Genomic DNA, 57,109 nt, shown 5'->3' with positions numbered 1-57,109 from the left:
CTGCGTGCTTGTAGAAGTCGATGTAGTCCTGTGAAAGATCGTTCAACAGCTTTACGGCGCTGTCGCCCTTGGCCGCGACGTCGGCAAGATAGCCGCGGCTCATCGTCGTGATCGCGGTCACGTCGAGGCCAATGACGGCAACCTTCCAGGGCGCGGTCAGGACGATGTCGGCCGCTTCCGGATCCCCATGGATGTTGGCTTCCGCGACCGGCGACACGTTGCCCGGAACGTAGAAGTTGCCGCCCATGATGACGACGTCCTTCACGAGGCCCGCAACCTCCGGATCTTCCTTGAGCGCCATCGCCAGGTTGGTCATGCGACCGACGGCAACCAGTCTGACCTCGCCCGGGTGGGCGCGGACGGTATCGATGATGAAGCGGTGAGCGGGACGCGGATCGAGCGGCAGATCGATCGTTTCGGGCACTTCGATGTTGCCGAGGCCGTTCTCGCCGTGCACGAAGGTCGGCCATGCCCCCTCTGTGCGCGCTGGATCGATCGTCACGCTGGCGCCCTTGGCGACCGGAGCGGGAATGTTCCACTCACGCTTCAGGAACAGCGCGTTGCGCGTCGTCGTCTCCACCGACGCGTTGCCGAACACGGTCGTGATTCCAAGCAGATCGATCTCGGGATGGCGGTGCAGAAAAAGCAGAGCCATTGCATCATCGACGCCCGGATCCGTGTCATAAATGACCTTGTGCATGAGTGTGCCTCTTTTCGTTATTGTCGCAGGGCAGCCGGACGGCGCCGCGAAGTCGGCGGCCACCATAGCGTCCGCTATTCTTTCTGCAACAGGGCGCACGCGATCGCAGCGGTGGCGCGTCGTGACTTGGTCTTCGGAACGACGAGTTCCGCATGCGGCCCAATCGCCGCCAACGCAGCCGATTCGGCAACCCCGTGACACCCCACTCGGGCGAAGACGACTGCCGAAGGATTTTTCAGCCGCGGCGTTTCTTCCTCGAGCCGCGCCGGAGCGAAGAGCAAGAACGGCACGCCAAGGCGGCGCGCTGCTGCAAGGATCGCGGGCTCATTGCATCGCGTATCGATCGACGCAACGGCCGCCAGCTCACCGGGGTCGATACCCGCCGCCGTCAACGCCGCGCTGGCAAGCTCGCTCACCTCGTTTTCAGGCGTTCCGCGCTCGCAGCCGAGACCGAGCACGTACCGGCGCGTCCCATCGAATACAATTTCGGTCACATGCGACAATGAAACCCGCCCCTGTGTTCCTCAAGCCATTGCAGCACGGGGCTGGAAATGCAACATGCGCCGCGTACCACATTCCAGAGTTCTCCCTCCTTGTCTGACCTTGCCCCTCATCTGCTATTCATGCTGGCTGCAGCTGGCTTTTTCGCCGGCTTCGTCGATTCCATCGCGGGCGGCGGTGGCCTGATCACGGTCCCGGCGATGCTGATTGCCGGTATTCCTCCGCTGCAAACGCTGGGCTCCAACAAGGTGCAATCCGTATTCGGGGCAGCTTCCGCCACGATCGCCTATGCCCGAAAGGGACACGTGCATCTGCGCACGCAATTGCCGATGGCCTTGATGGCAGTCGTCGGCGGGTCTCTCGGCGCCGCCTTGGCAACGGTCGTTCCGGGCGAAGTGCTGCGCGCGGTCATGCCGATCCTGCTTGTGGCAATCGCTCTCTATTTTGCCTTGAAGCCGAACCTGAATGACGTCGACAAGCATCGCCGCATGACGCCCTTCGTCTTCGGCCTGACGCTGGTTCCGGCAATCGGATTCTACGATGGCGTCTTTGGTCCTGGTGCCGGCTCCTTCTTCATGCTGTCCTTCGTATCCCTTGCCGGCTTCGGCATGTTGAAGGCAACGGCGCACACCAAGCTTCTGAACCTCGGCTCGAATATCGGCGCGCTCATCGTCTTCATTTCCTTCGGTGCGATCCTTTGGAAGATCGGCTTGATGATGGGCGTCTGCCAATTTCTGGGGGCGCAGCTCGGCTCCCGGCTTGCGATGCGCACCGGCGCCCGCCTGATCAAGCCGCTGCTCGTCATCGTCTGCGTCGCCTTCACGATCAAGCTTCTGGCCGATCCGGCCAATCCCATCCGTATCTGGCTCGAAATCTGACGCCGCGTCCGATTACCTTCGGCGTAATTGATGAGGCGCCGGCGCTTCTCCATGATCGCGATGTCTGGACGAACCAGGCGCCAACAGGAGATGATCTGATGACCGATGCGAACACCGAAGCCCAGCGCTACATCGCGATCTGGAACGAGACGGATGCGACCCGCCGCACCGCCTTGATCGCGGAAAGCTGGCATGAAGCGGCAACCTATATCGATCCCTTGATGCGCGGCGAAGGCCATGAGCAGATCAACGCACTTGTTGAAGCCGTGCATGCGCGCTTCCCGGGTTTCCGGTTCGAACTCGTCGGCACCGCCGATGGCTACGGCGACAACCTGCGCTTCTCGTGGGGTCTCGGACCGACGGGCGGGGAACACCTCATCAAGGGCACCGATTTCGCGGTGCTCGAAGGTGGACGACTGAAATCCGTGCACGGCTTCATCGACCAACTCCCCGAAGCCGCATGATGATGACGCCCGCCCGCTCCCTTGGGGACTATCTGCGCGACTGGCGGCAGAAGCGCCGAATGAGCCAGCTCGCCCTTGCCTTGGAGGCCGAAATCTCACAGAGACATCTGAGTTTCATCGAGAGCGGGCGGTCGATCCCAAGCCGCGACATGCTGCTGCATCTGGTCGAACGGCTCGGCGTGCCGCTCAGGGATCGCAATCCGCTGCTGCTGGCCGCAGGTTTTGCGCCGCTGTTTTCCGAGCGTTCGCTCGACGATCCGACCCTTCGACCGGCGCGGCAGGCAGTCGACATGATCCTCAAGGGACACGAGCCCTACCCCGCCCTTGCGATCGACCGGCACTGGACATTGATTGCCGCCAATGACGCGATCGCCCCGCTTCTTGAGGGCGTCAGGGATCGCGCTTTGCGGGAAGGGCCAATCAACGTTCTCCGCCTCAGCCTGCATCCCGATGGGTTGGCGCCGAAGATTGTCAATCTGCCGGAATGGCGCGCACATCTCCTCGAGCGGCTGCACCAACAGATTTCGGCCACGGGAGATCCGATTCTCGGCGAACTGCTGAAGGAATTGTCCGCCTACCCGCTAAGCGGTGGCCGGCCGGAGACGAGCAGGAAAGCCGACTATGCCGGCATCGCCGTGCCGCTCGAACTGGAAACGGAAGCAGGCCTGCTCTCTTTCCTTTCGACAACCACTGTTTTCGGCACGCCCGTGGACGTCACCCTTTCCGAACTTGCGATCGAATCCTTTTTCCCCGCGAACGAGGAAACGGCAAGACTTCTCGCAACAACGGCACAGGCGAGCGGCTAGAACAAGGCGAGCAAGAGCGCCCCGCCGGCAATCAGGCTTACGCCGAGCCAGTTCATGAGATTGAGCTTTTCACCGAGAAAGACTACGCCGAAAACCGCGACAAGAACGATGGAAAGCTTGTCGATCGGCGCGACGCGTGCGGCATCGCCGATCTTCAGTGCGCGGAAATACGCAAGCCACGAGGCGCCCGTCGCGGCGCCTGAAAGGCAAAGGAAAAGCCAGGTCTTGCCTGAAATGCTGGAGAAGGGCTGCCATTGCCCGGTTGCCACAACAATGGCGCTGATGATGAAGATGATAACGACAGTGCGGATCAGCGTGGCGAGATCGGAATTGATGCCGACGACGCCGATCTTTGCAAAGATCGCCGTCAACGCAGCAAACGCCGCCGAAAGCACCGCCCAGAAAATCCAACTCTGTGTCATCAGAACTCCACGCCGGGCTGTCCCTTGATGCCGGAACGGAACGGATGCTTGATCAGCTCCATCTCGGTGACGAGATCGGCGATCTCGATCAGCTCATCCTTGGCGTTGCGCCCGGTCAGGACGACGTGGGTCATATACGGCTTCTCGTTCTTCAGGAACTCGACCACTTCGTTGATATCGAGGTAGTCGTAGCGCAACGCTATATTGATCTCGTCGAGGAGCACCATCGAATTCCGTTCGTCGCGGATCAGTTCTTTCGCCTTCTCCCAGGCTGTACCAGCCGCAGCCACATCGCGAGCGCGATCCTGCGTCTCCCAGGTGAAGCCCTCGCCCATGGTGTGGAACTGGCAGATGTCGGAGAAGTGCTTTTCGATCAGGTCGCGCTCGCCGGTCCACATCGCGCCCTTGATGAACTGAACGACGGCAGACGGCTTTCTGTGCGCGATATGCCGGAAAATCATCCCGAACGCGGAGGACGACTTGCCCTTGCCCTTGCCGGTATGGACGATGATGAGGCCCTTTTCGTCCGTCTTCGTCGCCATGATCTTGTCGCGGGCGGCCTTCTTCTTCGCCATCTTCTCGGCGTGGCGCGCGTCGTCGTGGCCAGCGGTTTCGGTATTTTCGGCGGTCATCTCAATTCTCCCCGGATGCAAGCTTGAATGTGTCTGAAAGGTCGAAGCGCGCGGAATTGCTGCGCGGCGTCCAGAGATGGCGATCGATGGCCTCGAGCAGCCGCTCCTTGATATCCTCGAAGGCGGCTGGGTTCTTCTCGATCATGAAATCGCGCACCTTCGGATCAACCACGAAGGCCTGGTAGACGGCTTCGAAATGATGATTGCCCACAGCGCCCGTCGTTGCCGCAAAGGCAAAGAGGTAGTCGACGGTCGCGGCGATCTCGAAAGCGCCCTTGTAGCCATGGCGCATGACGCCGTCGATCCACTTCGGATTGACGACACGGCCGCGCACGACACGCCCGATCTCCTCTTCCAAAGACCGGATCACCGGCTTCTCGGGCCTGGAGTGATCGTTATGGTAGATCGCTGGCCGATCACCCGCGAGCATTTCGGCCGCAGCCGCCATACCGCCCTCGAACTGGTAATAATCGTCGCTATCAAGAAGGTCGTGCTCGCGATTGTCCTGGTTCTGCACGACCGCCTGGATCGAGCGGAGGCGCTCTTCGAAGACACCACGCTCTGCCCGGCCCTCTTCGCCGGCGCCATAAGCGTAGCTTCCCCACACGAGATAGGCTTCAGCGAGATCGGCCCGGCGTTCCCATCCCTTCTCGTCGATCAATGCCTGCAAGCCGGCACCGTAGGCGCCTGGCTTCGAGCCGAAAACGCGATAGCCGGCCCGACGGCTTGCTTGGGCCGGGTCCAGTCCGGCCGCTTCAAGCCGTGCAGCCTCGCCGCGCATGCGCTGCGCAATCGGGTTGTCGGTAGCATCTTCTTCCAGCGCCCCGACGGCACGGATTGCCTTGTCGAACAGTGCAATCTGTTCCGGAAAGGCATCCCGGAAGAAGCCTGAGATACGCAGCGTCACATCGACACGCGGATGCCGTAGCAATGCGGGCGGGATGATTTCATAGCCGGTGACGCGCCGCGAGGTCATGTCCCACACCGGCTTCACGCCGATTAAGGCCAGAGCCTGGGCGATGTCATCGCCGCCCGTGCGCATGTTCGAGGTGCCCCAGGCGGTCAGGCCGAAGGAGACCGGCCATTCGCCGTGATCCTGCACGTAACGGCGGATCACGAGTTCAGCGGACTTCTTCCCGAGCTCGTAGGCCGCCGGCGTCGGCACGGCACGGCTGTCGACCGAGTAGAAATTCCGCCCTGTCGGCAGCACATCGGGACGTCCTCGCGTGGGCGCACCTGACGGACCGGGCGGCACGAAACGCCCATCGAGCCCGCGGAGCAGACCTTCGATCTCCGCCGTCCCACAGGCGAGAATGGCTGGCCTGAGCCGCATCTCGATCTCCGCAAGAACGGCGCGCGTCGCTGCCCAGTTCTCCGGGCAGGTGAACTCAGCTGCCACCAACTTTGCGGCAAGAAGTTCGATCCGCTCGACTGTATCGCCGCTCGTTCGCCAGACAGCGTCCGTGATGCCCACGAGAAAATCCGGATGCGGTCCAGCCCAGGCCTCGGCCATATCGCAATCGAGCGGGTCGAACGCCAAGTCGAGATCCGCGGCAATCGCACGCTGAAGGCTACGGTCACCTCCCTGTCCGAGCCCGCGCGGAACCCGGGCCAGCGCGACCGTCAGATCCGTCAGCAACCGTCCCTGCGGCGAGACGCCGAAAACATGCAGGCCGTCGCGGATCTGCATCTCCTTGAGATCGCAGAGATAGGCGTCGAGCTTCTTCAAAGCCTCCGTCTCGCTCTCACCCTTGTCAATGCCGGCATCGCGATCGAGGCCGATGTCGGCCACGAGATCGAGGATCTGCTTGCTGAGAAGCCGGATGCGGCGCGGATCACCGCCCGACGCCTCGTAGTATTCGTCGACCAGCGCTTCCAGATCCTTGAGCGGCCCGTAGCTCTCGGCACGCGTCAGCGGCGGCGTCAGATGATCGATGATCACGGCGCCGGCGCGACGCTTGGCTTGCGTGCCCTCGCCGGGATCGTTGACGATGAAGGGATAAAGATGCGGCATGGGGCCGAGGACAGCTTCGGGGTAGCATTCCACTGACAAAGCCAGCGCCTTGCCCGGCAGCCATTCCAGATTGCCGTGCTTGCCCATGTGAATAACGGCGTGGGCACCGAATTCGTGGCGAAGGAAAGCGTAAAAGGCAAGATAGCCATGCGGTGGCACGAGATCCGGGGAATGGTAGCTTTCCTTTGGATCGACGTTGTAGCCGCGCGCCGGCTGGATGCCGACCAGCAGCTCACCAAGACGCATGAACGGCAGCGCAAAAGCGCCCTCCACGACATAGGGATCGGCCTCGGGTGCGCCCCAACGCCCACAGATTTCATCCTGAATCTTTTTGGGAAGACTTCCGAAGAAAGCCTTGTATCGACTCACTGAAAGCGATTCGCGAACAAGCTTCCCATCCTGTCCTGAACTTGTCGGCCCTTCCATCAGGCGTCGTATCAGAGCATCGCCATCATCGGGAATATCCGCGACTGGATAGCCGGCGCCACCCATTGCCTTCAGCACCTCAACGGTGCCGGCGGGCGTGTCCAACCCGACGCCGTTACCGAGTCTGCCATCGCGGTTCGGATAGTTCGCCATGACAAGAGCGATGTGTCTCTTGCCGACGGGTGTCGTCCGCAGATTGGCCCAGTTGGCTGCAAGCCGCGCTGTATAGCGCATCCGCTCGATATCCGGCTCGCTGCCGACAATATTGGCCTCGACGCGCGCGTCGTAGCGCGATGCCGACTTGAATGAAACCGCTCGGGCAAGCACCCGTCCGTCAACCTCCGGCAGCGCAACATTCATTCCAAGGTCGCGTGCGGAGAGCCCCTGCGAGGAAGCGGCCCACGCTTGGCGCGACGACGCCGAAAAGATCGCCTGAAGCACCACCGCGTCGTTCGCCTCGAGCACGGTCTGCTCGCGATCCGCACCAGGCGCAGACACGGCAAAGCCTGTCGTATTGATCACCACCTCGGGCTTGATGGCGTTAAAAACACTTTCGAGAATGCCCTTCGAGACAGGATCCTTGAGGCTGTAAGCAAACACCGGCAGCGGCCGGATGCCTTCAGCCAGCAGCGTATCGATCAAGGCTTCGACAGGCTTGGTCTCTCCGCTTTGCACGAGCGCGCGATAGAAGCTGACCGCGACCACAGGCGTTTGTGACACTCCCTGTACGAAGCGCACCCGTTCGTCGCACGCCGACCTCCACTCTTCGACGCCGACGACGCCCTTGCCCGGCCACCAGATCCCAGCCTTCATCAGCGGCGATGCCGCTTCCGGCTTTTCAGTTCCCGAGAGCATCGCACCGGCATAGTCCAGAAACGCCCGCGAATTGGCATCGCCGCCTTCGATGAGATAGGCCCAAAGGGCGTTCAGGTCTTCAAGCGGTACATTCGAAAATGGTGTCAACCCCGCATCGGACTTCGAATCTCCGGGCAGCACGGCGATGAACGCGCCAGATCGAGCTGCCGCCGTATGGAGCGCCTCCAGCGCATAGTGGAAGTAGCTGGCGCCACCCAGCGCCCTCACGACGATTAGCTTGGAGTGGCGGGCCGTCCGCTCGATATAGGCATCGACCGACATTGGATGCTTCAGGCTCATCAGGCTTGCCAGCCGCAGCGAGAAGCCGGCCGACGGTTCGTCATAAGCGGCGGCTATCGCGGCAAGCTCGGTATCGGCAGCCGACAGGAACAGGACATCGCCGGGCGATTGACCGAGATCGATCGCCTCCTCGGCGTCACTGATTGTTCCCTGCTGTGCCAGAAGCAGATGCATCGGTCTTCCCTTATGCCAGCGCTTCGATCGCCTTGCGCACCGCCGCTTCGTCCATCTCGTGCAAGCCGATGACGACAAGACGGGTGCCGCGTGCTTCGCCCGGCGCCCAGGCGCGATCGAAATAGTGGTCGATCCGGCTGCCGACCGCCTGCAACTGCAGGCGCATCGGCTTGCCGGGAACATCGATGAAGCCCTTGAGCCGCAGCACGTCATGTTCCCCGATGATGCCCCTCAGCGCATCCACGAAGGCTGCCGGATCGGCAACAGGACCAAGCTCGACCACGAAGCTGTCGAACTCGTCATGATCGTGCGGCACGCCGTCCTCGTGTTCGAGTTCATGGTGGGACTTGCGATTGACCACATCGTCTTCCGTACCGACGCCGAGCCCGAGCAGCACGCTTGCCGGAACCTCGCCATTGCGCGCCTCGATCATGACAGGCTTGCGAGCGATACGGGAAGCAACCTCATCGCGCACGCGACCAAGGCCGGCGGTGTCGAGAAGGTCGGTCTTGTTGAGTACGATCAGATCGGCGCAGGTCAGCTGGTCCTCGAAAAGCTCCTCGATCGGGCTCTCATGGTCGAGCGACTCGTCTTCGACCCGACGAGCCTCGACGGCATCGTGATCGTCCGCGAAGCGGCCCGCGGCAACGGCGGCGCTGTCGACAACGGTAACGACGCCATCGACGGTGACCTGCGTGCGGATATCAGGCCAGTTGAACGCCGCAACGAGCGGCTGCGGCAGCGCGAGACCGGATGTTTCAATAACGATATGGTCGGGGCGCTGTTCGCGCTCCAGAAGCTTGGTCATCGTCGGAATGAAGTCGTCGGCAACCGTGCAGCAGATGCAGCCATTGGTGAGCTCGATGATGTCATCCTCGGTGCAGTTCTCCGCGCCGCAGCCCTTGAGCACGTCGCCGTCGACGCCGAGATCGCCGAATTCGTTGATGATAAGCGCGATCTTCTTACCGTTGGCATTGGAGAGCAGATTGCGGATCATCGTCGTCTTGCCGGCGCCGAGGAAACCCGTGATCACGGTCGCCGGAATTTTCTGCTGGTTCATGAAATTCAACCCTTCATCTTCAACGGCAGTCCAGCCGCGATAAAATACACATCCACGGCCTCGGCCGCGATCATTTGATGCAGACGGCCGGCATGGTCCCGAAACTCCCGCGCCATGCGGTTTTCCGGCACGATACCGAGACCGACCTCATTGGAAACGATGACGAGACGGGCTCGTGCCGTCGGCAGATACGCCACAAGCGAGGCAAATTCCGCCCCTATGTCGCGGTCTTCCATCATCAGATTGGTGATCCAAAGCGTCAGGCAATCCACCAAAACTGCCCGCTTCTCGCCATCGATCGCCCGCAGGCAGCCGACAAGATCCAGCGGCTCTTCATGGGTATGCCAGAGATCGCCGCGATCGGCTTTGTGCTTGTCGATCCGGGCGCGCATCTCGTCGTCCCAAGCCCGACCGGTCGCCACGTAATGGTGCTCCAGGCCGCTCGAGACGACCAGTTGCTCGGCAAAACGCGATTTGCCCGAGCGCGCGCCGCCCAGGATGAAAGTCGCGCCTGATGATATCGGGCTCATGGAAAACGCTGACCGATCTTCGGAAGCCTTCCGCGAGAGACCGGAACGACTGCGGAGCGCAGCCGGCAAATCTGTCTTTCAGCCATGACAACCTCCGTGCTGGCAGCGGGCATCACCCAGGAATGGGCTTTTCGCCCGGCACAGTTGGCAGGTCTCCTGGCTCGCGGGTCTTGGCCGCGATCGGGGCAAACCGGAAACCGGTCGCCCCAGATCGTGCCAGCGGATCTTCCTCGCCTTCCCGGCTGCATTTCATGAAAAGGCGGACGATTCGTAGACGTAAGAGGCGTCCTGCCCCGGTTGATCATGATACACTGCCAGTGACTTTTCCGTCGCCACTTTCGCACAGCCCGCCTGCACCCTTGCAGGCTGTCAGCCACGCGAAACCAACGCCGGACGGAAAACCCTGACCGCTCTACAGTCGCGGGGTCGGCTCTGATGACGGTGCCCGAATTGGGTCCACCGCTTCATATTCCCTTTTCATCCGCACCGATTCAACCGGTCCGGAACCATCCGTTATGGCGTCATCGTTAGGCAAGGCCACTCCTGAAGTCAATCAAAAGCCGTCGCTCCTAAGATTGCCGTCATCGCCGCGAAACGCTGTCAAGTCGACCTACTCTACAAGATTTATCGTCTTTTATCAGTGGCTTACGTCATAAATAATTACTGTCCGCGCCGGTCTTTTGCCGCAATTGCATCGCAAGCGGGTCGCGCCACTGATTTGCCCCTCCCTTCCTCGCACTTGAACGCGCCTGCGCCCGCCTAGTTTTCCTGCCATGCTCCTCAAAATCGATATTCGCCGCTTCGGTCCGTTTCATACCCTTCTCGATATAGGGCGGATGCGCGCCCTGCTGCGCCGCAGCGAGATGGGGATGGTCATCGCCGGCGCGATCGTCGGTGTCATATCGGGTTTGGCAGTGACCGGTATGGGTCTCATTTCCCGCGAAATGCACAGCCTGATCTTCGGAATCAGCGACGTCGAGAGACTGAGTTCGTCGCAGATCGACAACAAGCTGCTGTTGCTGACGGCGCCGGTCTGCGGCGGCATTCTCCTGGGTCTGTTGCTGTTCGTGCTTGCCAAGACCCGCAAGAAGCCGATGGTGGATCCGATCGAGGCGAACGCACTGCATGGCGGTCGGCTATCTCTCACCGATAGCATTCTGGTCGCAGTCCAAAATCTTATTTCTAATGGTTTCGGGGCCTCCGTCGGCCTGGAAGCCGGCTACACGCAGCTGGCGGCCGGACTGGCCTCGAAGCTCGGGCTGAAGCTGCAGCTTCGCCGCTCGGACCTGCGCGTTCTCGTTGGGTGCGGCGCAGCGGGTGCGATTGCCGCTGCCTTCAATGCCCCGCTGACCGGCGCATTCTACGCCTTCGAGCTCATCATCGGCTCGTACACCATCGTCTCTCTAACGCCGGTTGTGGTTTCTGCGCTGGTTTCGACGCTGGTGGCTCGGCTGCTCGGTGGCAGCGATTTCCTGATCGACGTTGGCGAATTCGGTACGGTCATGCCGGCTGATTACGTCCCGGCTCTCCTGCTCGGCGCATTCTGTGCGGGTGTCGGTATCATGATCATGCAGGGCGTTGCCTGGATCGAGGAATTGGCTCGCCGGAGTTCGATCGCGACGCCGCTGCGCCCTGCCCTTGGCGGCATCGTCGTTGGCCTCCTCGCGCTGATCACACCGCAGGTGCTGTCGGCAGGACATGGCGCGCTCCACCTCAACCTCGGGCGCGACGTCGCGATTCCGGTGCTCGTGGGCCTGTTCCTCCTGAAAGCCTTCGCCTCCGCGATCTCGATCGGTTCGGGCTTCAGAGGCGGTCTGTTCTTCGCGTCGCTGTTCATGGGCGCGCTGGTAGGCAAGTTCTTCGCCTATTCCGCCCCCTACTTCGCTCACGCTACGCTGACACCGGTCATCTACGCGGTCGTCGGCATGAGTTCGCTTGCGGTCGCCGTCATCGGCGGGCCGCTGACGATGACGTTCCTTGCTCTCGAAATTACCGGCGACTTTCCGATCACGGCGCTTGTGCTGGCGGCGGTCATCACCTCCTCGCTCGTCGTCCGCAGCACCTTCGGCTACTCCTTCGCAACATGGCGCTTCCACCTGCGCGGCGAGAGCATTCGCAGCGCGCACGATGTCGGCTGGATCCGCAACCTAACGGTTGACCGGCTGATGCGCGCCGATGTGAAGACCGCCAATGCCGCTCTCTCGATCGATGAGTTCAAGGAACGCTTCCCCATCGGCTCGGCGCAGCGGGTCGTCCTGGTCGATGGTACCGGCAAGTACAGCGGCCTCGTGCTCGTTCCGGAGATTTACGCGAACCTGACCGATACCGACGAAACCGGCAAGGATCTCAGCGAATTCATCCGCTACAAGAACGATTTCCTGCAGCCGCGGATGAACGCCAAGCAGGCAGCCGCCATCTTCGACAAGACCGAAAGCGAAGCGCTCGCCGTCGTCAACAATCTGATTGAGCGCAAGGTCGTCGGCCAGTTGAGCGAGGCGCATACGCTGCGCCGTTACAGCGAAGAACTCGATCGCCGCCGCCGCGAAATATCCGGCGAGATCTAGCCGAGAAGTTCGTCCAGCCAGCGCCGGTCAAGACAGGCTTCCAGCTCGGCCGCAACGTCGTCCAGGGCTTTCTCGACGCCGGCACGATAGTCATTCGTGTCGCCCGAAAGGCCAAAGCTGCGCAGCAAGCGAGAACGGTAGATGTCGCTGGCGAACAGCCCATGCAGATAGGTTCCCGCAATCCGGCCGTCTGCCGATACCGCGCCATCCGGCCTACCATCGACGATCGCGAACGGCCGGCCGCAGTCTTCGCCGGAGGTGATACCGAGATGGATCTGGTAGCCGGAAAGCGGGGACCCGTCCTCCACTGCTGTCGCAACACTGTTGCGGACGGTCTTTTCAGGCGCCATCTCCGTCTCGACGTCAAGCAGCCCGAGGCCCGCCATATCCACCGCATGTCCCTCGATGCCCAGGGGATCATGGACCTTGCGCCCGAGCATCTGATAGCCGCCGCAAATCCCGATCACCCGACCACCCCGCTTCGCATGGGCCAGTATGTCGGCATCCCAACCCTGCGCACGCATATCAGCCAGGTCTGATATCGTTGATTTCGAACCGGGCAAGATCACCAGCCGCGCGTCCGCAGGCAGCCGCTCGCCCGCGCGGACGAAAACCAAATCGACATCCGGCTCCGCCTTCAAGGGGTCGAGATCGTCGAAATTTGCGATGCGGGTAAAGACCGGCACGGCGACCTTGAGTGCCCCCGTGCCGCCGCGTGCGAGGCGTTCCAACGCCACCGAGTCCTCGGCCGGCAGACGCGAAGCGTGCCTGAGCCACGGCACGACACCGAAGCATGGCCATCCGGTGAAGCGGCGCACCGCATCGATACCCGTATCAAAGAGCGAGACGTCGCCACGGAACTTGTTGATGAGGTAGCCGGATATCATTGCCCGGTCGTCCTCGGAGAGGATCGTATGCGTCCCAACCAGCGAGGCGATCACGCCCCCGCGGTCAATATCGCCGACAAGCACGACAGGCACACCGGCACGGGTGGCAAATCCCATATTGGCGATATCGCCGGCCCTGAGATTGATTTCGGCGGGCGAACCTGCGCCTTCCACGATCACAAGATCCGCTCCGGCCGAAACGGCCGAAAAGCTCTGCATCACGTAGTCGAGGAGCGCTGGCTTGAGTTTCTGATAGTCCCGTCCCTTGGCCTGCCCCCAGACCTTGCCCTGAACGATGATCTGGCTGCCGTATTCGGATTGCGGTTTGAGCAATACAGGATTCATGTGCACCGAGGACGGCACACGCGCGGCAAGCGACTGCAGCCATTGCGCCCGGCCGATCTCGCCGCCGTCGTCGGCGACCGCGGCATTGTTCGACATGTTCTGCGGTTTGAAGGGACGGACCGAAAGGCCACGATTGGCAGCAAGACGGCAAAGCCCCGCGACAAGAACGGTCTTGCCGACATCGGAGCCGGTCCCTTGCAGCATGATGGCCTTGGTCATTGTCACGGAACTCCGGAGAACCCGACCCCCGCCTACAACGGCCTCTCTGCCGTGGTCAATCGCAAGCGCCGAAAATGCGAAGGCCACGTCACCCGCTTAGGGTAGCGCGGCCTGCCGAAATACGCTGGCGCATTCGCCCATACACGGCGAAGCTCACGTTCTCCGGGACGCATTACCTGATCCGGAGAAGCGGCGGTGTCCCCCGCCACGGAAGAACAGATACCGCCACATTGTTACCGGACGGTTAGCAACTCCCTAAGCAAAGATGAATTTCGGCATTTTCCGGCTTTGGGACGCTCGTGGTAACCTTTTGGTGGGGCTGGCAATACGTTTTCAAATCAGACGCTTAGACTTCACGCCTCATGCACAGAAGAACGATTGATTTCCACAGCCGAACGCGTAGGCTGCCATTCCAAGGCATCAAGACGAGCGCCACAGCAATAGCCGGACAAACAGGATAAAGATCTCCGCAAGACGCGGAACGCCTAGTTGTGGCGGGGCAGCAAGAATGGGAAGGCAAATGAGATCTCTCTGCACGTCGATCCTGCTCGCCGCAGGAATCTGTGCGGCCGCTACGACTGCGCAGGCTGCCGAATGCGGCAACGTCACCATCGCTGAAATGAAGTGGGCTTCGGCGGGTATTGCGGCCAACTTCGACAGGTTCATTCTTGAGAAGGGTTATGGCTGCTCTGTCAAAATCGTCCCGGGCGACACGATGCCGACCTTCCTGTCGATGAACGAGAACGGTGAGCCGGATATCGCTTCGGAGTTCTGGATCAATTCCGTCCGCACAGAACTCGACGGTGCGGTCAAGGAAGGCAGGCTGATCCTGGCGGCGGAAATCCTTTCGGAGGGAGCTGTCGAAGGCTGGTGGATACCCAAATTCGTCGCCGACGCTAACCCCAATATCCGCAGCGTACAGGATGCGCTCAAGCATCCGGAACTCTTCCCCGCGCCGGGAAATGCATCGCAGGGCGCCGTCTTTAGTTGCCCCGTCGGCTGGAGCTGTCAGATTTCGACATCCAACCTGTTCCGCGCGCTGGACGCCGAGAAGAGCGGGTTTCAGTTGATCGAAACCGGCAGCCCACAGGACCTTGATGATTCTATCGCAAACGCCTTCCAGAAAAAGGAGGGCTGGCTTGGCTATTACTGGGCACCCACGGCCGTCCTCGGCAAATACGACATGACGCGCCTGAGCTTCGGCGTGGGTCATGACAAGGCAGAATGGGATAAGTGCACATCTGTCCCCGGCTGCGCGCGGCCGCAGGTGAATTCCTATCCCGTCTCACGGGCCTTTACGATTGTCACCAAAGCCTTCGCCGACCGTGCCGGACCGGCCATGGATTACCTGAAGCTCCGCTCGTGGGACAATACGACAATCAACGAAGTGCTCGCCTGGCAGGATGACAACCACAAGAGCAACGAGGAAGCCACCGTCTACTTCCTCCAGAACTACGCCGCGCTATGGACCAAATGGGTTCCTGCCGATGTCGCGCAGAAGGTCAAGGCCGGGCTCTAGGAAGAGCAAAGCAATCGCTCACCAGACGGTGCAATATTCTTCGATCGGTCAGCGCAGGATTCGCGCAAGAGTGAGCGGGGAAAAGGAGCAGCCGTCTTCTGACGGTATCGGTTTCCTGTAAGCGGCGGCACCCAATCGTGCCAAGCTGCTTGCCCAGACGAAGAGAAAAAAGATGACATCCACCCCGTTTCCCGACCGCGACACAATCGCCTCGAAGCTTGCCAGCCTGGAGGAGCAGGAAAAATCCTACGTCTCCCTGCTGATGGAAAATGCGGCACAGGACGAGAACGTCATCGATGGTCTTCACCGTCACCTGAACAATGCCGCGAGCGCGCCATTCCTGAATACGCTGAAACTCGAGAGCCTTGGGAGATGGATTGGCGGCGCAGCGCCGGCCCGCCTGCAGATACGCCTCATGGAGGCAGCGAAATCAAGCCAGCACCCGGCCTATGCGGCGTTCCGGAGTGGGCTTTCGCGTTCCGGCGGGCTGGAAAGGGCCTACCCGCCGGCGGTGATCTGACGCCGTCTTACCTGGTGGCCGCGCGACCGACCGAACGACCTGCATCCTGAGTCGCGTTTACGGCATTTGCCGTGTCGCGACCGATGCCGCGGATTGTGTTTCCACACGAAGAAAGCACGAGCAGAATTGCGAGGGCGGAGCCGATCTTGGCCATTGTCGTCATTGCGAAATCCTTCTTTTCAATCGTCCACGCGCGGGCGACTCCGCGCGCATTAAACCCCGGAGGAAGAAAAGAGGTCCGTACTAAGTTGTCAAGCCGCTACGGCCTTGGCTTTTTCCGCAAAGGCAAAGCGGATGCTATCGGCTACCGCCCGCATCGGGTTGTTCATCTGTGACGCAGTGAGCAGCCTGATGTCGAAGGAACCGAGTTCGGGCAGCCCCTCCTGCACGCCGAGAATTGTCATCTCATCAGTGACATAGGAGCGCGGCAGGGGCGCGATCGCGAGGTCGGAAACGACGGCCGCTCGCTGGGCCATGGTGTGACCGCTAAGAAAAGCGACACGATAGCCGCGCTTCATTCGCTCAAGCTGAGACAGTGCCTCAGAGCGCCAAATGCAGCCATCCTCCCAGATCGAGATCGGCAGCGGATCGCGGCGGTGCGCCGTACCACATTTGGCACCGGCCCATACAAGCCTCTCGCGGAAGACGATCTCCCCATCCGTCGGCAGCGGACGCGTCGCGCAATTGATCAGTGCCAGGTCCAGGCGCTGCTCTTCCATGCGCTTCTTGAGGCCGATGCTCATGTCAATGGTGACATCGACCATGATGCTCGGGAAACTCTCGGCGAAGCTTTTCAGGATATTCGGCAGCAGCCGTTCGCCGATATCTTCAGGCGCACCGAGCCGCACCACGCCGCTCAGCTCGGGCATGATGAACCGCGAGACGGCCTCGTTCGACAGAGCGAGGATGTTGCGCGCGTAGGAGAGCAGCACTTCGCCATGCTGGGTCAGACTGACCGATCGCGCATCACGCAGAAACAGCGTGGCGCCGAGTTGCTCTTCCAGCTTCTTGATCTGCATGGATACCGCCGACGGCGTCCGATAGACGGCTTCCGCGGCCGTGGAAAAATTGCCGGTCTCTGCAATGGCAACGAAGGTGCGCAGCACGTCGTTGTCAAGCAGAGGAATGGGACGGCGAAAGGGAATGCTCATCGTCACATCTTTCAATTTTTCTGAATTTGACTTCCATATCATTTTGTTTGATTGAAAGTCAACCCGACAATACCCTTGGTTCATAGCGGCTAGTACTGATGAAAGGAGGCCGCGATGAACACGCTCATTGTAATCTTCGACATCTTCTACGCATTCAGATCTCGTCAGATCTCACGTCAGACACGCAATCGCACACGAGATCAGTTGGCTCGACTGCCGAGGCATCTCGCTGATGACCTCGACCTACAGGCACTAGGTATGACCGTCCCTCGCTGAAGATGCGAGCGCCGCCAGCGGCTTCAAAGACGCATCGAAAGGTTCTAATATACGCTCCGGGCGCGGCGACGGAGCGTAAGGACCATCGCGATGAACGATGCGTGTTTCCAAGGCGATATCCCTGCAGCATACGATCGGTATCTGGTGCCGATCCTGTTTGACCCTTATGCCGCCGATCTGGCGCAGCGCCTGGCATCGGTTCATCCGCACCGCGTTCTCGAAGTCGCAGCAGGGTCCGGGGCCCTCACGCGCGCGATATCGTCGGCGCTTCCGCACGCCCAAATCATCGCCACCGATTTGAACCAGGCGATGCTGGATGTCGCCGCATTGAGACATTCTGGCGGGCATATCGCATGGCGACAGGCTGACGCGTTGAGCCTGCCCTTTCCCGATCACATCTTTGACACCGTCACATGCCAGTTCGGCGTCATGTTCTTTCCCGATAAGCAACGCGCCTACCGCGAAATCCTCCGCGTACTCAAGCCGAAAGGGACCTTCCTCTTCAGCACCTGGGACTCCCTCGAGAGCAACGCCTTCGCAAAGGTCATGATGACTGAGACGGATGCATTGTTTCCAGAAGATCCGCTGGACTTCTTCCGGCGAACGCCGCACAGCTATTTTGATGCCGAGGCGATCCTCTCGGAACTCGAACGGGCCGGATTCGAGTCGGCCGCTTTCACCAAGGTCGAAAAGACTGCCCATGCGTCCTCGGCAAGGGACGCCGCAACCGCCTTCTGCAAGGGCAGCCCGCTCCGCATGGAAATCGAAGCCCGCAACCCGAAATTCGACGTCGTGGCACGAGTCACGGCGGCTCTCGAGCAGGCTTTCGGCAAAGGTCCGATCGAAGGGCCGATGTCAGCGCTGGTGTTCACCGCCGAGGCGCCACGGTAGATATCACGCGCACGGCAGCCGCTCATTGTGCCGACGCGCAAAGGCGCGCACCAAAACACGGCTCGTCCGACAATGCCTCGAATTGTCGGAACATCCGATGCTAGGAGCCGTTCCTTGTGGGCAACGCACGCTTTGCTTTGTCGTTGCGCTGACTGCGTTTCCCTCAACTGCAGTCGCAGAGGCCCGGCGCTGTCCAAACCAGCACCGGGCTTTGTCCGCTCATCTCGGCGATCTCCCCTCCATCCATTTCAGTAATGACTAAAATAAAACTTGAAATCGCCGCGTCGGAAACGATGATGCTTGCTGTCAGCTAGGAGGGGCGTTGATGTCACAGTATCAGGAGACGCGGCGGTTCAAATGCACGGGCGGCGCAGGAAATCCCTGCATTGTCATCGAACAGATCAGGGTTGCCGATGAAGCCATCCCTAGGCCCAGAACCGATTACATGACAATGGATGGCGAGGTCGCCAATCGCCTCGACAAGAAGCACTTCCTGATCTTGATGAAGGGTGAGGTTGTGAAGATCCAGAGGGCGCTGAGGAAGAAACACTGAGCCGGGGCCCGTCGGCATCGGCGTCGCGGCGGGCAAGCCGGTCCTCGTCGGCAGACAGATCCTGTGGATCTTCGCATGACTAAGGCGTCACCGTTGGGTAGATGTCATCATCGCGTCATCTGACGGTGATGTTTTGACTCACCGAGCGCTGAGACTCGTTTTCATTCCGGCGCTGTTCACCGCTGGAATGACTGATGCTGTATATCATTGCCGTCGCCGGTGCCCTGTTGGCAGCCAATACCCTCAGCCTTATGATCGCGGGATGGCGAATTCGGTCCCGCCAAGACAAGACGCCAAGTGTCGCTGTGCGTCCGCCTGTCTCGATAGTGATACCCCTTTGCGGCATAGAACAGTTCTCGCGGGAAACACTCGAAAGCGCGCTGATCCTGGATTGGCCCGACTACGAAGTCATTTTTTGCATTGCAGACAAGGCCGATCCGATCATTGGTCTGGCGGAGAACACCCTCCGAGCAAGGCCGCTGGCAAATGCAAGGATTTTGATCGGGGATGACCGCATCAGCGCAAATCCGAAACTCAACAACTGCGTCAAGGGCTGGAGCGCGGCGGCGCATGAATGGGTCGTCCTTGCCGATTCCAATGTCCTGATGCCGGCGAACTATCTCGCACGCCTTATGGCCGCATGGCGACCCGACAGCGGCCTCGTTTGCTCGACGCCACTTGGCTCCCGTCCGAGCGGATTTTGGGCGGAGGTCGAATGTGCTTTTCTCAACACCCACCAAGCCCGTTGGCAATATGCCGGGGAAGCGCTTGGATTCGGCTTCGCGCAAGGCAAGAGCATGCTCTGGCAAAAGACGATCCTCGACGCCCACGGTGGCATCCAAACCCTTGCGGCCGAGATCGCAGAAGACGCCGCCGCCACAAAGCTGGTCAACAGCATGGGCCTCAAGGTGCATCTCGTCGCCGGACCATTCGAGCAGCCCCTAGGCAGAAGGACCTTCCGCGAGCTCTGGGCCAGGCAGTCTCGTTGGGCGCGGCTGAGACGCGTCACTTTCCCGCACTTCTTCGCGCCTGAGATCCTGCTTGGCGTAGTTCCTCCCCTATTGCTGGGCCTGAGCGCTGCCGTCGTTTCCGGCACCAGTCTCGTTACTACAACCCTGGCAGTCTTATGCACCGCCTACGCGCCGGAACTTATTCTTGCAGCCCGCAAGCATTGGCACCTATCCCTGCTGTCACTCCTCGCAATGGTTACCCGCGATGTCTTGCAGCCAGCGATCTGGACACGGAGTTGGTTGAGAGGCAGTTTCGATTGGCGCGGAAACATTATGGTGATCAGATCGCAGGAATCGCGCCTGGAGGGTGGAGTAGCCGAACCGATTACAGGCCCCTAAACTAGGGCAATCGACATACCGCGGCGGCCGCCAGCCGCCCAAGTTGCCCTCGGGACATATGAATCCGCCCCGCCAGATCGGCCACTGTTCCGCCGGCAGCGCGGTGCCCGCATCTCACTTTAGATCAACACCATGCGTGGCGGCTCCTCCCCGCGCCGCCGGTAGGCACGACGCCCCTCGAATTGAATTGGCCGTGTCGGCAGATATCCAATCCGCCGCGCGTCGCCATCGTTCAAAATCACTGATGATATCCATAAATGCTATTCGTTTGATTGATGGGACGAAAACACCCATATTTTACTCATCAAACAAGGCGTCATCCGACGAAGAAAGGAACGGCTATGACGACGATTACCTTCAGGCACACCAAGGCGTCCTCAAGCGAAGCTCATGCGCATATTGTCGACTATGCCCGCAAGCTTGTTCATGCTTGGCACCAGTGGCAGGCCGCCCGCGAAATCGAATCCATGCCCTTCGACATGCGTAAGGACATTGGCTGGCCGTCGGCGGATGGCGCGGATGAACGCAAGGTTATGTAATGAATCCGACATTCCTCCCCGCGTGAGAGCGGCGCCCGCCTTCGTGCAGCGCCGCTTTCTCCGTCTTTAGGGGCTCCTAATTAAATCTTGAATTTCAGACACATATATTTTCTTCGAGCGCCTTTTTCGAACTTTTGAAGAACGCAAACGTCATTTGACCATCGTCAATTTCAGCAATGTCGCAAATTTGCTCTTTGCGGCCGCATTTATCCATGAGAATGTCGCTTTCAGGATATCGAAACGACGTATTCCAAGCAACGAATAGTGCATTCGCACCTCCAGCACGGATTTGTCTCATGAACAAGATGTCGCACAAGCAACGCTCTCTCGTCTTCTTCATGGTTCCGCAGTTTACGATGCTGCCCTTTTCAGCGGCGATCGATACCCTGCGCATAGCCAACCGCATGCTCGGCTACCAGGCCTACACGTGGCGGCTGACCTCGGTTGACGGGCAGAAGGTCTATTCTTCCTGCGGCATCGGCGTCGAGGCAAATACGTCGCTGGCCGATGAGCGCCGCAATCTCGGCGGCGAATATCGCCCGAGCATGGTGCTGGTCTGTTCCGGCATCGATGTCGAAGACTTCAACAACAAGTCCGTCAGTGCTTGGTTGCGCGAATCCTACAACCGCGGCGTCGCCGTCGGCAGCCTTTGTACCGGCGCGCACATCCTCGCACAGGCGGGGCTTCTGAACGGCAAGCGCTGTGCTATCCACTGGGAAAACCTGCCGGGCTTTTCGGAAGCCTTTCCGCAGGCCGAGGTCTATGCCGATCTCTATGAAGTGGACAGTAATCTCTACACCTGCGCCGGCGGCACGGCGTCGCTGGACATGATGCTGAATCTGATCGGCCAGGATTTCGGCGAAACGCTGGTGAACCGGGTCTGCGAGCAGCATCTGACGGATCGCGTCCGCAGCCCGAACGATCGCCAGCGCCTGCCGCTGCGCGCGCGCCTCGGCGTCCAGAATGCCAAGGTTCTCTCCATCATCGAACTGATGGAAGGCAACCTCTCCGAACCGCTCTCGCTGCTTGAGATCGCGGACGGCGTAGACCTGTCACGCCGCCAGATCGAGCGGTTGTTCCGTCAGGAAATGGGGCGCTCGCCGGCGCGGTATTATCTGGAAATACGGCTTGATCGCGCCCGCCACCTGCTGGTGCAGTCCTCCATGCCGGTCGTCGAAGTCGCCGTCGCCTGTGGCTTCGTTTCGGCCTCACACTTCTCCAAGTGTTATCGCGAACTCTATCATCGCTCGCCGCAACAGGAGCGCGCAGAACGCAAGATGACGATGGCAACCGCACGCCAGGCCATCGCCGCGTGATCTCAGCCCGGGCGGCTATTGAGCCGCCTCCGCCGTCATCCGCGCGTCGGAATAGACCTGATTGCGCCCTTTGTGCTTGGCCATATAGAGAAACTGGTCGGCGGCATTGAGATAGTTGTCGAAGGTTTCATAGTCGGAAATCTCGGCAACGCCGATCGACACGGTGACGGAAAGCTCCTCGTCATCGGCCATCACCTTCATGCGTGAGATATCCGACCGTATCTCATCACACAGCTTGCTCGCGGCCATTGAATCCATCATCGGGAACAAGATCGCAAACTCCTCACCACCGAGGCGCGAAAGAAGGTTGTCGCTTCCCTCGAAGATCGTTGCAAGCCGGTCTGCGACCGCCTTCAGCACCTCGTCTCCGATCTCGTGCCCGTATGTATCGTTCAACCGCTTGAAATGATCGATGTCGAGGATCGCGACAGCGGCCGCGGTCTTCTGGCGCAGGCAGTCATTCACCAGCTTGGGCCCGAGATCGTAGAAGTAGCGGCGATTGTAGAGGCCAGTGAGGTAGTCGCAGGCCGCAGCCGCCCGAAGCTGCTTCAGCTGCGCCAAAGTCTCGACGTTGTTGGCGACCCGGCACTGCAGTTCCTCAGCCACGAACGGCCTATAGAGAAAATCCGAAGCGCCGGCCTTCAGAAAGCTCACAGAGAGCAGGCGATCGCTCGAAGATGAAACCCCGATGATCCGCAGCCGATCAGAGCCGAAGTGCCGCCGTATCCGCCGCGTCAGCTCGCAACCGCGCATGTCGGGCATATGATGATCAGTGATGACGACCTCGATATCGTCGTAGGTCTCAAGCGCGGCGAAGGCCTCGAGGCCGGAAGCGGCTTCCACAACCATATACTGTTGCGCTTCGAGCAACCCGACCAGGAGTTCGCGCGCGGAAGGGACATCGTCGACCACGAGCACCCGTATCTTCCTGTTCGATAATGCCCGCCTGACGCTGGCAACAACGCTATCGAGCGCGAACTCGTTGTCTTTCAGCACATAGTCGATGACATTGCGCTCCATGATGCGATTGCGCGTATCGAGGTCGAAAGTGGCGGTGAAGACAATGGTCGGGATACTGGCCTGTATGGTGCAGTCGAGCGCCTCGCCATAGGGTGCGTCCGGCAAATTGAGGTCGACAATCGCCATTGTGTAATCGTTTGGCGACTGGGCGATCGTCTCTTCGAGGATTTTCAGGGAGGCGCACGGTTTGACGTTCAGGCCGAGTTCTGCATGAAGCCGGTGGCACAGAACCGCTGAAAACATCCGGGAATCTTCAACCAGGAGCACCCGCTGGCCACCAAAACGTGGTCCGAATCCATCCCGATGGAGATCCTCCTGGAACGCCATTCACTCCTATCCCCCAGAAAGCCGCCGCAGTCCGAATCGACCGTCTTCTCGACTTTTATGAAGATAACTCACAGAAACACGCCTGAGAAGATATCGAGACTTGGCAACACCGGAAATTGCATAAATCTCCGTTTCCGGGGGCTTGAATGCGTCCCATCTACAATCCTCGAGCGCAGGAAATGCGTCAGGCAACGGCCCGCTCCCTGCGCATCAACTGGATCTGCAGCAGCGTGTCGAGGTTCTGGTTGACGCGGCAGTAGAACTCTTCGTCGATGAATGGGCGCAGCATGAAGTCGTTACCGCCGGCTTTGAGGAACCGCGCCGACAGCAGCCGGTTGGACGATGACGACACGCCGATGATGCGCAACTCGTGCGAGCCGATGTTGGCGCGTATGCGTCGCGTCAGCTCGAAGCCATCGATATCGGGCATGTTGTAGTCGGTGATCATCAAGCCGATGTCGCGATTCGCCTTGAGGATTTCGAGCGCCTTGGCGCCGCTTTCCGCGGTGTTGACCCGGAAATTGTAGCGCTTGAGGCGGCTCGAGAGCAGCGCGCGGGCCGTAGCGCTGTCATCGACAATCAGAACATGATGACGATGATTGGTAAGGAAGCGGCAGATCGATTCGGCAAGAAGATCAACCGCGAAGACATTGTCCTTGAGGATGTAATCGACGATGTCCTTGGCGATCAGCTTGTCGCGCATACCTTCTTGGAACGTGCCGGTGAAGACGATGGTCGGGATGCTGAGATCGACCAGATATTCCAATGCTTCGCCATTTTCGGCACCGGGCAGATTGATGTTGGAAATGGCAAGCGTGATCGGGTCGGTGGACTTGTCATATGACAGCTGCAGCTCTTCGAAACTCCGGCAGATCTCCACGTCGATATCGAAAAGCTCCTTCAGCCGCCTGCCGATCATCGATGTGAAGACATTGGAATCCTCGGCGAGAATAATGCGCGCACCGGCAAACATGCCTCCGGAATATTGCATTCCTGAAATACCCAAAAACGCCATTTCGAAACCTTTTGATAAAATGGTATCCCCGCTTCAAAGCGGTACAGTAGCCGGTTTGAATAAGTATTAATCGGCTGCGGTCACTGACCAACAAAAAGGCGGCCACGAGGGCCGCCCTGACTTTCTTCGAAACATGCTTAAAGGACTATGCCCTCAGCGCGGCGTTGTCCGGATCGAAGGGGCTCTCGCCGACGACGGTGGCGTTGTACGTCGTGCCGAGGATCTTGATCTTCAGCTTCGTGCCTTCCTTGGCGTAGTCGGGACGCAGCATCGCCAGCGCCAGCGACCGATTGATGCGGAAGCCGAAGGTGCCGTTTGTCGCACGTCCGACGAGCTCGCCAGCCTCGTTGTAGATGGCTTCGGAACCGCGGGCATCGACATCGTTGCCGGTCTCGACGACGAGGGTCGCGAAGTTCCACTTCAGCCCCTTGTCCTTGTAGGCCAACAGCCCCTCACGACCGAGGAACTCCTTCTCCGGCTTGATGAAGCGATCAAGCGCCGATTCATAGGCGTTGTACTCGATCGACATCTCGCGGGGGATGAGACGGTAGGACTTCTCGATCGACATCGACAGCATCGCGCGAATACCGAACGGCTTGATGCCGAATTCGGCCCCGGCTTCCATCAGCTTGTCGAAGATGTAGTTCTGCATCTCGATCGGATGATGCAATTCCCAGCCAAGCTCGCCGACGAAATTGACGCGCAGCGCATGTGCGCTCGCAACGCCGATCGAGATCTCCTTGCCCGACAACCACGGGAAGTCCTTGTTCTCAAGGCTCGTCCGCGTGAGCTTCTTGAGCAGGTCACGCGACTTGGGACCGGCAAGCACCAGCACACCGAGTCGCTGCGTGATCTGCTGCAGCCGAACGGAACCATCGGTCGGCGCGAGCCCGCGCAAATAGTCATGGTCGTGCGCCTCGTAGGCGCCGGCTGACACAAGGTAGAAGCGGTTCGGAGCCCATTCATAGACCGTGAACTCGGCGCGAACGCCACCGTGAACCGTCAGCATATGGCAGAGCGCGATGCGACCGCGCTTCTTCGGGATGGCGTTGGCAAAGATCGATTCCAACCAGGCGCGTGCGCCGGGGCCGGAGACTTCCATCTTGGCGAAGGCGGACATGTCGAGCACACCGACATTCTTGTGCACATTCATGACTTCGTTGCCGACATGCTCGAAGTAGTTCGAGCGCCGGAACGACCAGCGTTCAAGGATGCGACCATCCTCTTCAGGATCGGAGTGATTATGGTTGGTGAGGACATCCTCGCCAACGCCAATCTGATCCTTCGGCAGGTCGTAGCCTTCAGGTGCAAACCAGTTGGCGCGCTCCCAGCCATAGACGGAACCGAAAACAGCACCCAGCTTCTTCAGGCGATCGTAGACCGGCGTCGTCTTCAGCGGACGAGCGGCACCGCGCTCTTCATCGGGATAGTGCATGGTGAAGACGTTGGCGTAGGCCTCTTCGTTCTTGGCGATGAGGTAGCCTTCGGTCGCATAGGGACCGAAACGACGCGGATCGACGCCCATCATGTCGACGGTCGGCTCGCCATCCACGATCCATTCCGCCAACTGCCAACCGGCGCCACCGGCTGCGGTGATCCCGAAGGAGTGCCCCTCGTTGAGCCAGAAATTGCGGAGGCCCGGTGCGGGACCAACAATCGGGTTGCCATCGGGCGTATAGGCGATCGCGCCGTTATAGACCTTCTTGATGCCGACTTCACCAAAAGCAGGGACGCGGGCGATCGCGGTCTCGATATGCGGCATCAGGCGATCGAGCTCTTCCTGGAAGAGTTCGTACTCGCTCTCATCCGACGGACCGTTGACGTAACAGACTGGCGCGCCGTGCTCGTACGGCCCGAGAATGAGGCCGCCATTCTCTTCGCGCATGTACCAGGCGCTGTCGGATTCGCGGAGCACGCCCATCTCCGGCAGGCCCTTGGCCTTGCGCTCGAGGATCGCCGGATGCGGCTCGGTGACGATATACTGGTGCTCGACCGGGATAACCGGAATGTTGATCCCGACCATCTCTCCGGTCTTGCGGGCAAAGTTGCCGGTACAGGAGATGATGTGCTCTGCCGTGATCTCGCCCTTTTCCGTCGTCACCTTCCAGAGGCCATCATGCTGCTGCTCGATCGCGGTGACTGTGGTGTTGCGATAGATCGTGGCACCGCGGTCGCGCGCACCCTTGGCGAGCGCCTGGGTCAGATCTGCAGGCTGGATGTAGCCGTCATCGGGATGCTGGATCGCGCCGAGGAGACCATCCGTCTCGCAGAGCGGCCAAATCTCCTTGACCTGCTCCGGCGTCAGTACGTTGACCTTGACGCCAATCGTCTCCGCGATGCCGGCATAGTACATGTACTCGTCCCAGCGATCCTTGGTGCGCGCCAGACGAATGTTGGAAACCTGGCTGAAACCGACGTTCATGCCGGTTTCCTTTTGAAGCTCCTGATAGAACCGAACCGAGTACTTGTGGATCTGGCCGACCGAGTAGCTCATGTTGAACAAAGGCAGCAGACCCGCGGCATGCCATGTCGAACCGGAGGTCAGTTCCTTGCGTTCGATCAGGACGACATCGTCCCAGCCCTTCTTGGCGAGGTGATAAAGCGTCGAAACGCCAACGACGCCGCCGCCGATGACCACTGCGCGCGCATGTGTCTTCATGGAGAATTACCCTCTGTTCTACTAACCTGTCCGACGAATGCCGCCGACGGAAATCGCCTTAGCGAACTATGCAGCGAGGCCGGGCTTGCCAAATGCCTGTTTACGACATGCGAAAAGCTTGCCGCGACTGCATGCAAATAGGCAAGCCGCAAAAGGCCTTTGGTCGAAAATCCGTGGACAAAAATTGTGATCAGAGCGCGCCGTCGTTCACTTTACGACGGCCGATCCCTTGATGATGTCGATCGTTTCGCCGCCATCGAGCCCGATGCGATCACCGTCAGGCGTTGTGATGAAGCAGCCCGACTGGCAGAACGTCTCGGATGCACCAGGATCGAGCACGAGCTGCATCTTGTGACCGCCCTCGGAAAGGACGATCACAACAGCGGCGCTATCGGTATTGGTGATGGAAGCTGCGTGAGTTTGGCCTACGGCCATGAGCGAAAAAAGCAGTACGACGGCAAATCTTGCCATGCAGTGCGGCGCGGATGTTGCGCCCTCCCTCGGAGCGTCTCGGCGCTGCTGCCCCCAGCAGCGAAAACCCGATTGCAGGCGTTATACGGCGACCGCTCTGAACGATCGCTGAACAACGCCTTTACCCCTTGAGATTGCCATCAGCCGACTTACCGCGCAACCGGCGCACAGTGCCGGCCTCGTCGTCCATTTCGCTCGTCTCGGAGACATCTTCGATCTTCGCCGGCGCCTTGCTTGCGGGAGTTGCCCCTCCGACTTGGTCCGGCTGGCGATGGAATACGACATCGCTTTGCGGAAGCGGGATTTGGACGCCCTCCTCCCTGAATCTCTTGAGGATCGCGATCCGGAGATCGTTCCGGACCTTCAGGCCGTCCCCCATGTCAGCAAGCATGAAGCGAAGCTCGAAATCCAGCGAATACGGCCCGAAGCGAAGGAACTCGACATGCGGCTCAGGATTGCGCAGGACGACAGGCACGGCATTCACCAGCTCCAGCAGGATGTCCATCACCTTCTGCGGATCGGAATCGTAGCTCACCGAAACCGGAATTTCGGAGCGCCCCATCTTGTTGCGATGGGTCCAGTTACCGACCGATGCGTTGATCAGCTCGGAATTCGGCACGATGATCGACTGCTTGCGGAATGTCTCGATCTCGGTTGCGCGCACGGAGATGCGCTTCACGATGCCCTCAGCGGTACCGGAAACCACGTGGTCGCCGACCTTGAACGGCCGTTCTACGAGCAAAATCAGACCGGAAACGAAGTTCGACACGATGTTCTGGAGGCCGAAACCGATGCCGACCGAAAGCGCCGAGGCAACGAGCGCGAGGTTTGAGAGGTCGATGCCCGCAGCGGAAACGCCGACAATCGCCGCAAGACCAACGCCAAGGTAGCCGATTCCTGTCTTGACCGAATTTCGAACGCCGAGGTCGACGTGGCTCCGCGCCATGACGTTGCTGTCGAGCCAGCGCTGGATCCAGCGCGTCAGCAGGTAGCCGCCTGCAAAGAGAAGGACACCAGTCATTATCCCGACCAGCGAAATGCTGATCCCACCCAGCCTGACCTCCGTGAGAAGGCGATAGGCGATAAGTTCAAGATCCTGGATGTGGAAGCCCCACAGGAGCAGCACCAGCGGAATCCCAACTATCAGCGCGACGGCCGAGATGCACATGCCAACCAACAGGCCCGCTTGGTCGATGGCAACAGGGCCGAGTTTGAAACGCTTTTGGAGGAAACGACCAAGCGATGTCTCGCCAAAAGTCTCGCTGCGTGAAATCGCTTTGCCCGACAGGAGACCGATATAGGTCGTGACGATGATCGCGCCGGTGATGATCAACTGGGTCGCAACAAAGCGCGCAAGCCCGACATAACCAGTCAGCGCGGTTATGATCAGCCCCGCACCCAGGACGCGCAGAATGATCGCCATGCCCCGCGGCCAATGGCGTCCCGGCGCGTCAGGATCGCCATTTCGCGCCAGCATCGGCCTGCCAAACGAGGCAGCAATCAGGATGAAGCCGATGATCAATGCCGCAATCAAACTTTTGACCACGGTCAGGACGAGTGGGGACCCCATCGCCTCGCTGATGCTGCCGAAGAGGTAGTCAAGCGCATTGACGATGGCCATCGCGAGCAAGCAGGCTCCGATGGAACTCGCACCGCGGTTGGAAAGCTTGACGAGACGCCATTGCGGCTCCTTCGGTGCGAACACCGCATTGGTGAAACGCCTGACGAAATAGATCAACCCGATCGCACCGAAGAGCGCCCCGATGATCGGCGCGATATCCGGTCTCAGAACGTTGAAACTGTTGAGGAAGAAATAGGAGGTCACCAGGAGCGTAGTAAGCGCGAACGTCCGGATCAGCGTCGACCAGAAAGCAATCGAGAGACGATTGATATAGGAGGGCTGCTCGTCCGTTTCCTTACGCTGCAGGTAGCGACCGAAGATGCGGTAACCGCCGGACAACAGCACCAACGCCGTCACAAGCGACATGAAGATGGCCGCGAAGAACGCGAAAGCCTTGAACTTCAGTACAAATCCCAGCCAGCTTCCAAGGGCTTGGACAAACTCCGACCCCTCTTGGACGAAGGCGCGCGCCGCATCGTCAATAACAGAAACCGAGACATCGGTGCGTCGCAGCAAGGTCGCGGCGAAAAGCTGTCGGCGTGTTTCAGCGATAACGTTACCAAGCTTGCTGATGGAAGCAGAGAGGGTCTCGGCATCACCGGTAACGGCGTTAATCTGGGCGCGCTCGGCCGTCAGGGCGTTGCGTTCGGTCGTAACGATCTCCGCTTCGGCCGGCTGCCCTTCCTTTGGTGGATCGCCTAGCTCGCCAAGGCGGTTCTTGATCTGGTCGAGCCGCGGCCGGAGGCCGACGGATATGTTGAGAACCGAGCGCCCAAGTTCGTCGGTCTTTCCGGCGAGAGCCACCAGCGCGTCGTCATCGTCGCCTTTCTGCCTTACGCCGTCCTCGAGCGCGACGAGGTCCTGCTTTGCCTTCTCCAGCGCCTTAGCGGCCTGCTCGATCGGACCGTCAGCAACTGAAGCCTGCTCGGTCGCCTGGGGCTGTTGCTCGGCCTGCGGTTGAGGCGCCTGCGCGCTTACAAGGCTCGCGCCAACGGTCGCCAGCGCAGCGACTAGGAAAATGCGAAGCAAGAGTTGGGTCGGCCGCAAAATATCCCCGCTCGGAAGGTTCTGGATCAAAATTGGAGTCCAGTTTTTCATAAGAAAGAAAGGCAACAGAAAGGCGACGCGCTCAGAAGCCTGCACCCGGCTGTGCCAGATATTCTAGTTCTGCCACGGTCGATTGTCGTCCGACGATGGCGTTTCGATGCGGAAATCGACCGTGGGCGGCGATCACCTTATGGTGGCGAAGCGCATAGTCGATATATTCCTCATCGCCAAGCGCCCTGAATAGTGCCACGGCACGATCCTGCTCGGCCAGATCTTCGCAGTGCTCGAAGGGCATGTAAAAGAACGTCCGGCATTCCGGGCTGACCTGCTGGTCGGCGCCAGCTTCCACGGCAAGCTTTGCTTCCCGCAGCGCAAGCCCATCGGTGGCAAAGGCGAGCGGTGTCGTGCGGTAGATGTTGCGAGGAAACTGGTCCAGCACGATTACTGCGGCAAGCCTGCTGTGGGGCGTCGCACGCCACTCCTCCGACACGTCGCGCGAGAGCGCAAGATGCGTGTCGCGGAAGCGCTTGCGAATATCCCGATCAAGCTCCGTCGTCGCTTTGAACCATTGATCGCGGCCGCACTCCTCGAACCAGAAGTCGAAGACCTCCTGTGGCGTGCAGACATATCCGAGTTTCATATTTCCTCCCGCGAGAGCCGCCCGACTGCACGGCGGCCAACTATTTCGTGCCGATCTTGTGACCCGACACCTCGGCGCCTGCATCCGGCACCAGCCGCAGGAAGCTCACTGACGATATGATGCCGATTGCGCCGACGACAAGAAACGCCCATCGGAAATCGACGAGCCCCGGCCCCTCGACACCGCGCAAGGCGACGGAGATGTTGAGCACCGCCGCCGCGATCGCCACGCCGAGCAACATCGAAATCTGCTGCAGCATGCTCGACAGAGTGGAAGCCGAACTGCGTTGTGCAGAACTGATATCGGCAAAGGCCAGTGTATTCAGTGCCGTGAATTCCATTGAGCGCGAGAGACCCGCGGTCATCAACAGCACGTAGATAACAATACGCGGCGTCTCGGGTACGAGAAAGCCGCAGGCGGCAATCGCCGATGCAGCAATCAACCCGTTGAAGAAGAGCACCGCGCGAAATCCAAACCTGGCGAGCAGCGGTGTCGTGACGACCTTCATGCCGAGGTTTCCGAGAAAGTAGACCAGCAGATAGGCACCCGCTTCGATCGAGCTCAATCCGAATCCGAGTTGGAAGAGGAGCGGCAAGAGGAAGGGCGTCGCGTTGATCGCGAGACGGCTCGCCGTCCCGCCTGAAAGGGTCGCGATCGCAAAGGTTTGCACTTTGAAGGCAGAGAGATCGAGCAATGGATTGCTGACTCGCCGGAAATGCCGGGTCGCCATGACCGAGAGCACGAGCCCTGCCACCAGCATCAGCAAAATTGGTACCAGCCCGCCATGCCACTTCACCGAGAACTCAAGTGCTGCCAGCAGGAAGGTCAATCCGCCGCCGCTGAGAACGAAGCCAAGTAAATCCAGCCGCCCGGCATCTTCCTCGCGCTGTTCCGGCACGAAACGAAGAACCAGCGCCATGCCGAGCACCCCGATCGGCACATTGATGAGGAAGTTCCAATGCCAACTTGCGTAGGTGGTGATGAAGCTGCCGAGCAGCGGACCGACAACGGGAGCCGTCAGCGCCGGCCAGGTTATCAGCGCGATCGCCTGGACGAGCTCCGATTTGCGGGCATTCTTGAGGACAATGATCCGGCCGACCGGCGTCATCAGCGCACTGCCCGCGCCCTGCACCGCGCGGGCGATGACAAACTCCGCAAGCCCATCGGAGAGCCCACAGAAGAGCGATGCGATCGTAAAGACGGCGATCGAGGCCATGAAGACGCGCCGTGCGCCGTATCGATCCCCAAGCCATCCCGAAAGCGGAATGAAGGCCGCCATCGTCAGCATATAGACCGTGATGCCGATGCTCATGGATATCGGTTGAACGCCAAAACTCGCCGCCATCTGCGGCAATGAAGTGGTGACGATGGTGCCGTCGAGAATCTGCATGAAAAACGAAACGGCAACGACCAGCGCGACGATCTTTGCCCTGCGGATGCTCTCCACATCGTCTTTCTCAGTCGTCTGCATAGCTGTCATTGATCTGCCGATGTGGAATGGATGCATCCGGATAGAATGGACACAGAAGCGGGATCCGAGGCGTGCCGAACAGCACTACCGCTTGATAGGCCGATCGGCGCAACCCGAAAAGAGAAAAATCCTGAGATCTCAGAGGATTTTGTGAGTAGGGGCACCGATCAGCGGCGGTTGCGGCTTGCCCCCTACCCGGCTTTTGCACTTCTGGATAAGGCGTCAATCACCGCCTCGGACTCCGCTGTCCAACCGAAGAGCAGCTCGATTGCGAGCAGCGACGCTTCATGGTTGCTGCGCATTGTGTCAGCCGCGATTAGTTCTGCCGTACAGTCCCTAAGCACGATGCAACGATAGTCGCGAAAAGTCGCGTCACGGACTGTGGACTCAACGCAGATGCTGGTCGTGGCACCGGTGAAGATGAGCGTGTTGATCCTCCTGGCGCGAAGGAGGGTATCGAGCGACGTTTCGAAAAATGCACTGTAGCGATGCTTGGAGATCACGGCGTCGCCTGGCTGGGGCTCGAGTTCCGGGATAATTGCAGTGTTCCAGGTATCGCGCACCAGGATTTGGCTTTGGATGCCGTTTGGGGCTACCACGGCTGCCCCGATATTCAGGCGCTTGTGCTTGATGCGATGCGGAGCATCTTCGTTACCGGCATCGGAAAGGTCCGCATTATGCTCTTGCCTGGTGTAGACGATGAGCAATGCGTTACGCCGCGCCGCTTCGAGCAACCGCGAAATCGGCTGAACGAGATGCGCGATGGGCGCGACGTCAAGGCCGGCGCGATCGAACATTCCACCACGGCAGCCGAAGTCGTTCTGCATATCGATGACCATGACGGCAGTCCGGCTAGGATCGAAGCTGACCGCTTCAGGGCGAGCAGCAATGGATAGCTGCATTTCCATTCCCATCCCTCCCAAATCGAGTAGCGTGGTGCTCGAGCTGCCCACAACCATAACACGCTGGAGCCTGCCCGCATCGACCACGGCAAGTCCAAACCCTCGGGAATAGAGCCGGCGACCATTACCGCATAAAGGCAGGATTTGATCCACCGCAACGCCACGTGAGAAAGAACTCGTTATACGCGAATCCTGAAACAGAAACAATTTGACACTTGCATCTTCTGCGGCCACCCTGCCGCAGCAGAGGGGTACTCAGTGCCGGCGCAGGGCAATTGCGACGCCCTGACACACCGTCTCGCTTTTGTACTCTCTTGATCGGCCTCGGAGCACAATTCGATGATCGACACGCTGCTTGTTCTCAACACCGGTTCATCGAGCCTGAAGTTTCAGATCTTCGCGGAACGGGACCTAAACGTGCTGATGAGCGGCAAGGTCACCGGTATTGGTGACACGCCTGAGATGCGTGCGAAGCTTCCCAATGGTGAGGAGACGCGAAGTACCCTGCCCGCGAGCACTGATCACAATCTAGCACTCCGCGCGGTGACCGAGCTCATAGGCGGGCACGATCACGGCTGGCGCACAACAGCCGTTGCCCATCGCGTCGTCCATGGTGGGCAGACCTTCCGAGAGCCCGTCATTGTCACGCCGGATGTGATGCGCCGCCTCGAGGCGCTGATCCCGTTAGCGCCGCTTCACCAACCCCACAATCTCGCCGGTATCACCGCTTCGGCGAGAATCGCGAGCGGAGCGCCCGATATTGCCTGCTTCGACACAGCCTTTCACGCAGGCCACGACGAGCTGACCAGCAGCTTCGCACTACCGCAGGAGATGCGCGACAAAGGCATGCGCCGCTATGGCTTCCATGGGCTTTCCTATGATTGGATTTCTCAGGTGCTGTCCAAGGACTATCCGGACCTCCATGCCGGCCGTGTCGTTGTTGGCCACCTCGGCAATGGCGCCAGCCTCTGTGCGTTGAAGAACGGCGTCAGCGTCGATACGACGATGAGCATGACCGCGCTCGACGGCATTCCTATGGGAACCCGCAGCGGCTCAATCGATCCGGGCGCCGTTCTCTACATGATCCACGACCTGGAGCTCGGCGTCGAAGCGGTCCAGGATATCCTCTATGAGTGTTCGGGCCTGAAAGGCTTGTCCGGCATCAGCAACGACGTCGAGGCATTGCTTCAAAGCGACGATCCCAAAGCCGCCTTTGCGCTCGAGTATTTTGCCCGCAAAACGGCTCAGCATATCGCGATGATGGCCGTCTCCCTAGGCGGCATCGATGCGCTTGTCTTTACGGGCGGGATTGGCGAGCACGCCGCCCCTGTCCGCGAGGCAATCCTGCGAAGGCTGCGCTTCCTGGGTGATTTCAAAACGCTAGTGATCCCGACCAACGAAGAACGACTGATGGCAACACAAGCGAAAAAGCTTCTCCGTACGGTAGCCTGAGGATCTCCGATCAGGCAACACCGAGCTTGTCGATGAAGCCGCTGACGCCCTTGAGGTTCTCTACCAGGACACGGATGGCGCGCCGCTCCAGTTCGCTCGATACGGTCCCTTCAAGCACCGCTCTGGAATCCTGAACCGATACCTTGATCGCATCGGTGTCGAGACCAAGGTCACCCTGCAGTCGCGCGCGGATGGCGCGGGCGAGAGCATCGTCACCACTTGCCGTTCTCTCGGCCGGCGCCGCAACGATTGCTTTGAGGAGATCGATACGGCTGACGATACCGAGAAGGCGCTTGTCGCTGACGACGGGCACCCGCTTGATCTTGTGCCGGAACATCGCCTCGGCGATCGCCGCAACCGGCGTATCCGGCGTCACGCTGATCACGCTTGCGGACATGACATCCGATACCCGCCAGCTGCGGCTTCGGATATAGTCGTCGAGGTCGACGAGCGACGTCTCATCCGGCTTGCCGGCCGATCTGCCGCCACCGAACTCGATGCGCCGGAGGAGGTCTCCTTCTGTCAGCAGGCCACAAACATTGCCATCGTTGTCGATAACAGGCAGGCCGCTGATATTCTTGGCAACCATCAGGTCTATTGCCTGATGGATGCTGCTATCGGCGCTGATCGTTGTGATGTCGGTGTTCATGATGTCTTGAGCAAACATGCTAATCCCATTGCACTCTGGAGGAAGTCAAATGGTTCCGACGTGACGCTGCGCGAACCGCGCATGCATCCGATGCTGAAAATATTGCGCAAATCCACTCCCAAGTCGATCAGGGATTGCGATCTAATTTGACCGGAGATGCGAAGGCACCGCGCCGACGGAACGGAAGCAGGGTCCTCGCCATCGGCCAATCACCGGCGGGAATGTCCGGCAGCTACTACAGGGGCCGCCGGAGGGTAGCTCGGCCGAGAATGTTCCTGATGGCGCGCATGAAGACCCGCGATCCGGTCGCGATCAGCTCATCGGGAAAATCGTAGTCGGGGTTGTGCAGTCGCGGATGATCTTCACCCGCCCCGAGAAAGAACATCGCTGCGGGCGCCACAGTCCGGAACAGACCGAAGTCTTCAGAAGCTTTCATTGGCAGCAGGCTACTGACATCGTCATGGCTGACGCCCTCGTCATCCAGGGCACGCCGCAGCTCCTTGACCGCTTCGGCGGAATTGTAGCACTGGCGGAACACGTCCTCGTAACTGATCTCCACCTGCAATTGCCCGGCCTTCGCCTGGGTCTGCACCAGTTCCTCGGCGCGGGAAACCAACGCTGCCATCGCTTCATCGGTCAGCGTCCGCAGGGTCGCCCAGATCTGCGCTTCGCCGGGACTGATCCCAAATGCCGGCTCCCCGAGCCGCGCATGTGTGACCGTAACCAGCGAGTAGTCCGGCCCCAGCGGCCCATTGTTGCCCAACGCCGTCAGATCACCGAGCAACCGCGCCAGCACGAAAGTCGGCGCAATGCCCTGCTCCGGATAAGAGGCGTGCGATGTCTTACCCTTTAGAATGATCTTCATTCCGCGCGATGCGCAATTGACCGGCCCCTCCTTGAGAAGGACGTGTCCGAGCCGGATACCCGGGAAGTTATGAAGCGAGAGCGATAGATCCTGCGTCAGCGTCGCAAACTTCGGATCGGCAAGCACGGCCGCTGCCCCTGCACCGTTCTCCTCGGCCGGCTGGAACATCAGGATAACCCGCCCCTTCGCAGGCCGCTCGTGCCCAAGACCCTTCGCGAGTGCCATCAGGATCGCCATGTGACCGTCATGGCCGCAAAGGTGGCCCTTGCCCGGCACCGTCGAACGGTGCGCGACATCGGAGATTTCCTCGATCGGCAGGCCATCCAGTTCCGCACGGATCATGATCGTCGGACCTGATGCCGCTCCTTCATAGACGGCCGCGAGGCCATGGCCGCCGATGCCGGCAACGATGCGATCTGGCCTCGTGCGGCCGAGTTCCTCTGTAACGCGGGATGCGGTTTCCGCCTCCTCACCCGAGACTTCCGGATTGCGATGAAGTTCCCGTCGAAACGCTTTGATTTCGCTTAGTTCTCCATCAGTCAAAAACATCACCAGAATCCTCGGAACACGAACAGCCTCACCTCAAGAGCGCGAGCCTAACCTGCCCGTTTTCCATAGTCGATGAAGAAGTTCACTACTAAGGTCCGCCACGCGCTGCGGATCGGCAGTTCGCGCCGGCAAGCACCTACCCATATATGAGGTTCTTTTTCATATACAGGCGACGCTACCGACCGAACCGAGCTGCACACTGCGCTTTTCGGCAGCTACGCATTTGTATATGTAAGGTGGCATTCACAGGAGAAATTGATGGAAGCAGATGACGCTGATCGGTACCGCGCTCCGGCGCTGGACAAGGGGCTCGATATCCTCGAGCTTTTGGCCAGCGTCGAGGAAGGGCTGACCCAGGCGGAGATCGCCAAGCGTCTCGATCGTAGCCCCAACGAATTCTATCGCATGCTCGATCGCCTCGTCCGCCGCGGCTACGTGACGAAGCTGGAGGGTGACCGGTTTACACTGACACTCAAGCTATTCGGGCTGGCCCAGTTGCACGCGCCAACACGCCGGCTGGCGTCTTTCGCAATGCCATTGATGCGTGAACTAGCGCAGAAGACCAAACAGGCGAACCACCTGGTCGTCTTTGACCGCGGTTCGGCGGTGGTGATCGCGCAGCACGAGGCGCCGGATTACTGGGGTCTCTCGATCCGCATCGGGTCGCACATCAGTCTCTTCGACACCGGCTCCGGCCACGTGCTTCTTGCGTTCCGAAGCGATGAAGAGCGGCAGATGATGATCGCGGAACACGTGCGCAGCCGCGCGGAAGTGAATCTCGGACCAGAATTTTACGAGCGCCTCGCCCAGATCCGCGAACACGGTTACGAAATGATGGCGAGCGCCCAGACGGCAGGCGTCAATAACCTTTCCGCTCCTATCCTTGGGCCGGACGGACGCTGCATTGCGGCCCTCACCTGCCCCTATATCGCGCTGGTCAATGCCTCGGCAGCGCCCGATATCAGCCAGACGATCACCATGGTGATGAAGACCGCCAACGAGCTTTCGCTGCTCGCCGGTTCTGATGTCGGAATGCCGACATGACCTGGCAGCACGCCGACATATATTCTCACCTGCAGGCCAGTGCCGAGGAAGCCGGGATCACAACCGCGTTTAATGCCGATCCCCGCAAAGCCTTAAGGTCATTGTCAGCTAGCGATCTCATTAGAAGTCCTGGCGACGGATAGACGCCGTCATGGCCATGGAGGATGCCGCCGGAAGGCAGGCATTCAAGGGAGATAGCGTGTGAACGTATTGCTGGTCGAGGACAACGTCCTTTTGGGAGACGCCGTGCGCGATCACATCGCGGCCGACGGTCATTCGGTCGATTGGTGCCTCAATCTCGCGGAAGCAACCCAAGCGGCCGAAACCGGCAAATACGGCGTCATCCTGCTCGACCTGCGCTTGCCCGATGGTAATGGCTTAACCCTATTGAAGGCGCTTAGACGACAAGCGAACTCCGTCCCCGTCATCATTCTGACGGCGCACGACCAGACTTCGGATCAGATCGAGGGCCTGCGAAGCGGCGCGGACGATTTCCTGGTGAAGCCCTTCGGGCTCTCCGAGCTTTCAGAGCGGATGAAAGCGGCAAACCACAAGCACTGAGAGCTGGATTGGCATCCCGAGGCAATCGATACAACGATAGAGCCTATTCCGGCTGTTGCGTTGCAGCAGCCTCGCTGTCTCATCGCTGAAGGCTTGCGAGTTTATCCGCCTGTCGGCGGCATCCGGCGAAAACATCCAGATTCGGATCGTAGGCCTTGGTCGCCACGTCCATGAGCCCGAGCACACTGTGGAAGAAGTTGTCGTGCGAACGGTCCCTGTCTGCCTGCTTAGCCATACAACTCATATCGAAGCCGGCCCCCTTCGCGAGATCGTCACTGACCCACGCCAGGAACGGCACGTGCGTCTGCTGCGACGGCGCTACGATATAGGGCGCGCCATGCAGGTAGATTCCGTTTTCGCCAAGCGATTCACCGTGATCCGACACGTAGATCGCTGCACCGGCAACCTTGTCGGAATGCTGCTTGAGCTTATCGATGACCGTCGAGACAATGTGGTCCGTGTAGAGGATCGTATTGTCATAGGCGTTGGTAATCTCTTCGGCCGTGCAGCTGCCGAAATCATTCGCCTGGCAATCAGGAACGAAACGTCGGTATTCATCGGGATAACGAGCGAAGTAGGCTGGCCCATGGCTTCCGAGCTGGTGCAAGACCAGCACGCTGTCACCCTTTACGTGGTCGAGCCAATCGTCGACCTTGTCGAGAAGGATAGCGTCGAGGCACTCACCATCCTTGCAAAAACGTGGATCGGCCGACTCCGGCAAGAACGTGAACGGGACCCGGTCGGTGACATGATAGCTGCCGGTGTCATTATCCAGCCAGGATACGTCCACCTTGGCATGGCTCAGCACGTCGAGGAGGTTCTCGGTCGCAAGGCCCTTCCGGTGCGTATAGGCTGTTCGCGGATAGACCGAAAACATGCACGGGATAGAAATTGCCGTCGCTGTGCCGCAGCTGGTCGTTTTCGGAAAATAGACAACGTTCCGCTTTTCGAGCTCCGGATTGGTTTTCCGCGCATAACCGCCAAGCGAGAAGTCATCGGCACGCGCTGTCTCGCCCGCAACGATGATCGTTACGCGCGGCTTGTTAAGGCCGGCAGTGTTCACCCGATGCGCATCCGTACCGAGCGGCTCGGCGACGACATGCGCATCCTGCTCGGACGAAACCGCAAAGCGAATGGTGCTGGTGATCGGTACGAATGGGTTCAGCCGGTCGAGGATGTCTCTGTGGGCGCGCCCGACGCCCGCAAAGGCACGGTAGTCGCCGAATCCGACCACGACGAAGACAGCCAGGCAAGCCACGATCACGCCGGTATTATGAGCAAGTTTGGACAGCACCGGGCGATGCCGGATGCGTACCCAGAGGATGACGAGTGACGGAAGTATACCAGTGAGCATCAAATAAAGGGCAAAACGCGTTGTTATCAGATGCCCTGCCTCCGCGCCCGTCGACACCGCCGCGTTGCGGATCATTTCCTTGTCCACGACCACGCCGAACTGATCGGTAAACCAGGAGCCGGCGGCTGCCGCGAGAACGAAGAAGATCAAAAAAGGCTTGGTGACATATTTGGCGGAGAAGGCCGTGATGATTGCCATGCTCACAGCCGAAATGCCGACGACAAAGAGCACGAACGAGAGATGATCGGACGCAAAATAGCTAAAGGCCGTGCTCCAGAACGATCTGTTTGTCACAAGAAGCAGGTAGAGAGTCGTAGCAAGGCAAAGCGTCACGCTGCCGATTGCGGGCCGCCGCTCGATCAGGCGGACCTTGGTGGCATTATCTTCCAATTGGTCGTCTCCGCGTCCAGATTTTGGCGTCGACGGAACCAGGATCGAATCATCTGTAGTTGATGGCCGTCGAAGAATATTCGCCAGCCATGACCGGATTTTCTGACAGTCACCTGAATAACCTTGGCAAGCGCTGCGGCCGTTCGGCTACCCCTGGATCCCAAAATACCTTTCGAGGCCCTTCCAGCTCCTGTCCATCGCGTAGGTTCCCGACAGGTAAGGAATGGCAATATGGCCGTAGTAGACCGAGAGCTGACGCTCGGCGACGTCCTCATTGATACCGGCCACTTGTTGGCTGTAGAGGACCGACACGAGCCCTGTCCTATCGGCGCCAGATTGGCAGTGGAGAAGGATGGGCTTTGGTGCCGCTCTCATGATCGCCAGCAGCTGCTCGGCGCGCTCGGGCGACAAGACCTTGGACGGCGACATTTCGAAGTCGATATGCTGAACGCCGAGACCGCGTGCAGTTGCAATCTCGTCGGCATACCATTTCTTGCCAACGTGCATCCCGCGCAGGTTTATGACCGTCTCGATGCCATGACTACGCACGTAAGATGCCAGCTGCTCAGGCGAGGGTTGCGCCGAACGGTAGAGCTGATCCGCGATGACGGCGTGAAAATTCCCGCTCGCTTGGAGATAAACAATATAGCCCCCGAACATCGCGCCAATCGTTACGGTGCCGATGAGGGATGCCTTCCACCACCGAAAATTCCACAGGCGTTTCATGCCAACCTCGTCGCAACTTTTGCAGCGAGCTAGCATTGCCGGTTTGGCCTGACAACCACCTGAAAACGGCGTCCTGATGGTGGCGTGACGACGGTCAGGCCAACTGATTGCTGAATTGCGCGCCCGACAAGGTGCGTGAGACCGCATTGCGCCAGCCAGCGATCTTCCTCTGTCGCTCTGCCTCCTCCATGGAGGGTTGGAACCGCCGGCTGCACGCCCATGCTTTTCCGAAACTCTCCTTGTCGGGCCAAACCCCTGCTCGCGAACCGGCGAGCCAGGCCGCGCCGAGCGCCGTCGTCTCGACGACAGCCGACCGATCCACCGGGTTTCCGACAACGTCGGCAAGACGCTGCATCGTCCAGTCGGAACTTGCCATGCCGCCATCGACACGCAGGACCGTCTCAATGTGATGGCCGCCCCAATCCTTCCGCATCGCGATGAGGAGATCGAGCGTCTGGTAGGCGACAGACTCGAGCACGGCGCGCGCCAATTCCGCCGGCCCGCTGTTCCTGGTCAAACCGAAGATCGCACCCCTCGCCTCCGGGTCCCAATAGGGAGCACCGAGGCCGGTAAAGGCCGGCACCACATAGACCTGCTGATTGGGATCGGCCCTCATCGCCAGCGTGCCGCTCTCCGATGCGTTTGAAATCAAGCCGAGGCCGTCGCGTAGCCATTGCACCGCCGCACCGGCGATGAAGATCGATCCTTCCAGCGCATAGGTGGTTTCGCCGCCGAGCCGATAGGCGATCGTCGTGATCATCCGGTTGCTGGATGTTACGCAATCCCGCCCCGTATTCAGCAAGGCAAAGCAGCCCGTCCCATAGGTCGATTTCATCATGCCCGCTTCGAAGCAGGCACTACCGATAGTTGCTGCCTGTTGGTCGCCCGCAACACCGAGGATCGGTATCGGCGCACCGAAGATATCCGGATCAGTGACGCCGAAATCGTCCGCGCAGTCCTTGACCTCCGGAAGCATGGATGCCGGGATCCTGAGCAGGCCGAGAAGCTCCTCGTCCCACCTGCCCTCGGTAATGTTGAAAAGCAGCGTTCGCGACGCGTTGGTGGCATCAGTTGCATGAACGCGTCCGCCAGTCAGATTGAAGATCAGCCAGCTGTCGACCGTGCCGAAACAGACCTCGCCTGCCTCGGCGCGCTCCCGCAATCCGTCGACGTTGTCGAGCAGCCAGCGCAGCTTGGTCCCGGAGAAATAAGGATCGAGCAGCAGACCCGTCTTCGCGCTGAACAGTTTCTCATATCCATCCGCCTTGAGACTATCGCAGACTTCAGCCGTCCGCCTGTCCTGCCAGACGATCGCCTTGTTAAGCGCCCTGCCCGACTTGCGTTCCCAGACGACCGTTGTCTCGCGCTGGTTGGTGATGCCAATCGCGGCGATATCGGTGAGTGGAATGTTGGCATTCGCCAGCGCTTGCCGCGCCGTGCTAACCACGCTCGTCCAGATCTCATTCGGATCATGCTCGACCCAGCCTGGCTGCGGATAGGATTGTTTGATCTCCTCCTGTGCTGACGAGATCATCTTCATCCCGGCGTTGAAGACGATCGCACGCGAGGACGTCGTGCCCTGGTCGATCGCGAGAATATGGCCGCTCATTGTCTTCTCCGGCGCAATAGCTCACCTCGCCGGCGCGAACGCGCCAGCGGAAGCGATAGGTCATTCATAGGAGGGTGTAATGCCGACGTTATGCGGTCGGCGGTTGGCCGGGGCACACACCCCGGCCAACCTTGCTGATCAGTTCGACTGCCAGCTCTTGACCAGTTCGTCGTAGTTGACGGTAACCGGCTTTTCCTTCTCGTTCTCGATCTTCAGCTGCGGCGCGAGGTTGCCCTTGGCGACCGCATCCTTGTTCCAGAACTCGAGATCATGCTCTTCGGCAAGCTTCGGACCGATATCGCCCTGCACTCCGGCGCGTTCCAGTCGCTGCATCACCTTTTCCTGTTCGGAGCAAAGCGAGTCCATCGCTTCCTGCGCGGTCTTCGCACCGGACGACGCATCGCCGACCGCCTGCCACCAAAGCTGAGCGAGCTTCGGATAGTCAGGAACGTTCGTACCGGTCGGCGACCACTGGACGCGGGCGGGCGAGCGGTAGAACTCGACCAGACCGCCAAGCTTCGGAGCGCGCTCCGTGAAGCTCTTGTCGCGAATGGTGGACTCGCGGATGAAGGTCAGACCGACGTGGCTCTTCTTCACGTCGACCGTCTTCGAGGTCACGAACTGCGCATAGAGCCAAGCGGCCTTGGCGCGATCGTCAGGCGTCGACTTCATCAGCGTCCAGGAACCGACGTCCTGGTAGCCGAGCTTCATGCCGTCCTTCCAGTAGACGCCGTGCGGGCTTGGCGCCATGCGCCACTTCGGCGTACCGTCCTCGTTGACGACTGGCAGACCGGGCTTGACGGCATCGGCCGTGAAGGCGGTGTACCAGAAGATCTGCTGGGCGACTTCGCCCTGCGCCGGCACAGGACCGGATTCGGAGAAGTTCATGCCCTGCGCTGCCGGCGGTGCATAGGCCTTCAACCAATCCAGATACTTCTGGATCGAGTAGACGGCAGCCGGGCCGTTCGTATCGCCGCCACGCGCAACGCACGAACCAACCGGACGCGAGTTCTCGTCGACCTTGATGCCCCACTCGTCGACCGGAAGGCCGTTCGGAAGGCCCTTGTCGCCGTTGCCGGCCATCGATAGCCAGGCATCGGTGAAGCGCCATCCGAGTGATGGGTCCTTCTTGCCGTAGTCCATGTGGCCGAAGACCTTCTTGCCGTTGATCTCACGGCCGGTGAAGAATTCGGCGATGTCCTCGTAGGCAGACCAGTTGACCGGAACGCCGAGATCGTAACCATACTTCGCCTTGAAGTCGGCCTTGTTCTTCTCGTCGTTGAACCAGTCGTAGCGGAACCAGTAGAGGTTCGCGAACTGCTGGTCGGGAAGCTGGTAAAGCTTCTTGTCCGGTGCAGTCGTGAACTTGGTGCCGACGAAGTCGTTGATATCGAGGCCCGGGTTGGTGACATCCTTGCCTTCGTTCGCCATCCAGTCGGTCAGCGAGCGGGCCTGCTGGTAGCGCCAATGCGTACCGATGAGGTCCGAGTCATTGACATAGGCGTCATAGATGTTTTCGCCCGACTGCATCTGCGTCTGCAGCTTTTCGACAACGTCGCCTTCGCCGATGAGATCGTGCGTGATCTTGATACCGGTGATCGCGGTGAAGGCCGGCGCCAGAACCTTCGATTCATATTCGTGCGTCGTCAGGGTTTCGGAAACGACCTTGATGTCCATGCCGGCGAAAGGCTTCGCCGCATCCATGAACCACTGCATTTCCTTTTCCTGGTCCGCGCGGGAAAGCGTCGAAAGATCGCCGATTTCCTTGTCCAGGAAAGTTTTCGCTTCATCCATGCCGGCATAGGCGGCGCCCGCCATGGTCAGCAACATGCCTGCTGTTGTCGCTAGTAAATGCCTTCGCATAATATCCTCCCAGGGTTGCGATTGCAGTCTTCACGTTCAGGCGGCCAGTACCCCCGGCCATCTGTATTTCCCTGCCGTCACACGTAGCGGAAGACGCCGATGGCGTAGACTACGGAGAGGGCAAGAGCCCACCACAGGTTGGGTCCGACAAGACCCAGCCATGCGAGATGTATGTATGCTGCGCCAAGCAGCGACACGAAGAGCCGATCCCCTCGCGTGGTTTCGAACCTGAGGATTCCGACGCGCGGCGAGCCGCCAGGCACGAAATACTCCCAGATGCTCATGCCAACGAGCAGCATGAAAATCGCCAGGAAAAACAATGCAGTCGGCAGCGTCCACGCCATCCAGGAAAAGTTCATGAGTGGTCCTCCCTTGTCAGACGCGGCCGAGCGCGAAGCCCTTGGCGATGTAATTGCGTACGAAGTAGATGACGAGCGCGCCGGGGATGATGGTCAGCACACCGGCAGCCGCCAGCACACCCCAATCCATCCCTGCAGCCGAGACGGTGCGCGTCATGATCGCCGAAATCGGCTTTGCGGCAGTCGTCGTCAGCGTGCGGGCCAGCAGCAGTTCCACCCACGAGAACATGAAGCAGAAGAAGGCGGCGACACCGATCCCTGACGCGATCAGCGGCATGAAGATCCTCACGAAGAACCGCGGGAAGGAATAGCCGTCGATATAGGCCGTTTCGTCGATCTCCTTCGGCACGCCGGACATGAAGCCTTCCAGGATCCAGACTGCCAGCGGCACGTTGAACAGGCAGTGGGCGAGCGCCACGGCGATGTGCGTATCGATCAGCCCGAAAGCCGAATAGAGCTGGAAGAACGGCAGCGCGAAGACGGCCGGCGGTGCCATGCGGTTCGTCAGCAGCCAGAAGAACAGATGCTTGTCGCCCAGGAACCGGTAGCGCGAGAAGGCATAGGCCGCAGGCAGCGCCGCCAGCACCGAGATCACCGTATTCATGACCACGTAGATGATCGAGTTGATGTAGCCGTTGTACCAGGAGGGATCGGTGAAGATCACCATGTAGTTCCCGAGCGTCGGGTTCTGCGGCCACAGCGAGAAGGCGCCGGTGATCTCGGCATTCTCCTTGAAGCTCATGTTCATCAGCCAGTAGATCGGCAGCAGCAGAAAGATGATGTAGACCGTCGAAACGACCCAGGAGAAGTTGCCCGCAGGCTTGTATTTCATTGTTTGAGCCATGGTCCTCTCCTTTCTCAGGCGTTCGCGTCGCTGCTGGTCATGACGGTGTAGAAGACCCATGACAGGAGCAGGATGATAAGGAAGTAGATGATCGACATTGCCGCTGCCGGACCGAGGTCAAACTGGCCAACGGCCATCTTCACAAGGTCAATCGACAGGAAGGTGGTCGAGTTGCCGGGACCGCCGCCGGTGACGACGAAAGGTTCGGTGTAGATCATGAAGCTGTCCATGAAACGCAGCAGGACGGCGATGAGCAGCACGCGCTTCATCTTCGGCAGCTGGATGTAGCGGAAGACGGACCAGCGCGACGCGCCGTCGATCTTCGCTGCCTGATAATACGCATCCGGGATCGAAACGAGGCCGGCATAGCAGAGCAGCACCACAAGGCTCGTCCAGTGCCAGACGTCCATCAGGATGATGGTGATCCACGCATCGAGGGGGTCGCGGACATAGTTGTAGTCAAACCCCATTGCCTCAAGCGTATGACCAAGCAGGCCGATGTCGACACGCCCGAAAACCTGCCAGATGGTGCCGACCACGTTCCACGGAATGAGCAGCGGCAGCGCCATCAGCACGAGGCAGATCGGTACGCCGATCCCCTTCTTCGGCATGTTGAGGGCAATGAAGATGCCAAGCGGGATCTGCAGCGCCAGAACGATCAGCGAGAAGACGAGATTGCGCTGCAACGCCGCCCAGAAGCGGTCGGAATGAAGCGTCTGCACGAACCAGTCAGTCCCCGCCCAGAAGAACTCGTTGTTCCCGAACGTATCTTGGACCGAGTAGTTCACAACGGTCATCAGCGGAATGACGGCCGAGAAGGCGACCAGCACAAGGACCGGCAGAACCAGAAACCAGGCTTTGTTGTTCCAGGTCTTTTCCATGCTCAGCCCTCCCTGCCGACGCGCCAGGAATTGGCGTAAATATTGATGGCAGCCGGATCGAAGGTCACCCGCGCATCAGCCGGGATTTCGGAGTCCTCCGTCACGACGATGGCGATCGGCTGGCCGGCAAAGGTGGCGCGCACGATCTTCTGCCGTCCAATGTCCTCGACCCTGTTGACGGTGACCGGCATTCCTTCGCGGCCGATATTCACGAACTCCGGGCGTATGCCGAGCTCGGTCTTGGCGCCGGCAGCCGCTTGCGGCGCGTAGTCCAATGACAGCGTCTCGCTGCCGATACGCACCGCATTGCCCTGCAGTTGCACCGGCAGGACGTTCATGCCCGGCGACCCGATGAAGTAACCGACGAAGGTATGGCTCGGCCGCTCGAAAAGCTCTGCCGGCGTGCCGATCTGGACGATTTGTCCTTCGTACATGACGACAACCTTGTCGGCGAAGGTCAGCGCTTCCGTCTGGTCGTGCGTCACATAGACCATGGTGAAGCCGAACTGCTTGTGCAGGCGCTTCAACTGCGAACGCAGTACCCACTTCATGTGCGGGTCGATCACGGTCAAAGGCTCGTCGAACAGGATCGCGTTGACGTCGTTGCGCACCAGTCCGCGGCCGAGCGAGATCTTCTGCTTCTGGTCGGCCGTCAGGCCCTGTGCCTTGCGCTTGGCCATACCGCCGAGATCGATCATCTCGAGAATGTCGCGAACGCGCCGATCGACTTCCGGCTCGGGGACCCTGCGATTGCGCAGCGGGAAAGCCAGGTTGTCGTAGACAGTCATGGTGTCGTAGATGACCGGGAACTGGAACACCTGCGCAATGTTTCGCGCCTGCGTGGAAAGGTTCGTCACATCCTGGCCATCGAAGAGGATACGGCCGTGCGACGGCTGCAGCAGGCCGGAAATGATGTTGAGTAGCGTCGTCTTTCCGCAGCCGGATGGTCCGAGAAGCGCGTAGGCGCCGCCGTCCCGCCATTCGTGATCGACTTCACGAAGCGCATAGTCTGCGTCGGACTTCGGGTTCGGTCCGTAGGCGTGGCGGATGTGGTCGAGCGTGATGCGTGCCATGTCCTTCTCCCTTACGCCTTTGCGCCAGTTGCGATTGCCCGGCCATCGGTGCCGAACGCCATGACGTGACGGGTGTCGAGGTAGATGTCGACCTCGGTATCCGGATCGATGTTGTGAATGCCGTGGGCAAGCATGACCCAACGGACACCGTCGAAATCCATATGCACAAAGCTTTCGGAGCCTGTGATCTCGGAAACCTGCGTGCGTGCCTGCAGTTTTGCTGCCGTCTGAGTCTGCGGCGAAAGAGCGAGGTGGTGCGGATGGAAGGCGATCGTGACCGGACCATCGGCCATGTCGTCCAAATGCGCGGGCACCGGCAGGATATCAGCTCCTTGCCTCTGGAACGAACCGCCGGCCTTTATCACATCCATGAAATTGAGCGGCGGATCGGCAAAGGTCTTTGCAGTTACGAGGTCGAGCGGATTTCGGTAGACGGCGATCGTCGGTCCGAACTGCGTCACGTGGCCTTCCGAAAGGGTGGCCGTGTTGCCGCCGAGCAGAAGCGCTTCGGAAGGCTCCGTTGTGGCGTAGACGAAGATGGCGCCGGACTGCGCAAAGATCCGCGGCAGTTCGGCACGCAGTTCCTCGCGCAGCTTGTAGTCGAGGTTCGCGAGCGGCTCGTCCATCAGCACAAGGCTGGCATTCTTCACAAGGGCACGCGCAAGCGCCGTGCGCTGCTGCTGGCCGCCGGAGAGATTGAGCGGGGTGCGATCCAGATAGGGCGTAAGGCGCAAGAGTTCGGCGGCCTTGCGCACCTCACGATCGATCGTCGCGGTGTCCTTGCCTGAAATCCGCATTGGCGAGGCGATGTTTTCGTACACCGTCAGGGCCGGATAGTTGATGAACTGCTGGTAAACCATCGCGACGTTGCGCTTCTGCACCGGCATGCCGGTCACGTCTACGCCGTCGAAATGGACGGAACCGCTCGTCGGTCGATCGAGCCCGGCCATCAGTCGCATCAGCGATGTCTTGCCGGACAGCGTCGGCCCCAGCAGCACATTCAATGTGCCTTTTTCAAATGCAAGATTGGTTGCGTGGATGTGATACTCCCCGCCCACCATCTTTGCAGCGTTCCGCAATTCAAGCATTCCGGTTCCCGTGCCTCCTCAACAGCGGGGACATTACCGCTTCAACCAGCCATCTGCGCCGGTCGCGCGGCCATGTACTCCTCCAATAGCGCAGCCTGTTCCTTGGTCAGGCGCAGGCCGACTTTCGTTCTTCGCCAAAGGACATCCTCTGCGCGTCTGGCCCATTCGTGATCGATGAGATAGCGAACCTCTGCCTCGAAGAGATCGCCTCCGAAACAGTGTCCCAGGTCCTCCGCGCTGGCGGCCCGCCCGAGCAGGACCGACGCCTTGGTGCCGTAGCGGCGCACCAGTTGGCGCGCATGCCGGTCCGCCAGGAACGGATAACCGCCCTTCAGCTTAGCAACCTCCGCCTCGTAGCCGGTCGCGGCGAAATCCCCGCCCGGCAGATGGCTCTTCGCTGTCCAGGACGCGCCTTTGGCGCCGATCGCCTCGGCGATCCTTTCCAGTGCGTGTTCGGATAGGCGCCGATAGGTCGTGAGCTTGCCGCCGAAGACATTGAGCAGCGGTGCGCTTTCACCCTCGCCTTCGATCTTCAGCACGTAGTCGCGGGTCGCCTCCTGCGCCTTGGAAGCGCCGTCGTCAAATAGAGGCCGCACAGCCGAATAGGTCCAGACGATGTCTTCCGGCCGTACCGGCTCCTTGAAATACTCGCTCGCCGCGTTGCAGAGATAGATCGTCTCTTCCTCGGATATTTTCACATCCTTCGGATCGGCCGAGTAGTCGCGGTCGGTGGTACCGATCAGCGTGAAGTCCTGCTCGTACGGGATCGCGAAGATGATGCGGTTGTCCGGGTTCTGGAAGAAATAGGCCCGCGGATCGTCGAACTTCTTCTTTACGACGATGTGGCTGCCCTGCACGAGCCGCACGTGGCGGGCCTCGTTCTGCCCGAAGGCCGTGCGAATGACCTGATCGACCCATGGCCCGGCAGCATTCACCAGCATCCGCGCCTGAAAACTGTTGCCCTGCCCGCTGACGGTGTCGACCGTCTCGATCGACCACAATCCGTTCTCGCGCCGCGCCGAAACGACTCTCGTTCTCGGCATGATCAGCGCGCCGCGGTCGGCCGCGTCCCGCGCATTGAGCACTACCATACGCGCATCGTCGACCCAACCATCCGAATACTCGAACGCCTTCGTGAAGAGTGCCTTCAATGGCTTGGAGGCCGGGTCGCGGCGCATGTCGAGAACCGCGGTCGGCGGCAACAACTTTCGTCCGCCGAGGTGATCGTAGAGAAACAGCCCGAGACGGATCAGCCATGCCGGGCGGATGCCACCCTTGTGATAGGGCAGCACGAAGCGCATCGGCCAGATGATGTGCGGCGCCATCGCCCAGAGCACTTCGCGCTCCATCAGAGATTCGCGCACCAGACGAAACTCGTAGTGCTCGAGATAGCGCAAGCCGCCATGGATGAGCTTGGTCGCGCCGGAAGACGTGCCCGAAGCGAAATCGTTCATTTCCGCAAGCGCGACCGAATAGCCCCGCCCGATCGCATCCCGCGCGATCCCGCAGCCATTGATGCCGCCGCCGATAATGAAAAGATCGTGAATCTGACGGCTCACGTTCCCCCTCCGAGCCAGAATATGCCGCAACGCAACATGCTCACGCATTTGCGAAAGTCAGAGCAATTAAAGCGAAGATTATTCGAATGTCAAACGAATGTTTTTCGAATTCTTAAAACTCACAGATTTGCCGTGAACGTAAACGTCAAATCGAGGACGCGGCGCGTCATCGCCCGGTCCTGCGAGACGGCGGATCCATGCTTGGGCAGAGGCTCAATATTGTTCGGGTGCCCTGAAATATGCGCGGGGAGCGGCTCCCATCGTCCGCCTGAACATCGTGGTGAAGGCGGCGACGCTGTCGTAGCCAAGGTCGAGGGCAACGGCTGTAACCGCCTCCCCGGCTGCTAGGCGGGGCAAGGCGGTGAACACCGCCGCCTGCTGCCGCCAGGTTGAGAGACTGATACCCGTTTCCTTGCGAAAGAACCGAGTAAAGGCGCGCCGGCTCATGGCAAGCCGCTCCGCCCAATCGTCGATGACCAGCCTTGCACTCGGACTTTCCATGAAGCCGCGGCAGAGCGTCGCCAGGCGCGTATCTGAGGGGAACGGCAATCCCAACGGCCGGTCGGGAAGCCGCAAGACCTCCTCGAGCAGCAGCGCCATGATGAGATCCCGTCTGCCGCTCTTGGCCTCGGGCGGCGCAACAGCCTCGGTGATCAACGCTCTGGCAAGATCAGTCAGCGCCACGACGCGGATGGCCGTCGGTGGATCGGCCAAGGCCTGGGGCGAGACATAGGCCGAAAGCATCGCAACATCGCCGAGCATGTCGACGGTGTGGACAAGTCCTGCCGGTATCCACAACGCATGCTGCGGCGGCACCATCCAGCGCCCCAGTATCGACGACACCATAAGCACGCCGGACCGAGCATAGACGAACTGTGCACGGCTGTGACTATGGGGTTCTACATGGTAGCCGGCCGGATATTCCGAGGGGATGGCATAGACCGGCTCTGAGGCTGCCTCGATGGCAGCAAGACGCTCCACATGGAGCTTGGCCAACTCACTCGTCGCCAGGCTTTGCTTGGATTTCACCATTTTTGGCCCACTTGCGAAATAGCAAGACCAAAACACGAAAGCGGGACGACCACAAGTCGGTTATTCCAAAGCCTCGTAGGACGGAGCAGAATCGTGACAGACAGCGCAATGACGGCAGAGAGGCACTCTGCGGAACAGACGGTTTTCGGCATTATCATGGCGGTAAGCTTCTGCCATCTTCTCAACGATACCATGCAGTCGCTGATCCCCGCGCTCTATCCGATGATCAAGGACGGCTACGGCCTCGACTTCACGCAGATCGGCTTCCTCGGCCTCGTGTTCCAGGTCACCGCGTCGCTCCTGCAGCCGCTGATCGGCATTTACACCGACAAACGCCCGTTGCCTTACTCATTGTCTGTCGGCATGGGCTTCACGCTGATCGGCCTGGTGCTGCTCGCATATGCGCACGCCTATTGGGTCTTGCTCATCGGCGCGGGTGTCGTCGGCCTCGGCTCCGCCGTGTTCCATCCGGAATCCTCGCGCGTTGCCCGGCTGGCATCAGGCGGACGCCATGGCCTTGCCCAGTCACTGTTCCAGGTTGGCGGCAACTTCGGCTCGGCGATAGGTCCGCTTCTGGCCGCCTTCATCGTACTACCGCGGGGCCAGCATAGCGTTGCATGGTTCTCGCTCGCAGCTCTGACCGGCATGATCGTCCTGTGGCGCGTCGGCGTCTGGTACGCCGATCACCGCAAGAATAACGCCGGTCGCAAGGCGGCGGCACCCGCGGTCCATCTCCCACGCAACAAGGTCATTGCGGCGATCGGTGTCCTGGCACTGCTAGTGTTCTCGAAATACGTCTACATGACGAGCCTTTCGAGCTACTACACTTTCTATATGATCGAACGCTTCGGAGTGTCGGTGCAGCACGCGCAGATTCTGCTGTTCGTATTCCTCGGCGCCGTGGCCATCGGCACCGTCGCCGGCGGCCCTGTCGTCGACTGGTTCGGCACCAAGTTCGTCATTTGGTTCTCGATCCTCGGCGCCCTGCCCTTCACCCTTGCCCTGCCTTATGCCGACTACAACTGGACGGTCTTCCTGACCTTCCTGATCGGCATCATCCTGGCCTCCGCCTTCTCGGCCATCGTCGTCTTTGCGCAGGAGCTGGTTCCGGGTCGTGTCGGCATGATTGCCGGCCTGTTCTTCGGATTTGCCTTCGGTATCGGCGGCATTGGCGCAGCAGGCCTCGGCATGGTGGCCGACCACATGGGCATCGAGTTCGTCTACAAAATCTGCTCGTATTTACCGCTGCTCGGCCTGTTGACCATCTTCCTGCCGGACATCGGCAAGGGCCGCCGCCACACCACGAAAGCGGGCAAGTAAGCGAACACCCGCAGGATTACCAATCGGCATAGGGGGCGCTCGATGTGATCGCACCCCTGCCACACCACCCGGCATGCGGGTCCGCACCGGGTGGTTCGAGAGATTGAGGTTAGACGAGCCTGGGCATTCCAAGTTGGTCAGCCCATCTAATGGTGAGGGTGGCGTTAAGGAGCTTGCCGCTGTTGCGCCACCAGCGACCGGCATTTGCTGCCACTTGGTGGGCCACCCCAGGTTACGGTGGGGGCGCACAACGACAAGGGCCGAGATCACCATCTCGGCCCTTTTCAGCCTTCGGCAGCTGGCGTGTACCTAAACCCTTTCGCACTCAGTCTGCAGTGGTTGGCACTTGCTGGACTGCGTGGTTTCCAATCCGAAAACTTTCGATTCGCACGGCAAAAAGATGCAGTGCCTGGCGATTGCGTTGACTCTGCGCACCATCGATTGTACCGATTGACATACTGTTTACCGATCGGTACAGAAACGAGCACTAGGAGATCGAAACCATGCCTGAACACCGCCCACCACTCCCTCCCTTCACCCGCGAAACCGCGGCTGCCAAAGTCCGAGCCGCAGAGGTTGGATGGAACAGTTGCGATCCCGACAGGGTGTCACTCGCCTATACCGTTGACAGTTACTGGCGCAATCGCGCGGAATTTGTCCAAGGGCGGGAAAAGATCGTCGAGTTCCTGACCAGGAAATGGCGCAAGGAACTCGAGTATCGGCTGATCAAGGAACTGTGGGCCCACGACGGCGACCGCATCGCGGTTCGCTTCGCCTACGAATACCGCGACGACTCCGGGAACTGGTATCGGGCATACGGCAACGAGAACTGGGAGTTCGACGCGAGCGGCCTGATGCACCACCGCTATGCTTGCATCAACGATATGCCCATCAAGGAATCCGAACGCAAGTTTTTCTGGGATCGGTCCGGCCCCAGGCCTGCTGACCACCCAAGCCTTTCTGAATTGGGACTGTAACACATGCCAAAGATCGTCGCCGAGCGCTCCGACGCAATCCCATCCCTGGCCGAAGTCTTTCGGGAGTATGGCTTCGAGGGCGCAAGTCTTTCAACCATCACGGAAAAAACAGGACTCGGAAAGGGAAGCCTCTATCACTTCTTTCCCGGCGGAAAGGAAGAGATGGCCATAGCCGTGCTCGGCGAGATCGACGAATGGTTCGTGACACAGGTTTTCGAACCGTTACGGAACGCGGATGATCCGCGCTCCGCTATCTCCGACATGTTTCGCTCTGTTTCCCGGTATTTTCGCTCCGGCAGCCGAGTGTGCCTCGTTGGTGCGTTCGCACTCGATAATGTCCGCAACCGGTTCAGCGCTCAGGTCAGGGACTACTTCGCCGAATGGCATAGCGCGCTTGCCTCAGCTCTCACGCGAGCCGGATGCCTCGAGCCGGATGCCGCCGCGCTGGCCGAGGAGACCGTCGTTGCCGTTCAGGGAGCCCTCGTGGTCGCCAGAGCACTCGACGAGCCCGAGGTTTTCGAACGGACCCTTCAGCGGGTCCAGTCCCGACTTTTTGCCGCGACCAGTGGAGAGAAGCAGAGATGAAGAAGCACCGGAATAATTCCGTCATCCTCGCACCCTGGCGGGTTAAGCGCGCCGTGGATTTCATCGAACTCAACCTGGCGACCTCGCTTCGGCTCGCGGACATAGCGCACGCGGCGGGGCTCAGTCCAATGCACTTCGCAGCAGGGTTCCGGTCGGCGACGGGCTTCAGTCCACGCGTCTATCTGCAGGAACGTCGGATAAAGCGCGCGAAAGCGAAGCTGATCAACGATGGCCTGAGCATCGATGAAATCGCGATCGACGTCGGATTTCGATCGCGGACCCATTTCATCACAGTGTTCCGACGCCAAACGGGGCATCCTCCGGCACGCTGGCGGCGTTGCAGCGTTTAATTTAGATAGCGGTGAAGCCGTTGTCGACGAAGAGATGCGCGCCATTGACGAACATCGACTCGTCGCTAGCGAGATAGAGCGCGGCGCGTGCCACGTCCTCGGGTTCGCCGATCCGTCCCTGCTGGGCGGCAATAGCCGCGTCCGACACATCGACGCCGAGTGCCTGCAATTCGCTGACCTCGCGCAATCCGTGCGGCGTGCGGATGAAGCCGGGGCAGACGGCGTTGCAGCGGATGTTGCGATCCCTGAATTCGACCCCGATCGCACGAGCAAACATATGCACAGCGCCCTTCGTCGTGTCGTAGAGCACTTCCATCGGCGTTGCGGCCACGGCCGAGATTGATGACGTGCAGACGATGGAACCACCGCCCGCGGCGATCATCCCCGGCAGGACCGCCCGCGTCATCAGGAACATCGATCGCACGTTGACCGCGTGCAGCCACTCCCACTCCTCGAGCGTGGTCTCCAGGAACGGCTTGATGACGATAGTGCCGGCGTGATTGAAGAGCACGGTGACGGCGCCGAACCTATCCTCCACACCCCTGACGGCCGCGACGACGGCGGCCTCCTCCGACACGTCGGCGACCCAGTAGTCGGCGACATGACCGGCGGAACAAATCTCCTCCGCCGTTTGCCGTGCTGCCGCTTCATTCCGGTCAATGATCGCTACCCTGGCGCCCTCGGCAGCGAAGAGGCGCGAGGCCGCTCCGCCCATGCCGGTCGCGCCGCCTGAAATGATTGCAATCTTCCCCTTCAGCCGGTCGACCATGACCCCAATCCCCTTGCTCCCGTTGTTCGCCGTCACTCACTCGTCATCAAGTGGGCGTCTGCCGATGCAGTGTTGAAGAGAGTCCCGGTCAATGTCCAGACGCACCTGCGTCGCCCGGTAACCTTACCAAATAACCAACAAAACAGCTTTCGGTTGTCTCAACACGCAACACCGGGCATGTGTGTTTCCAGCGGCTCACCATCAGCCGCGGTCCGGAAGGGGTCCGGATCGATAGAGCCCGCCCCCGAGGGGCCTGGGGCGGGCTTCCCAACTATTACAAAGACATACGTGTCTGTGACAACCTACTAGGCGGGCCTGCGCCTTACTGATTTGGCGCCGCCGACGCTCCACGCAGGACGTCGGCAGCGTGGCACACGCTAAAGCTGCTCGGCCTTGTGGCGCGCTATTCTACAAGGAAAGCGCGGAAATCATTCACGTTGGTACCTGTCGGTCCCGGAACGAACAGATCGCCCGCGAGGTTGAAGGCCGACCACGCATCATGGCCCGCCAGGAACGCGCGCGCATCGCCGCCGGCGCTCCTGATCCGCGCCACCGTCCCGCCGTCACAGAAGGCGCCAGCATTGTCTTCGGAGCCGTCGATACCGTCGGTATCAGCGGCCATCGCTACAACGCCATCGACTCCTTGTAGATCGATCGCCGCCGAGAGGAGAAGCTCGGAATTTCGCCCGCCCTTGCCATATGTTCCGGTTCCGATGCTGACCGTAGTCTCCCCGCCCGAAAGCAGCACGAGAGGCTTTGGAGCCGGCGGTCTCGTCAAAAACTCCCGAGCAAGCGCCGCATGCATCCGGCCGATATCCTTCGCCTCCCCCTCGATCGAATCCGAAAGGATGAGGGGTTGCACACAGAGAGATCTTGCCCGATCGGCAGCCGCCTCCAGGGACACCCGCGCCGAGGCGATCACATGCACTTCGTTGTTGGCGAAGACGCGGTCACCGGCACTTGGCGCTCTGGTATTGCGGATACAATCGATCACGCGCGCCGGGAGATCGATCCGGTAGTCCCGGATCACTCGCAGCGCCTCCTCCGCATCGCTGCTGTCGGGAACCGTCGGCCCCGACGCAACGAAGGCCGGATTGTCGCCCGGAACATCGGAGACGACGAGGCTGACGACCTTTGCCGGATGGGCAAGTGCGGCAAGCCGTCCCCCCTTGAGGCGGGAGAAATGCTTCCGCACCACATTCATCCCGGAGATCGGCGCGCCCGACGCCAGCAGCGCTTCGTTCAACGCGCTCTCGTCGGTGAGGGTGAAACCGGTCGGCGGGGCCGGCAGCAAGGCCGAGCCGCCGCCGGATATCAGTGCGATCACCAGATCATCACACGTCAGCCCATGCAGATGGTTCATCAGCGCCTCGGCGGCGATAAGACCGGCTCTGTCTGGGACCGGATGAGCCGCCTGGAGAATCTTCGTCGATCGGCACTCTGCGATTGGCCCATGCCTGGCAACAACGAGACCTTCGAAGGGATGAGACCAAGCGCGTTCGAAAGCGGCCGCCATCTGGCTTGCGGCCTTCCCTGCCCCAACAACGATTGTCCTGCCTTTCGGCGGATCCGGAAGATGGCGAACCAGGGCCTCGTAAGGATCGGCGGCCTTGACGGCTTGGTGAAACAGGGTTTGCAGAAAAGCTCGTGGATCGGAAATCAAACCCTACTCCATTTTCAAAGTTCGCAGTCCGAACACCTGCCTGGTCTGGCGGGCGATTGCCCTGCCCTCTGGCGCGTTTCATTTGCGCTCGTGAGCGAGGATCGCGGCAGGCAACGGCGGAAGTCTCCGGATAAGGTCGGAGCCTCGTTCGCCAACCATGATGGTTGGTGCGTTGTTGTACGATGGAATTCGCGGCATGACCAACGAATCACGCACACGAAGCCTCTAGACCATGGACCCTGGAATCGAGACAGACAACAGCTTCCGGTCCGATCCCTTCTCACGCGTACCGACGGATGCTGGTCTGTCTTGGCACTCGCGCAGCCCCACATCCGAGCTGTTCATGTTTGGAATCCTGGCTCCTGGTTTAAGCGATTCGGGTTTGGCTTTGCGGATCGAAGAACACGGCCTTGTCGAGGTTGAAGGCGAGGCGGGCGTGCTGGCCGGCCTGGATGCGGGCGTCGGCCCTGAGCCGCGCCACGA

General features: G+C 60.1%; 51 protein-coding genes, 2 pseudogenes and 1 riboswitch (1 of these 54 cut by a window edge). Of the genes and pseudogenes, 18 read left to right on the top strand and 35 right to left on the bottom strand.

The window, feature by feature from the left end:
• Both AC1DPR_RS00265 and AC1DPR_RS00260 read right to left on the bottom strand, forming a co-directional pair.
• Positions 1-700 carry the 5' portion of a nucleoside hydrolase gene (locus AC1DPR_RS00265; protein WP_477815580.1) on the bottom strand. The gene continues 251 nt to the left of window position 1, outside the view, so the window shows 700 of its 951 coding nt (coding positions 1-700); it begins with the start codon at positions 698-700; its stop codon lies off the left edge, out of view.
• A gap of 74 nt (positions 701-774) precedes the next feature.
• Positions 775-1,194, bottom strand: coding sequence for a cobalamin biosynthesis protein (locus AC1DPR_RS00260; RefSeq protein ID WP_018854717.1), 420 nt, complete (start codon positions 1,192-1,194; stop codon positions 775-777).
• A 99-nt stretch (positions 1,195-1,293) separates the two neighbouring features.
• On the opposite strand from AC1DPR_RS00260, the gene AC1DPR_RS00255 reads away from it, so the two are divergent.
• The 3 genes from AC1DPR_RS00255 to AC1DPR_RS00245 all read left to right on the top strand — a co-directional run bounded on the left by AC1DPR_RS00255 (position 1,294) and on the right by AC1DPR_RS00245 (position 3,349).
• Positions 1,294-2,079: a TSUP family transporter gene (locus tag AC1DPR_RS00255; RefSeq protein WP_477815579.1), complete on the top strand. Its 786-nt coding sequence runs from the start codon at positions 1,294-1,296 to the stop codon at positions 2,077-2,079.
• A 98-nt stretch (positions 2,080-2,177) separates the two neighbouring features.
• On the top strand, positions 2,178-2,543 hold the full coding sequence (locus AC1DPR_RS00250; RefSeq protein ID WP_018854715.1) for a nuclear transport factor 2 family protein: 366 nt from the start codon (positions 2,178-2,180) through the stop codon (positions 2,541-2,543).
• Positions 2,544-2,545: 2 nt separating this feature from the next.
• Positions 2,546-3,349 (top strand): helix-turn-helix domain-containing protein, encoded by an 804-nt coding sequence (locus tag AC1DPR_RS00245; RefSeq protein WP_192240626.1) that lies wholly within the window; start codon positions 2,546-2,548, stop codon positions 3,347-3,349.
• Here AC1DPR_RS00245 and AC1DPR_RS00240 read toward each other — a convergent pair.
• From AC1DPR_RS00240 to cobU, 5 genes are read right to left on the bottom strand one after another with little or no spacing between them, the layout of a single operon-like run.
• A complete protein-coding gene (locus tag AC1DPR_RS00240; RefSeq protein ID WP_192240560.1) occupies positions 3,346-3,771 on the bottom strand; it encodes an EamA family transporter in 426 nt (141 codons plus the stop codon). The two genes, AC1DPR_RS00245 and AC1DPR_RS00240, sit on opposite strands and share 4 nt — an antisense overlap.
• The gene (gene cobO, locus AC1DPR_RS00235) at positions 3,771-4,403 is read right to left on the bottom strand and encodes a cob(I)yrinic acid a,c-diamide adenosyltransferase (protein WP_018854712.1); all 633 of its coding nucleotides are present in this window, start codon (positions 4,401-4,403) and stop codon (positions 3,771-3,773) included. The genes AC1DPR_RS00240 and cobO overlap by 1 nt, the downstream gene beginning before the upstream one ends.
• A gap of 1 nt (position 4,404) precedes the next feature.
• Entirely contained in the window at positions 4,405-8,172 is a 3,768-nt protein-coding gene (cobN, locus tag AC1DPR_RS00230; RefSeq protein ID WP_018854711.1) for a cobaltochelatase subunit CobN, read from the bottom strand.
• Between the two features lie 10 nt (positions 8,173-8,182).
• The gene (gene cobW / locus AC1DPR_RS00225; RefSeq protein WP_026371454.1) at positions 8,183-9,232 is read right to left on the bottom strand and encodes a cobalamin biosynthesis protein CobW; all 1,050 of its coding nucleotides are present in this window, start codon (positions 9,230-9,232) and stop codon (positions 8,183-8,185) included.
• A gap of 5 nt (positions 9,233-9,237) precedes the next feature.
• The gene (gene cobU, locus AC1DPR_RS00220) at positions 9,238-9,762 is read right to left on the bottom strand and encodes a bifunctional adenosylcobinamide kinase/adenosylcobinamide-phosphate guanylyltransferase (protein WP_018854709.1); all 525 of its coding nucleotides are present in this window, start codon (positions 9,760-9,762) and stop codon (positions 9,238-9,240) included.
• 129 nt (positions 9,763-9,891) lie between these two features.
• A riboswitch (cobalamin riboswitch) is annotated at positions 9,892-10,288 on the bottom strand.
• 247 nt (positions 10,289-10,535) lie between these two features.
• Here cobU and AC1DPR_RS00215 point away from each other — a divergent pair.
• Positions 10,536-12,326, top strand: a complete 1,791-nt coding sequence (locus AC1DPR_RS00215) for a chloride channel protein (RefSeq protein ID WP_477815578.1) — start codon at positions 10,536-10,538, stop codon at positions 12,324-12,326.
• On the opposite strand, the gene AC1DPR_RS00210 is transcribed toward AC1DPR_RS00215, so the two are convergent.
• Positions 12,323-13,777: a cobyric acid synthase gene (locus tag AC1DPR_RS00210; RefSeq protein ID WP_477815577.1), complete on the bottom strand. Its 1,455-nt coding sequence runs from the start codon at positions 13,775-13,777 to the stop codon at positions 12,323-12,325. The genes AC1DPR_RS00215 and AC1DPR_RS00210 overlap by 4 nt on opposite strands.
• A 520-nt stretch (positions 13,778-14,297) precedes the next feature.
• Here AC1DPR_RS00210 and AC1DPR_RS00205 point away from each other — a divergent pair.
• Both AC1DPR_RS00205 and AC1DPR_RS00200 read left to right on the top strand, forming a co-directional pair.
• Positions 14,298-15,296, top strand: coding sequence for a glycine betaine ABC transporter substrate-binding protein (locus AC1DPR_RS00205; RefSeq protein WP_062371170.1), 999 nt, complete (start codon positions 14,298-14,300; stop codon positions 15,294-15,296).
• A gap of 172 nt (positions 15,297-15,468) precedes the next feature.
• Positions 15,469-15,816, top strand: a complete 348-nt coding sequence (locus tag AC1DPR_RS00200; RefSeq protein ID WP_192306530.1) for a hypothetical protein — start codon at positions 15,469-15,471, stop codon at positions 15,814-15,816.
• 7 nt (positions 15,817-15,823) lie between these two features.
• On the opposite strand, the gene AC1DPR_RS00195 is transcribed toward AC1DPR_RS00200, so the two are convergent.
• Together AC1DPR_RS00195 and AC1DPR_RS00190 are read right to left on the bottom strand one after the other, a co-directional pair.
• A complete protein-coding gene (locus tag AC1DPR_RS00195) occupies positions 15,824-15,979 on the bottom strand; it encodes an entericidin domain-containing protein (protein ID WP_007788385.1) in 156 nt (51 codons plus the stop codon).
• A gap of 88 nt (positions 15,980-16,067) precedes the next feature.
• Positions 16,068-17,009, bottom strand: a complete 942-nt coding sequence (locus AC1DPR_RS00190; protein ID WP_025660718.1) for a LysR family transcriptional regulator — start codon at positions 17,007-17,009, stop codon at positions 16,068-16,070.
• A 324-nt stretch (positions 17,010-17,333) separates the two neighbouring features.
• Here AC1DPR_RS00190 and AC1DPR_RS00185 point away from each other — a divergent pair, with 324 nt between their 5' ends.
• The 5 genes from AC1DPR_RS00185 to AC1DPR_RS00165 all read left to right on the top strand — a co-directional run bounded on the left by AC1DPR_RS00185 (position 17,334) and on the right by AC1DPR_RS00165 (position 21,891).
• Positions 17,334-18,134 carry a class I SAM-dependent methyltransferase gene (locus AC1DPR_RS00185; protein WP_018854702.1) on the top strand — a complete coding sequence of 267 codons (801 nt, stop codon included), beginning with the start codon at positions 17,334-17,336 and terminating at the stop codon, positions 18,132-18,134.
• A gap of 325 nt (positions 18,135-18,459) precedes the next feature.
• Entirely contained in the window at positions 18,460-18,687 is a 228-nt protein-coding gene (locus AC1DPR_RS00180) for a hypothetical protein (protein WP_018854701.1), read from the top strand.
• Positions 18,688-18,881: 194 nt separating this feature from the next.
• A complete protein-coding gene (locus AC1DPR_RS00175; protein ID WP_477815576.1) occupies positions 18,882-20,036 on the top strand; it encodes a glycosyltransferase in 1,155 nt (384 codons plus the stop codon).
• A 341-nt stretch (positions 20,037-20,377) separates the two neighbouring features.
• Entirely contained in the window at positions 20,378-20,575 is a 198-nt protein-coding gene (locus tag AC1DPR_RS00170; protein ID WP_018854699.1) for a hypothetical protein, read from the top strand.
• A 296-nt stretch (positions 20,576-20,871) separates the two neighbouring features.
• Positions 20,872-21,891: a GlxA family transcriptional regulator gene (locus AC1DPR_RS00165; protein WP_018854697.1), complete on the top strand. Its 1,020-nt coding sequence runs from the start codon at positions 20,872-20,874 to the stop codon at positions 21,889-21,891.
• A 15-nt stretch (positions 21,892-21,906) separates the two neighbouring features.
• On the opposite strand, the gene AC1DPR_RS00160 is transcribed toward AC1DPR_RS00165, so the two are convergent.
• The 8 genes from AC1DPR_RS00160 to AC1DPR_RS00125 all read right to left on the bottom strand — a co-directional run bounded on the left by AC1DPR_RS00160 (position 21,907) and on the right by AC1DPR_RS00125 (position 33,298).
• Entirely contained in the window at positions 21,907-23,238 is a 1,332-nt protein-coding gene (locus AC1DPR_RS00160) for a GGDEF domain-containing response regulator (protein WP_477815575.1), read from the bottom strand.
• Positions 23,239-23,422: 184 nt separating this feature from the next.
• Positions 23,423-24,253, bottom strand: a complete 831-nt coding sequence (locus tag AC1DPR_RS00155) for a response regulator (RefSeq protein WP_192240551.1) — start codon at positions 24,251-24,253, stop codon at positions 23,423-23,425.
• Between the two features lie 145 nt (positions 24,254-24,398).
• The gene (locus tag AC1DPR_RS00150) at positions 24,399-26,912 is read right to left on the bottom strand and encodes a GcvT family protein (RefSeq protein ID WP_477815574.1); all 2,514 of its coding nucleotides are present in this window, start codon (positions 26,910-26,912) and stop codon (positions 24,399-24,401) included.
• A gap of 207 nt (positions 26,913-27,119) precedes the next feature.
• Complete coding sequence (locus AC1DPR_RS00145; protein WP_192306538.1) at positions 27,120-27,383, bottom strand: hypothetical protein; 264 nt, start codon at positions 27,381-27,383, stop codon at positions 27,120-27,122.
• A 121-nt stretch (positions 27,384-27,504) separates the two neighbouring features.
• The gene (locus tag AC1DPR_RS00140) at positions 27,505-30,102 is read right to left on the bottom strand and encodes a mechanosensitive ion channel domain-containing protein (RefSeq protein ID WP_477815573.1); all 2,598 of its coding nucleotides are present in this window, start codon (positions 30,100-30,102) and stop codon (positions 27,505-27,507) included.
• 31 nt (positions 30,103-30,133) lie between these two features.
• Positions 30,134-30,691 (bottom strand): DUF924 family protein, encoded by a 558-nt coding sequence (locus AC1DPR_RS00135; RefSeq protein WP_477815572.1) that lies wholly within the window; start codon positions 30,689-30,691, stop codon positions 30,134-30,136.
• A gap of 40 nt (positions 30,692-30,731) precedes the next feature.
• Positions 30,732-32,171: an MFS transporter gene (locus tag AC1DPR_RS00130; protein WP_026371450.1), complete on the bottom strand. Its 1,440-nt coding sequence runs from the start codon at positions 32,169-32,171 to the stop codon at positions 30,732-30,734.
• Positions 32,172-32,353: 182 nt separating this feature from the next.
• Complete coding sequence (locus tag AC1DPR_RS00125) at positions 32,354-33,298, bottom strand: cysteine hydrolase family protein (protein ID WP_477815571.1); 945 nt, start codon at positions 33,296-33,298, stop codon at positions 32,354-32,356.
• A gap of 105 nt (positions 33,299-33,403) precedes the next feature.
• On the opposite strand from AC1DPR_RS00125, the gene AC1DPR_RS00120 reads away from it, so the two are divergent.
• The gene (locus AC1DPR_RS00120; protein ID WP_169680147.1) at positions 33,404-34,516 is read left to right on the top strand and encodes an acetate/propionate family kinase; all 1,113 of its coding nucleotides are present in this window, start codon (positions 33,404-33,406) and stop codon (positions 34,514-34,516) included.
• Positions 34,517-34,526: 10 nt separating this feature from the next.
• On the opposite strand, the gene AC1DPR_RS00115 is transcribed toward AC1DPR_RS00120, so the two are convergent.
• Positions 34,527-35,183 carry a CBS domain-containing protein gene (locus tag AC1DPR_RS00115; protein WP_018854688.1) on the bottom strand — a complete coding sequence of 219 codons (657 nt, stop codon included), beginning with the start codon at positions 35,181-35,183 and terminating at the stop codon, positions 34,527-34,529.
• 217 nt (positions 35,184-35,400) lie between these two features.
• Positions 35,401-36,579, bottom strand: coding sequence for an amidohydrolase (locus AC1DPR_RS00110; protein WP_018854687.1), 1,179 nt, complete (start codon positions 36,577-36,579; stop codon positions 35,401-35,403).
• 258 nt (positions 36,580-36,837) lie between these two features.
• On the opposite strand from AC1DPR_RS00110, the gene AC1DPR_RS00105 reads away from it, so the two are divergent.
• A complete protein-coding gene (locus AC1DPR_RS00105; RefSeq protein ID WP_018854686.1) occupies positions 36,838-37,623 on the top strand; it encodes an IclR family transcriptional regulator in 786 nt (261 codons plus the stop codon).
• A gap of 201 nt (positions 37,624-37,824) precedes the next feature.
• A complete protein-coding gene (locus AC1DPR_RS00100) occupies positions 37,825-38,184 on the top strand; it encodes a response regulator (protein ID WP_018117053.1) in 360 nt (119 codons plus the stop codon).
• Between the two features lie 79 nt (positions 38,185-38,263).
• Here AC1DPR_RS00100 and AC1DPR_RS00095 read toward each other — a convergent pair whose 3' ends face one another.
• The 11 genes from AC1DPR_RS00095 to AC1DPR_RS00045 form a co-directional block, all read right to left on the bottom strand.
• Positions 38,264-39,928: a phosphoethanolamine transferase gene (locus tag AC1DPR_RS00095; protein ID WP_477815570.1), complete on the bottom strand. Its 1,665-nt coding sequence runs from the start codon at positions 39,926-39,928 to the stop codon at positions 38,264-38,266.
• Between the two features lie 147 nt (positions 39,929-40,075).
• The gene (locus AC1DPR_RS00090; RefSeq protein WP_018854683.1) at positions 40,076-40,654 is read right to left on the bottom strand and encodes a dual specificity protein phosphatase family protein; all 579 of its coding nucleotides are present in this window, start codon (positions 40,652-40,654) and stop codon (positions 40,076-40,078) included.
• A 94-nt stretch (positions 40,655-40,748) separates the two neighbouring features.
• Positions 40,749-42,263, bottom strand: coding sequence for a glycerol kinase GlpK (gene glpK / locus AC1DPR_RS00085; RefSeq protein ID WP_477815569.1), 1,515 nt, complete (start codon positions 42,261-42,263; stop codon positions 40,749-40,751).
• 138 nt (positions 42,264-42,401) lie between these two features.
• Positions 42,402-44,126: an ABC transporter substrate-binding protein gene (locus tag AC1DPR_RS00080; RefSeq protein ID WP_041912341.1), complete on the bottom strand. Its 1,725-nt coding sequence runs from the start codon at positions 44,124-44,126 to the stop codon at positions 42,402-42,404.
• 77 nt (positions 44,127-44,203) lie between these two features.
• On the bottom strand, positions 44,204-44,485 hold the full coding sequence (locus tag AC1DPR_RS00075; RefSeq protein WP_018117058.1) for a DUF2160 domain-containing protein: 282 nt from the start codon (positions 44,483-44,485) through the stop codon (positions 44,204-44,206).
• A 16-nt stretch (positions 44,486-44,501) separates the two neighbouring features.
• Positions 44,502-45,329, bottom strand: coding sequence for a carbohydrate ABC transporter permease (locus AC1DPR_RS00070; RefSeq protein ID WP_018117059.1), 828 nt, complete (start codon positions 45,327-45,329; stop codon positions 44,502-44,504).
• Positions 45,330-45,343: 14 nt separating this feature from the next.
• Positions 45,344-46,210, bottom strand: coding sequence for a carbohydrate ABC transporter permease (locus tag AC1DPR_RS00065; protein ID WP_018117060.1), 867 nt, complete (start codon positions 46,208-46,210; stop codon positions 45,344-45,346).
• Between the two features lie 2 nt (positions 46,211-46,212).
• The gene (locus AC1DPR_RS00060; protein ID WP_025660740.1) at positions 46,213-47,283 is read right to left on the bottom strand and encodes an ABC transporter ATP-binding protein; all 1,071 of its coding nucleotides are present in this window, start codon (positions 47,281-47,283) and stop codon (positions 46,213-46,215) included.
• Between the two features lie 11 nt (positions 47,284-47,294).
• On the bottom strand, positions 47,295-48,371 hold the full coding sequence (locus AC1DPR_RS00055) for an ABC transporter ATP-binding protein (protein WP_018117062.1): 1,077 nt from the start codon (positions 48,369-48,371) through the stop codon (positions 47,295-47,297).
• Between the two features lie 41 nt (positions 48,372-48,412).
• Positions 48,413-49,930, bottom strand: a complete 1,518-nt coding sequence (gene glpD, locus AC1DPR_RS00050) for a glycerol-3-phosphate dehydrogenase (RefSeq protein WP_018854677.1) — start codon at positions 49,928-49,930, stop codon at positions 48,413-48,415.
• Between the two features lie 213 nt (positions 49,931-50,143).
• On the bottom strand, positions 50,144-50,962 hold the full coding sequence (locus AC1DPR_RS00045) for an AraC family transcriptional regulator (RefSeq protein ID WP_018854676.1): 819 nt from the start codon (positions 50,960-50,962) through the stop codon (positions 50,144-50,146).
• Positions 50,963-51,070: 108 nt separating this feature from the next.
• Between AC1DPR_RS00045 and AC1DPR_RS00040 the strand changes: the two genes are divergently transcribed.
• The 4 genes from AC1DPR_RS00040 (at position 51,071) to AC1DPR_RS00025 (ending at position 54,194) form a co-directional block, all read left to right on the top strand.
• Positions 51,071-52,282, top strand: coding sequence for an MFS transporter (locus AC1DPR_RS00040; protein WP_018117065.1), 1,212 nt, complete (start codon positions 51,071-51,073; stop codon positions 52,280-52,282).
• 503 nt (positions 52,283-52,785) lie between these two features.
• The gene (locus AC1DPR_RS00035; protein ID WP_477815568.1) at positions 52,786-53,259 is read left to right on the top strand and encodes a nuclear transport factor 2 family protein; all 474 of its coding nucleotides are present in this window, start codon (positions 52,786-52,788) and stop codon (positions 53,257-53,259) included.
• Positions 53,260-53,262: 3 nt separating this feature from the next.
• Complete coding sequence (locus AC1DPR_RS00030; RefSeq protein WP_112647741.1) at positions 53,263-53,844, top strand: TetR/AcrR family transcriptional regulator; 582 nt, start codon at positions 53,263-53,265, stop codon at positions 53,842-53,844.
• Between the two features lie 53 nt (positions 53,845-53,897).
• Entirely contained in the window at positions 53,898-54,194 is a 297-nt protein-coding gene (locus AC1DPR_RS00025) for a helix-turn-helix domain-containing protein (protein ID WP_477815567.1), read from the top strand.
• Position 54,195: 1 nt separating this feature from the next.
• On the opposite strand, the gene AC1DPR_RS00020 is transcribed toward AC1DPR_RS00025, so the two are convergent.
• The 4 genes and pseudogenes from AC1DPR_RS00020 to AC1DPR_RS00005 form a co-directional block, all read right to left on the bottom strand.
• Entirely contained in the window at positions 54,196-54,963 is a 768-nt protein-coding gene (locus AC1DPR_RS00020) for an SDR family NAD(P)-dependent oxidoreductase (protein WP_192306552.1), read from the bottom strand.
• Positions 54,964-55,366: 403 nt separating this feature from the next.
• Positions 55,367-56,626, bottom strand: coding sequence for a glycerate kinase type-2 family protein (locus tag AC1DPR_RS00015; protein ID WP_477815566.1), 1,260 nt, complete (start codon positions 56,624-56,626; stop codon positions 55,367-55,369).
• Between the two features lie 14 nt (positions 56,627-56,640).
• A pseudogene (locus AC1DPR_RS00010) lies at positions 56,641-56,955 on the bottom strand (hypothetical protein); the annotation flags it as partial.
• A 38-nt stretch (positions 56,956-56,993) separates the two neighbouring features.
• Positions 56,994-57,109: pseudogene (locus AC1DPR_RS00005) on the bottom strand (sugar ABC transporter ATP-binding protein); the annotation flags it as partial.

The organism is Rhizobium sp. 01T417, from assembly GCF_056398905.1.
This window is presented reverse-complemented; position numbering and strand designations above follow the sequence as displayed.

Excerpts from the sequence above, each read along its gene's own strand:
- AC1DPR_RS00250 (WP_018854715.1), top strand. The coding sequence starts at position 2,178 with ATGACCGATGCGAACACCGAAGCCCAGCGCTACATCGCGATCTGGAAC.
- AC1DPR_RS00245 (WP_192240626.1), top strand. The coding sequence starts at position 2,546 with ATGACGCCCGCCCGCTCCCTTGGGGACTATCTGCGCGACTGGCGGCAG.
- AC1DPR_RS00240 (WP_192240560.1), bottom strand. The coding sequence starts at position 3,771 with ATGACACAGAGTTGGATTTTCTGGGCGGTGCTTTCGGCGGCGTTTGCT.
- cobO (WP_018854712.1), bottom strand. The coding sequence starts at position 4,403 with ATGACCGCCGAAAATACCGAAACCGCTGGCCACGACGACGCGCGCCAC.
- cobN (WP_018854711.1), bottom strand. The coding sequence starts at position 8,172 with ATGCATCTGCTTCTGGCACAGCAGGGAACAATCAGTGACGCCGAGGAG.
- cobW (WP_026371454.1), bottom strand. The coding sequence starts at position 9,232 with ATGAACCAGCAGAAAATTCCGGCGACCGTGATCACGGGTTTCCTCGGC.
- cobU (WP_018854709.1), bottom strand. The coding sequence starts at position 9,762 with ATGAGCCCGATATCATCAGGCGCGACTTTCATCCTGGGCGGCGCGCGC.
- AC1DPR_RS00215 (WP_477815578.1), top strand. The coding sequence starts at position 10,536 with ATGCTCCTCAAAATCGATATTCGCCGCTTCGGTCCGTTTCATACCCTT.
- AC1DPR_RS00210 (WP_477815577.1), bottom strand. The coding sequence starts at position 13,777 with ATGACCAAGGCCATCATGCTGCAAGGGACCGGCTCCGATGTCGGCAAG.
- AC1DPR_RS00205 (WP_062371170.1), top strand. The coding sequence starts at position 14,298 with ATGAGATCTCTCTGCACGTCGATCCTGCTCGCCGCAGGAATCTGTGCG.
- AC1DPR_RS00200 (WP_192306530.1), top strand. The coding sequence starts at position 15,469 with ATGACATCCACCCCGTTTCCCGACCGCGACACAATCGCCTCGAAGCTT.
- AC1DPR_RS00195 (WP_007788385.1), bottom strand. The coding sequence starts at position 15,979 with ATGACGACAATGGCCAAGATCGGCTCCGCCCTCGCAATTCTGCTCGTG.
- AC1DPR_RS00190 (WP_025660718.1), bottom strand. The coding sequence starts at position 17,009 with ATGATATGGAAGTCAAATTCAGAAAAATTGAAAGATGTGACGATGAGC.
- AC1DPR_RS00185 (WP_018854702.1), top strand. The coding sequence starts at position 17,334 with ATGAACGATGCGTGTTTCCAAGGCGATATCCCTGCAGCATACGATCGG.
- AC1DPR_RS00180 (WP_018854701.1), top strand. The coding sequence starts at position 18,460 with ATGTCACAGTATCAGGAGACGCGGCGGTTCAAATGCACGGGCGGCGCA.
- AC1DPR_RS00175 (WP_477815576.1), top strand. The coding sequence starts at position 18,882 with ATGCTGTATATCATTGCCGTCGCCGGTGCCCTGTTGGCAGCCAATACC.
- AC1DPR_RS00170 (WP_018854699.1), top strand. The coding sequence starts at position 20,378 with ATGACGACGATTACCTTCAGGCACACCAAGGCGTCCTCAAGCGAAGCT.
- AC1DPR_RS00165 (WP_018854697.1), top strand. The coding sequence starts at position 20,872 with ATGAACAAGATGTCGCACAAGCAACGCTCTCTCGTCTTCTTCATGGTT.
- AC1DPR_RS00160 (WP_477815575.1), bottom strand. The coding sequence starts at position 23,238 with ATGGCGTTCCAGGAGGATCTCCATCGGGATGGATTCGGACCACGTTTT.
- AC1DPR_RS00155 (WP_192240551.1), bottom strand. The coding sequence starts at position 24,253 with ATGGCGTTTTTGGGTATTTCAGGAATGCAATATTCCGGAGGCATGTTT.
- AC1DPR_RS00150 (WP_477815574.1), bottom strand. The coding sequence starts at position 26,912 with ATGAAGACACATGCGCGCGCAGTGGTCATCGGCGGCGGCGTCGTTGGC.
- AC1DPR_RS00145 (WP_192306538.1), bottom strand. The coding sequence starts at position 27,383 with ATGGCAAGATTTGCCGTCGTACTGCTTTTTTCGCTCATGGCCGTAGGC.
- AC1DPR_RS00140 (WP_477815573.1), bottom strand. The coding sequence starts at position 30,102 with ATGAAAAACTGGACTCCAATTTTGATCCAGAACCTTCCGAGCGGGGAT.
- AC1DPR_RS00135 (WP_477815572.1), bottom strand. The coding sequence starts at position 30,691 with ATGAAACTCGGATATGTCTGCACGCCACAGGAGGTCTTCGACTTCTGG.
- AC1DPR_RS00130 (WP_026371450.1), bottom strand. The coding sequence starts at position 32,171 with ATGACAGCTATGCAGACGACTGAGAAAGACGATGTGGAGAGCATCCGC.
- AC1DPR_RS00120 (WP_169680147.1), top strand. The coding sequence starts at position 33,404 with ATGATCGACACGCTGCTTGTTCTCAACACCGGTTCATCGAGCCTGAAG.
- AC1DPR_RS00115 (WP_018854688.1), bottom strand. The coding sequence starts at position 35,183 with ATGTTTGCTCAAGACATCATGAACACCGACATCACAACGATCAGCGCC.
- AC1DPR_RS00110 (WP_018854687.1), bottom strand. The coding sequence starts at position 36,579 with ATGTTTTTGACTGATGGAGAACTAAGCGAAATCAAAGCGTTTCGACGG.
- AC1DPR_RS00105 (WP_018854686.1), top strand. The coding sequence starts at position 36,838 with ATGGAAGCAGATGACGCTGATCGGTACCGCGCTCCGGCGCTGGACAAG.
- AC1DPR_RS00090 (WP_018854683.1), bottom strand. The coding sequence starts at position 40,654 with ATGAAACGCCTGTGGAATTTTCGGTGGTGGAAGGCATCCCTCATCGGC.
- glpK (WP_477815569.1), bottom strand. The coding sequence starts at position 42,263 with ATGAGCGGCCATATTCTCGCGATCGACCAGGGCACGACGTCCTCGCGT.
- AC1DPR_RS00080 (WP_041912341.1), bottom strand. The coding sequence starts at position 44,126 with ATGCGAAGGCATTTACTAGCGACAACAGCAGGCATGTTGCTGACCATG.
- AC1DPR_RS00075 (WP_018117058.1), bottom strand. The coding sequence starts at position 44,485 with ATGAACTTTTCCTGGATGGCGTGGACGCTGCCGACTGCATTGTTTTTC.
- AC1DPR_RS00070 (WP_018117059.1), bottom strand. The coding sequence starts at position 45,329 with ATGGCTCAAACAATGAAATACAAGCCTGCGGGCAACTTCTCCTGGGTC.
- AC1DPR_RS00065 (WP_018117060.1), bottom strand. The coding sequence starts at position 46,210 with ATGGAAAAGACCTGGAACAACAAAGCCTGGTTTCTGGTTCTGCCGGTC.
- AC1DPR_RS00060 (WP_025660740.1), bottom strand. The coding sequence starts at position 47,283 with ATGGCACGCATCACGCTCGACCACATCCGCCACGCCTACGGACCGAAC.
- AC1DPR_RS00055 (WP_018117062.1), bottom strand. The coding sequence starts at position 48,371 with ATGCTTGAATTGCGGAACGCTGCAAAGATGGTGGGCGGGGAGTATCAC.
- AC1DPR_RS00045 (WP_018854676.1), bottom strand. The coding sequence starts at position 50,962 with ATGGTGAAATCCAAGCAAAGCCTGGCGACGAGTGAGTTGGCCAAGCTC.
- AC1DPR_RS00040 (WP_018117065.1), top strand. The coding sequence starts at position 51,071 with ATGACGGCAGAGAGGCACTCTGCGGAACAGACGGTTTTCGGCATTATC.
- AC1DPR_RS00035 (WP_477815568.1), top strand. The coding sequence starts at position 52,786 with ATGCCTGAACACCGCCCACCACTCCCTCCCTTCACCCGCGAAACCGCG.
- AC1DPR_RS00030 (WP_112647741.1), top strand. The coding sequence starts at position 53,263 with ATGCCAAAGATCGTCGCCGAGCGCTCCGACGCAATCCCATCCCTGGCC.
- AC1DPR_RS00020 (WP_192306552.1), bottom strand. The coding sequence starts at position 54,963 with ATGGTCGACCGGCTGAAGGGGAAGATTGCAATCATTTCAGGCGGCGCG.